Annotated in this window: 53 protein-coding genes (2 of these 53 running past the window's edge); 35 read left to right on the top strand and 18 right to left on the bottom strand. The window is 63.5% G+C overall.

Features of this window, described 5'->3' with window-relative positions; all coding sequences use genetic code 11:
* Positions 1–1,176 carry the 3' portion of a hypothetical protein gene (locus tag NCT32_RS27300; protein ID WP_061118677.1) on the top strand. The gene continues 1,878 nt to the left of window position 1, outside the view, so only the last 1,176 of its 3,054 coding nucleotides appear in the window; its start codon lies beyond the left edge, outside the window; its stop codon occupies positions 1,174–1,176.
* A 157-nt stretch (positions 1,177–1,333) separates the two neighbouring features.
* On the opposite strand, the gene NCT32_RS27295 is transcribed toward NCT32_RS27300, so the two are convergent.
* From NCT32_RS27295 to NCT32_RS27285, 3 genes are all read right to left on the bottom strand, one after another.
* Positions 1,334–1,654, bottom strand: a complete 321-nt coding sequence (locus tag NCT32_RS27295) for a DUF4148 domain-containing protein (RefSeq protein WP_311765934.1) — start codon at positions 1,652–1,654, stop codon at positions 1,334–1,336.
* Between the two features lie 113 nt (positions 1,655–1,767).
* The gene (locus tag NCT32_RS27290) at positions 1,768–2,034 is read right to left on the bottom strand and encodes a hypothetical protein (RefSeq protein ID WP_250490649.1); all 267 of its coding nucleotides are present in this window, start codon (positions 2,032–2,034) and stop codon (positions 1,768–1,770) included.
* Positions 2,035–2,423: 389 nt separating this feature from the next.
* Positions 2,424–4,094: a PQQ-binding-like beta-propeller repeat protein gene (locus NCT32_RS27285; protein ID WP_061118675.1), complete on the bottom strand. Its 1,671-nt coding sequence runs from the start codon at positions 4,092–4,094 to the stop codon at positions 2,424–2,426.
* Positions 4,095–5,069: 975 nt separating this feature from the next.
* Between NCT32_RS27285 and NCT32_RS27280 the strand changes: the two genes are divergently transcribed.
* The 3 genes from NCT32_RS27280 to NCT32_RS27270 are packed head-to-tail and all read left to right on the top strand — an operon-like array spanning position 5,070 to position 8,151.
* Positions 5,070–5,723, top strand: coding sequence for an SCO family protein (locus NCT32_RS27280; protein ID WP_061118674.1), 654 nt, complete (start codon positions 5,070–5,072; stop codon positions 5,721–5,723).
* Positions 5,724–5,748: 25 nt separating this feature from the next.
* Positions 5,749–7,713, top strand: coding sequence for an RICIN domain-containing protein (locus NCT32_RS27275; protein ID WP_061118673.1), 1,965 nt, complete (start codon positions 5,749–5,751; stop codon positions 7,711–7,713).
* Positions 7,714–8,151, top strand: coding sequence for a hypothetical protein (locus NCT32_RS27270; RefSeq protein ID WP_061118672.1), 438 nt, complete (start codon positions 7,714–7,716; stop codon positions 8,149–8,151).
* 52 nt (positions 8,152–8,203) lie between these two features.
* Here the strand turns inward: NCT32_RS27270 and NCT32_RS37320 are convergent, their stop codons facing one another.
* Both NCT32_RS37320 and NCT32_RS27265 read right to left on the bottom strand, forming a co-directional pair.
* The gene (locus tag NCT32_RS37320; protein ID WP_284508553.1) at positions 8,204–8,335 is read right to left on the bottom strand and encodes a hypothetical protein; all 132 of its coding nucleotides are present in this window, start codon (positions 8,333–8,335) and stop codon (positions 8,204–8,206) included.
* Positions 8,325–9,278: a LysR family transcriptional regulator gene (locus tag NCT32_RS27265; protein WP_061118671.1), complete on the bottom strand. Its 954-nt coding sequence runs from the start codon at positions 9,276–9,278 to the stop codon at positions 8,325–8,327. The genes NCT32_RS37320 and NCT32_RS27265 overlap by 11 nt, the downstream gene beginning before the upstream one ends.
* Before the next feature lie 184 nt (positions 9,279–9,462).
* Here NCT32_RS27265 and NCT32_RS27260 point away from each other — a divergent pair, with 184 nt between their 5' ends.
* From NCT32_RS27260 to NCT32_RS27235, 6 genes are read left to right on the top strand one after another with little or no spacing between them, the layout of a single operon-like run.
* Positions 9,463–11,508, top strand: coding sequence for a hydantoinase/oxoprolinase family protein (locus tag NCT32_RS27260; protein ID WP_061118670.1), 2,046 nt, complete (start codon positions 9,463–9,465; stop codon positions 11,506–11,508).
* A gap of 4 nt (positions 11,509–11,512) precedes the next feature.
* On the top strand, positions 11,513–13,258 hold the full coding sequence (locus tag NCT32_RS27255) for a hydantoinase B/oxoprolinase family protein (RefSeq protein WP_061118669.1): 1,746 nt from the start codon (positions 11,513–11,515) through the stop codon (positions 13,256–13,258).
* Positions 13,255–14,424, top strand: coding sequence for a CaiB/BaiF CoA-transferase family protein (locus NCT32_RS27250; protein ID WP_086961138.1), 1,170 nt, complete (start codon positions 13,255–13,257; stop codon positions 14,422–14,424). Before NCT32_RS27255 ends, NCT32_RS27250 begins: the two co-directional genes overlap by 4 nt.
* Positions 14,421–15,233, top strand: a complete 813-nt coding sequence (locus NCT32_RS27245) for an enoyl-CoA hydratase/isomerase family protein (RefSeq protein WP_061118668.1) — start codon at positions 14,421–14,423, stop codon at positions 15,231–15,233. The genes NCT32_RS27250 and NCT32_RS27245 overlap by 4 nt, the downstream gene beginning before the upstream one ends.
* A gap of 51 nt (positions 15,234–15,284) precedes the next feature.
* Positions 15,285–16,646 (top strand): MFS transporter, encoded by a 1,362-nt coding sequence (locus NCT32_RS27240; protein WP_061118667.1) that lies wholly within the window; start codon positions 15,285–15,287, stop codon positions 16,644–16,646.
* An 11-nt stretch (positions 16,647–16,657) separates the two neighbouring features.
* Entirely contained in the window at positions 16,658–17,593 is a 936-nt protein-coding gene (locus NCT32_RS27235; protein WP_061118666.1) for a hydroxymethylglutaryl-CoA lyase, read from the top strand.
* A 13-nt stretch (positions 17,594–17,606) separates the two neighbouring features.
* Here NCT32_RS27235 and NCT32_RS27230 read toward each other — a convergent pair whose 3' ends face one another.
* A complete protein-coding gene (locus NCT32_RS27230) occupies positions 17,607–18,350 on the bottom strand; it encodes an alpha/beta hydrolase family protein (protein ID WP_250490648.1) in 744 nt (247 codons plus the stop codon).
* A 269-nt stretch (positions 18,351–18,619) separates the two neighbouring features.
* Here NCT32_RS27230 and NCT32_RS27225 point away from each other — a divergent pair, with 269 nt between their 5' ends.
* Positions 18,620–19,981, top strand: a complete 1,362-nt coding sequence (locus NCT32_RS27225) for an MFS transporter (protein WP_061118665.1) — start codon at positions 18,620–18,622, stop codon at positions 19,979–19,981.
* A 31-nt stretch (positions 19,982–20,012) separates the two neighbouring features.
* Positions 20,013–21,002 carry a D-2-hydroxyacid dehydrogenase family protein gene (locus NCT32_RS27220; protein ID WP_061118664.1) on the top strand — a complete coding sequence of 330 codons (990 nt, stop codon included), beginning with the start codon at positions 20,013–20,015 and terminating at the stop codon, positions 21,000–21,002.
* A 93-nt stretch (positions 21,003–21,095) separates the two neighbouring features.
* Here NCT32_RS27220 and NCT32_RS27215 read toward each other — a convergent pair whose 3' ends face one another.
* The gene (locus NCT32_RS27215; RefSeq protein ID WP_061118663.1) at positions 21,096–22,121 is read right to left on the bottom strand and encodes an AraC family transcriptional regulator; all 1,026 of its coding nucleotides are present in this window, start codon (positions 22,119–22,121) and stop codon (positions 21,096–21,098) included.
* A gap of 140 nt (positions 22,122–22,261) precedes the next feature.
* Here NCT32_RS27215 and NCT32_RS27210 point away from each other — a divergent pair, with 140 nt between their 5' ends.
* The 4 genes from NCT32_RS27210 to NCT32_RS27195 are packed head-to-tail and all read left to right on the top strand — an operon-like array spanning position 22,262 to position 26,179.
* Positions 22,262–23,200: a 3-keto-5-aminohexanoate cleavage protein gene (locus NCT32_RS27210; RefSeq protein ID WP_061118662.1), complete on the top strand. Its 939-nt coding sequence runs from the start codon at positions 22,262–22,264 to the stop codon at positions 23,198–23,200.
* A gap of 47 nt (positions 23,201–23,247) precedes the next feature.
* Positions 23,248–24,591: an MFS transporter gene (locus tag NCT32_RS27205; RefSeq protein ID WP_061118661.1), complete on the top strand. Its 1,344-nt coding sequence runs from the start codon at positions 23,248–23,250 to the stop codon at positions 24,589–24,591.
* 23 nt (positions 24,592–24,614) lie between these two features.
* Positions 24,615–25,355, top strand: a complete 741-nt coding sequence (gene fabG, locus NCT32_RS27200; protein ID WP_061118660.1) for a 3-oxoacyl-ACP reductase FabG — start codon at positions 24,615–24,617, stop codon at positions 25,353–25,355.
* 32 nt (positions 25,356–25,387) lie between these two features.
* Positions 25,388–26,179, top strand: coding sequence for an SDR family oxidoreductase (locus tag NCT32_RS27195; RefSeq protein WP_061118659.1), 792 nt, complete (start codon positions 25,388–25,390; stop codon positions 26,177–26,179).
* A 26-nt stretch (positions 26,180–26,205) separates the two neighbouring features.
* Here the strand turns inward: NCT32_RS27195 and NCT32_RS27190 are convergent, their stop codons facing one another.
* The 7 genes from NCT32_RS27190 to NCT32_RS27160 all read right to left on the bottom strand — a co-directional run bounded on the left by NCT32_RS27190 (position 26,206) and on the right by NCT32_RS27160 (position 33,936).
* The gene (locus NCT32_RS27190; RefSeq protein ID WP_061118658.1) at positions 26,206–27,024 is read right to left on the bottom strand and encodes an amidohydrolase; all 819 of its coding nucleotides are present in this window, start codon (positions 27,022–27,024) and stop codon (positions 26,206–26,208) included.
* Positions 27,021–28,028, bottom strand: a complete 1,008-nt coding sequence (locus tag NCT32_RS27185) for an NAD(P)-dependent oxidoreductase (RefSeq protein ID WP_061118657.1) — start codon at positions 28,026–28,028, stop codon at positions 27,021–27,023. The genes NCT32_RS27190 and NCT32_RS27185 overlap by 4 nt, the downstream gene beginning before the upstream one ends.
* Positions 28,029–28,042: 14 nt before the next feature.
* Positions 28,043–29,086, bottom strand: a complete 1,044-nt coding sequence (locus NCT32_RS27180) for a LacI family DNA-binding transcriptional regulator (RefSeq protein ID WP_250490647.1) — start codon at positions 29,084–29,086, stop codon at positions 28,043–28,045.
* Between the two features lie 19 nt (positions 29,087–29,105).
* Positions 29,106–31,001 (bottom strand): TRAP transporter large permease subunit, encoded by a 1,896-nt coding sequence (locus tag NCT32_RS27175; protein ID WP_061118655.1) that lies wholly within the window; start codon positions 30,999–31,001, stop codon positions 29,106–29,108.
* Between the two features lie 31 nt (positions 31,002–31,032).
* Complete coding sequence (locus NCT32_RS27170; protein ID WP_061118654.1) at positions 31,033–32,073, bottom strand: TRAP transporter substrate-binding protein; 1,041 nt, start codon at positions 32,071–32,073, stop codon at positions 31,033–31,035.
* A 555-nt stretch (positions 32,074–32,628) separates the two neighbouring features.
* Positions 32,629–32,892 carry a hypothetical protein gene (locus NCT32_RS27165; RefSeq protein WP_061118653.1) on the bottom strand — a complete coding sequence of 88 codons (264 nt, stop codon included), beginning with the start codon at positions 32,890–32,892 and terminating at the stop codon, positions 32,629–32,631.
* A gap of 180 nt (positions 32,893–33,072) precedes the next feature.
* Entirely contained in the window at positions 33,073–33,936 is an 864-nt protein-coding gene (locus NCT32_RS27160; protein WP_250490646.1) for a transglutaminase-like domain-containing protein, read from the bottom strand.
* On the opposite strand from NCT32_RS27160, the gene NCT32_RS27155 reads away from it, so the two are divergent.
* On the top strand, positions 33,919–34,293 hold the full coding sequence (locus NCT32_RS27155; protein WP_250490645.1) for a hypothetical protein: 375 nt from the start codon (positions 33,919–33,921) through the stop codon (positions 34,291–34,293). The genes NCT32_RS27160 and NCT32_RS27155 overlap by 18 nt on opposite strands.
* A 506-nt stretch (positions 34,294–34,799) precedes the next feature.
* Here the strand turns inward: NCT32_RS27155 and glcC are convergent.
* A complete protein-coding gene (gene glcC / locus NCT32_RS27150) occupies positions 34,800–35,564 on the bottom strand; it encodes a transcriptional regulator GlcC (protein ID WP_061118651.1) in 765 nt (254 codons plus the stop codon).
* Between the two features lie 225 nt (positions 35,565–35,789).
* Here glcC and glcD point away from each other — a divergent pair, with 225 nt between their 5' ends.
* From glcD to NCT32_RS27085, 13 genes are all read left to right on the top strand, one after another.
* Positions 35,790–37,289: a glycolate oxidase subunit GlcD gene (glcD, locus tag NCT32_RS27145; protein ID WP_061118650.1), complete on the top strand. Its 1,500-nt coding sequence runs from the start codon at positions 35,790–35,792 to the stop codon at positions 37,287–37,289.
* On the top strand, positions 37,289–38,356 hold the full coding sequence (glcE, locus tag NCT32_RS27140) for a glycolate oxidase subunit GlcE (protein ID WP_061118649.1): 1,068 nt from the start codon (positions 37,289–37,291) through the stop codon (positions 38,354–38,356). Before glcD ends, glcE begins: the two co-directional genes overlap by 1 nt.
* A gap of 21 nt (positions 38,357–38,377) precedes the next feature.
* On the top strand, positions 38,378–39,595 hold the full coding sequence (gene glcF / locus NCT32_RS27135; RefSeq protein ID WP_250477941.1) for a glycolate oxidase subunit GlcF: 1,218 nt from the start codon (positions 38,378–38,380) through the stop codon (positions 39,593–39,595).
* Positions 39,596–39,871: 276 nt separating this feature from the next.
* The gene (gene leuC / locus NCT32_RS27130; RefSeq protein WP_061118647.1) at positions 39,872–41,302 is read left to right on the top strand and encodes a 3-isopropylmalate dehydratase large subunit; all 1,431 of its coding nucleotides are present in this window, start codon (positions 39,872–39,874) and stop codon (positions 41,300–41,302) included.
* 1 nt (position 41,303) lies between these two features.
* The gene (leuD, locus tag NCT32_RS27125) at positions 41,304–41,900 is read left to right on the top strand and encodes a 3-isopropylmalate dehydratase small subunit (RefSeq protein WP_061118646.1); all 597 of its coding nucleotides are present in this window, start codon (positions 41,304–41,306) and stop codon (positions 41,898–41,900) included.
* A 37-nt stretch (positions 41,901–41,937) separates the two neighbouring features.
* On the top strand, positions 41,938–43,008 hold the full coding sequence (gene leuB / locus NCT32_RS27120) for a 3-isopropylmalate dehydrogenase (protein WP_061118645.1): 1,071 nt from the start codon (positions 41,938–41,940) through the stop codon (positions 43,006–43,008).
* Between the two features lie 109 nt (positions 43,009–43,117).
* The gene (locus NCT32_RS27115; protein WP_061118644.1) at positions 43,118–44,143 is read left to right on the top strand and encodes an ABC transporter substrate-binding protein; all 1,026 of its coding nucleotides are present in this window, start codon (positions 43,118–43,120) and stop codon (positions 44,141–44,143) included.
* The gene (locus NCT32_RS27110; protein WP_061118643.1) at positions 44,140–44,994 is read left to right on the top strand and encodes an ABC transporter ATP-binding protein; all 855 of its coding nucleotides are present in this window, start codon (positions 44,140–44,142) and stop codon (positions 44,992–44,994) included. The genes NCT32_RS27115 and NCT32_RS27110 overlap by 4 nt, the downstream gene beginning before the upstream one ends.
* Positions 44,975–45,781, top strand: coding sequence for an ABC transporter permease (locus NCT32_RS27105; protein ID WP_061118642.1), 807 nt, complete (start codon positions 44,975–44,977; stop codon positions 45,779–45,781). Before NCT32_RS27110 ends, NCT32_RS27105 begins: the two co-directional genes overlap by 20 nt.
* A 43-nt stretch (positions 45,782–45,824) precedes the next feature.
* On the top strand, positions 45,825–46,580 hold the full coding sequence (locus NCT32_RS27100; RefSeq protein ID WP_061118641.1) for an SDR family NAD(P)-dependent oxidoreductase: 756 nt from the start codon (positions 45,825–45,827) through the stop codon (positions 46,578–46,580).
* A 15-nt stretch (positions 46,581–46,595) separates the two neighbouring features.
* On the top strand, positions 46,596–47,438 hold the full coding sequence (locus NCT32_RS27095; RefSeq protein ID WP_061118640.1) for a fumarylacetoacetate hydrolase family protein: 843 nt from the start codon (positions 46,596–46,598) through the stop codon (positions 47,436–47,438).
* 85 nt (positions 47,439–47,523) lie between these two features.
* Positions 47,524–48,516: an ABC transporter substrate-binding protein gene (locus NCT32_RS27090; protein ID WP_250490644.1), complete on the top strand. Its 993-nt coding sequence runs from the start codon at positions 47,524–47,526 to the stop codon at positions 48,514–48,516.
* 16 nt (positions 48,517–48,532) lie between these two features.
* Positions 48,533–49,456 carry an SMP-30/gluconolactonase/LRE family protein gene (locus NCT32_RS27085; protein WP_061118740.1) on the top strand — a complete coding sequence of 308 codons (924 nt, stop codon included), beginning with the start codon at positions 48,533–48,535 and terminating at the stop codon, positions 49,454–49,456.
* Here the strand turns inward: NCT32_RS27085 and NCT32_RS27080 are convergent.
* The gene (locus NCT32_RS27080) at positions 49,447–50,358 is read right to left on the bottom strand and encodes a LysR substrate-binding domain-containing protein (RefSeq protein ID WP_061118741.1); all 912 of its coding nucleotides are present in this window, start codon (positions 50,356–50,358) and stop codon (positions 49,447–49,449) included. The two genes, NCT32_RS27085 and NCT32_RS27080, sit on opposite strands and share 10 nt — an antisense overlap.
* A gap of 194 nt (positions 50,359–50,552) precedes the next feature.
* Complete coding sequence (locus NCT32_RS27075) at positions 50,553–51,314, bottom strand: SDR family oxidoreductase (RefSeq protein ID WP_409219321.1); 762 nt, start codon at positions 51,312–51,314, stop codon at positions 50,553–50,555.
* A gap of 385 nt (positions 51,315–51,699) precedes the next feature.
* On the opposite strand from NCT32_RS27075, the gene NCT32_RS27070 reads away from it, so the two are divergent.
* Positions 51,700–52,935 carry an MFS transporter gene (locus NCT32_RS27070; RefSeq protein ID WP_061118637.1) on the top strand — a complete coding sequence of 412 codons (1,236 nt, stop codon included), beginning with the start codon at positions 51,700–51,702 and terminating at the stop codon, positions 52,933–52,935.
* 21 nt (positions 52,936–52,956) lie between these two features.
* Here NCT32_RS27070 and NCT32_RS27065 read toward each other — a convergent pair whose 3' ends face one another.
* Positions 52,957–53,691, bottom strand: coding sequence for an IclR family transcriptional regulator (locus NCT32_RS27065; RefSeq protein ID WP_061118636.1), 735 nt, complete (start codon positions 53,689–53,691; stop codon positions 52,957–52,959).
* Between the two features lie 214 nt (positions 53,692–53,905).
* Here NCT32_RS27065 and NCT32_RS27060 point away from each other — a divergent pair, with 214 nt between their 5' ends.
* The 4 genes in view from NCT32_RS27060 to NCT32_RS27045 are tightly spaced (at most 24 nt apart) and all read left to right on the top strand, a layout consistent with a single transcriptional unit that may run on beyond the window.
* On the top strand, positions 53,906–55,141 hold the full coding sequence (locus NCT32_RS27060; protein WP_061118739.1) for a CaiB/BaiF CoA-transferase family protein: 1,236 nt from the start codon (positions 53,906–53,908) through the stop codon (positions 55,139–55,141).
* Between the two features lie 24 nt (positions 55,142–55,165).
* A complete protein-coding gene (locus tag NCT32_RS27055; protein WP_061118635.1) occupies positions 55,166–56,251 on the top strand; it encodes a TauD/TfdA family dioxygenase in 1,086 nt (361 codons plus the stop codon).
* 8 nt (positions 56,252–56,259) lie between these two features.
* Positions 56,260–57,528, top strand: a complete 1,269-nt coding sequence (locus NCT32_RS27050; protein WP_061118634.1) for a 3-isopropylmalate dehydratase large subunit — start codon at positions 56,260–56,262, stop codon at positions 57,526–57,528.
* Positions 57,525–57,671, top strand: the start of a protein-coding gene (locus NCT32_RS27045) for a 3-isopropylmalate dehydratase (protein ID WP_061118633.1). Its footprint extends 357 nt past the window's final position; the window shows 147 of its 504 coding nt (coding positions 1–147); its start codon is at positions 57,525–57,527; its stop codon lies off the right edge, out of view. Before NCT32_RS27050 ends, NCT32_RS27045 begins: the two co-directional genes overlap by 4 nt.

Raw genomic sequence — 57,671 nt, 5'->3', positions numbered from 1 at the left:
GGCTTGGACCCGTCGGATCTGATGACGCTGGAGACCACCGTGCGCCTGGCAATCTCGGCGAATGGCCACACCTGCGCCTACCATCAACCGCTGACGCAATTGCGCGACCGCTCCGGTCAAAAGGCGTGCGGGATCGGCGGCAGCGAGCCATTCGGCTTCATGGATGGCATCTCGCAGCCCGTCATGCGCGGCGCGCCGCAGCGCAACCGCGCGCACGACGAGAACGATCTCGTGGAACCCGGCGAGCTGATCCTCGGCTATCCGGATAACCTCGGCGTGATTCCGCCCGGACCCACCATTCCAGCGTCTTGTGATCCGCATCATCTGCTTCCGGATGCGGGCGTCGATCGGGCGCGCGTGCGTCCCGACTTCGCACGCTATGCGTCGTCGGGGCGACGCGACCTCGGCCTGAACGGGACATTTCTGGTCGTGCGGCAATACGAACAGGACCTCCGCGCTTTCAACACCTGGTACGAGAGCACGGGCATCCGCATCCATCCCGGGTCGCCCGTGCCTTCACCGGGCACGCCGGACTTCCCGATTTCCGCGGCCATTCCGACGTTCTCCCACGTCAAAACGCGTGACGACCTCAAGACCGTGCTCTTCGGGAAGTTTTTCGGCCGATGGAAAGACGGCTCGTCGCTCGTGCGGCACGGCACGCCGCCGGCCCGCGTGGGCGGCCCTCACGGCAGAACGCCCGACAACGATTTCATGTGCGGCGAGGAAGACCCGGCCGGGCATGGCTGTCCGTTTGGCGCCCACATTCGCCGGGCCAATCCGCGCGACACGCGCTTTCCCGGATCGAAGGAGGAGATCGCCTCGGTGAACCGGCATCGCATGTTGCGCGTGAGCCGGGTTTTCGGCGATCTCGACAAGAACAAGTGCTGGCAACTGGACGAGAACAAGCGGCTCGGCGTGTTCTTCATGTGCGTGAACGGCGATATCGAGCGGCAATTCGAGTTCGTTCAGAAGACGTGGCTGCTCAATTCGAGCCTGCAGGCGATGGAATACGAAGTCGATCCGATCGTCGGGCGCGGCCCGGGCCGCAGCTTCAGCATTCCGACGTCGGACGGACCGGTGCGCCTGCCCGATTTGCCGGATCTGACGAAGCTGATCGGCGGCGGGTACTTCTTCATTCCGAGCAAGGCGCTGCTCGATTTTCTGTCGAAGCCGTAGGCCTGTCCTTTTTCGCGCGAAGTATTCGATGTCCCATCGAGGCGATTCAACAGCCAGCCGCGCATTCCTTTCGGATGGGCGACCTGATCGCGCGTCGCGTCTGGATGCCTGCGCCCGCCGCCATCGGTGGCGAGCGCGGCGAGGGCGGCGAGGGCGGTCACTGGCCAAAGAAAATATCCTTTCCCTGGCTGCCCGTGCCCGCCGAACCGCCGGACTGTCGCGTGCCGGCGATCGAAGGGCCGTATCCGCTACCCGACGCATTTGCGCCGTCATGCACCGCCACGCGCGCTTCGGCGCTCTGAATGCTGCTCGGGTAGCTCGCGTCTTCCGACGCCGGCGAATAGCCGGCGTGCGTCAGTTCGACCAGTTCGGAACGCACCTGCGCGCGCGTCAGCGGCTCGCCTGTCTGCGCCTGCGCCGTCGTTGCAACGAGCGCCGTGGAAAACAGCGTTGCCGCAATAAAGAGCATCTTCATCATTCATCTCCGTTGGATTCGTGCATCGCAGACACGACGGTCCGATGCACCTGCACGTATGACGCACGCGTCGTCGCGCCTGTCCTTGCTTCGTCATCGAACGACGAAGTCGTGATCTACTGACCGCGATAGATGTCGCAGTCAAGCCCCGGCGTGCATGGCCTGTCGGCGCCTGCCGCCCTCGCATCACGCGATGACGGATTGCCCGACATGCTGGCGGGCCGTGCACCGCCATAAGCCGTGTCGTTGGGCGCCGCCGACGGCTCGCCTCTCGCGTTCAGTTGCATCGACGCGTCCTGCGCCGGCGGCCTGTCCTGAGCCTGTGCCGCGCCGATCGCGAACACACTCGCAGCCGAAAGTGCCAGAAATAACGTTGATTTCATCGCCATCACCTCTTCGAGCAAATTTGCGAACGCAAGCCTGCGACGCGCTTGCGACCAGTTTCATGACTGGGGCCTCGGTCGCCGACGCGCACGCGCCGCCGGGGTTCTCGTTCGACTATGCGGATCGAGCTTGCGGGACTACCTCGCGAGCTGGCGCGAGAGCCCAGGCAAGGTTTTGTTTGGAGATTCAGGAGGGAAGACGAACTCGAGTTCGACAATTTGAATAGCCGAACGTCGAGTGTTTGCCTGTTTGATGGTTCCGGCATCGGGGCCGATGCCGGAACGTGTGACGATCCGCATGCACATCGTCGAGGCGCGCCTGCGGATGCTCGCTTCGTCAATACTGACGGCGGGAACGTTTCGTTCTGGTCGCTGCGAGCGAGCTCTCGCTATTTCGACAGCAACCCGAACACGGCGACGCCGCTCTTCGTCCCCACATACACCTTGCCGTTCGCGATCATCGGCGTGACGAACTTGTTGCCCGGGCCGAACTGGTCTCGCCCGCCGGCATCGACGCTGCTGTAAAGCTCGTTGGCCAGATTGTTCGCGTCGTAAGCGCGCAGCACGCCGATCGAGCCGTTCTGCGCCGCCCACAGAATGCCGTTCGCCGTGCCGTTCGCGGAAATGCCCGGCGTCGCACCGGGGAAGCCGAATGTGTTCGGCGTCTGACTCGCCGGCGTGCCCGACAGCGCGGCGTTCGAAACCTTGAACGCCTTGATGGTGTCGCCGACCGCGCCGAAATACACCGTGTTGTTGAAGTACGCGGGCGCCCCGAACATCGGTCCGCGTATCTGGCCGACGAGCTCCTGATAGATGTGATCCGCGTTCGAATCGAACTTGCCCATCGAAAAGCGATTCACGACGTAGATCGTCGAGTTCTTGCCGGCGCCGACCGCGAGATGCCAGACCTTGCCGTTTGCATCGGCAAAATTCGGCAACACCATTGCGCCGCCCGAGCCGAGGTCTTCGTCCTGATTCGACTCCTGCACCGTGTTCGACGGCTGAAAGTAATCCTGCACCCTGAGCGGCCCCAGGTTGAGCCTCAGGAAACCATTGCCGTAGTTGTCGTGGATCGGCATCTCGTGCTCGTTTTGCGTCGGGTCGAAGGTGCCGTTGGCGTCGAGCAGATAGATCGCCTCGCCGTCCGACGCGAGGCCCGCGCCGCTCATCCAGATGGAACCCATCTGGCCGTTCGGCGTGACATTCAGCACGCTCGCCTGCTGCAGCGTGTTCGCGTCGTAGCCCATCACCCAGCCGGTGTACGGCATGTAATCGCAATGCGAGGTCCACGCGGTATAGACGACGCCGTTCAGCAGAAGCAGCGCCGCGCGCTCGGCGTACTGGCCCGGATCGAACGTGAGCGTGCCGTTCTGACTGCCCGCGCCAGTGCCCGGATAGGTCGCGCGGATCTCCGTCGGACCGTTGAAGAGTTCGGCGCCCGTCGTGATGTCGAGCGCGTGAATGCGCTGGTGATAGCCGCCCGAGCCATCCTTCGACATGCCGACTACATATATCGCACCGTTCGGTCCGCGCGAGCGGTCGATGACCGGCGTCGCCGTGACGCCGATGGTCGGCGTGATCTGCGTGCACTTGTGGTCGTCGCTCGGCGACTCGCCGTTGCCGAGGGTCGAGACCTTCCAGAGCACGGCGCCGCTGTCCGCATCGAAGGCGTAGACGCTGGCATTCTCCGTCGCGACGTAGACCACGTTGTGCGTGCCGCCCGCGATCGGCACGCCGGCGAGAAAGAGCGGCTCGGCGTCGACGACGCCATCGACGGAATAGACGGCGAGCTTGCCAAAGGTACTCGAACGAACGTTCGCGGGCGTGAGGATCGTTTCCGCCAGTTGCTGGCCGGTGCGGGCGATGTCGTTGTGCCAGGTGACGACGTCCATCGGGTTCGCGGCGGCCGCGCCCGCTGCATTCGACACGCTCGATGGCGTCCTGGCCGCGGCGGCCGATGTCGAATCGCCGCCGGAGTCACCGCCGCTGCACGCGCCGATGATTGCCGTGATCAGCACGGCGCCGAGTGCGGCGGCATAAGCGGAAAAACGCGCATTCATTTGCTTTCTCCTTCTCCGAAAGCCGGCACGGGCACCGCGCTGTCGCGCCACGGCGGTGCTGCAACAGAGCAATTTCAGTCAGAGCAATTGCAGTGCCCCGGTCTTGCGGCGGACGCTGCGACCCGTTGAGCGCTTTTTACACCGGAAGCAACGACGACCTTTTCGCCACCGAACGTTCGGGCGCAATGTGAGAGGCCTGGTCTTCACTGATCAGAAAGCTATCGTGCAGCGGCACGACAACGCGTTTGTAATCTTGACGGGCTTTATGGCGAACGATGAAATGCGTCGGCGACTATTGAAGGACTCCGGTGCATAGCGTGCCACGCGGGAGCTTCCGGACAGACTTGCTTCATCGCAGGCGCTTGTCGAATTCACGAAACAGGTTGTTGCCGGGCCGGGCAGAGCAGCATTCGACGGTGACGACCGTTTGAAAGCTATCGCAGATCGCAGAGCGAATCAATGCGGCCGCGAAAAATTATTTTCGACACGACGATGCAAGTTCGACGCGGCCGTTCTCCATGTTTGCGGCGTTTGCTGATCAAAAAGATTACGATTCGGTCAGGCCCGCCATATTGGCGAGCGGGTTCGAAAAATTTTTCCGGGAAGTTTTGAAAGATTCATTACGTCCCTGACGTGCATCGCCAGTTGCCATTTCAGAAACCCGAAAGTCCATTATTGCCCTTCGCCGGTCCTGCAAAGAGCAATGCCAGTAAGCCATCCTTATATAGAAAAAATCGGTCTGCTCGACGAGTTGTTCCGGCTCTAAAAAACGAATGTGTCCAAGTGCACATATTTATCTATTCATTTCATGAGACGAAGTTTTGTCGCCGATTTGGGCTGCTAATCTTCGATCGAAGATCATCGCAATACGAAAGGGCGGGGCGGCGGCGACATGTCTTCGCGGGCACGTCCTACTGGAAGTTCGCAGTGCGGTTCACACCCTGAGCGCTCGAAACGAGGGTCATCATAGTGCCGATGTGTACGATGCAGGTCAGCCGCGACAAGCTGCCGGACTGCGCGAAATCCGGGATGCGTGCGCCTTCGCTGACCCGCCGTTCCATGCTTTGCGACATGGCCGCGCTCGCTCTTGGTGCGGTAAGTCCCATCGCATTCGCGCAACATGGCGGCCTCGGACTCGTCACGCCGCCGCTTCGTCTCGACGATGCCTGGCTCGTCGACCAGACCGGCAAGAAGCGCCTGCTGAATGACATGCTGCACCAGGGTGTAACCGCACTGCAGACGATCTACACCGGTTGCGGCACCGTATGCCCGCTGCAAGGCGCGCTTTTCAGCACGGTGCAGGAACGGATCCCGGGAATCCGCGCCCGTCATCCCGTGCAGTTGTTGTCGATAGGAATCGATCCGCTTTCCGATTCACCCTCCGCATTGCGCGCCTGGCTCGAGCGTTTTCAGGCCGGTCCCGCGTGGAATGCAGCGACGCCAGCACTTTCAGATGTAGACCGGGTGCGCGTGGCGCTGTCGGGCAGCAAGACGCCCCTCGGCGACATCGCGGACCATTCCACGCAGGTCTTTTGCTTCGATGCCAACGCGATGCTGCGCTGGCGAAGCGCCGACCTTCCTCGCGTCAACGACATCTGCGATGTGCTCGGCGCGCTTGCACGTACATAACCAGCCTCATGTACGGGGAGCAACCATGCCAGAAATTCATTCGACGGGACACGCGCCCAGCCTGCTCGTCCGGTGCATGCGCTTTTTGCTGCTGATCGCGTTATCGCTCGCGTTGTCGGGCGTATCGCTCAGTGTGCGCGCGCAAACCGCGGCTCCCGTCACCGTGAGCGGCACCAACCTGTGCGCGGACGTCAGCGGCCAGTCGACGACACCGGGCGCACCGGTGATCGCCTGGACTTGCTGGGGCGGCGCAAACGAGCAATGGCTCCCGTCTGCGACCGGCGCCCGGTACACCCTCGTCAACCAGAACAGCGGCCTGTGCATGGACGTGTCGGGCCAAAGCCTGAGTCCGGGCGGCCCCATCATCCAGTGGACCTGCAATGGTGGCTTGAATCAGGCCTTCACGTTGATGCCGCAAGGCGCGGGCTACGCAATCGTCGCGGGGCATAGCGGCTTATGCGTGAGCGCGGCGAGCACGACTTCCCAGGGTGCCCAGTTGAGGCAGCAGGCGTGCAATGGAGGTGCGACACAGACGTGGATGGTGAGCGGCTTGCCGCCGCAGAAAACCGCATTGCCTTCGAAGTGGACGGCGCCCATCACGCTGCCGCTCGTTCCGCTGCAGGCCGCCAATCTGCCCAATGGAAACGTGCTGGTCTGGTCGGCTGACAGCGCGCTCGACTTCACCCCGGGGGCGAACCCGCCGCGCAGGACGTATACGGCAATCTTCAATCCGTCGACGGGCAGGAGCCAGCAAGTGATCGTGACCAATACCGGACATGACATGTTCTGCCCGGGCATCGTCAACCTTCCTGATGGCCGGATTTTCGTGACCGGCGGATCGACCGCGAAACTGACCAGCATTTATTCGCCTTCGACTAATTCGTGGACCGCGAGCGATCAGATGAACATCGCGCGCGGCTATCAGGGCAGCGTGACATTGAGCAACGGCGACGTGTTCCTCGTGGGCGGCTCGTGGAGCGGCGGGCTCGGAGGCAAGAGCGGTGAAACCTGGACCGCGGGTTCGGGCTGGCGGATCAACGGCGCCATCACGGACGACTACATCCTCACGAACGACGCCGGAGGTCTGTTTCGCGCCGACAATCACGCATGGATGTTCGCGGTCGGTGATGGACGCGTGTTTCACGCGGGACCGAGCCGGGCCATGCACTGGTTCGATACGGCCGGCAACGGCAGCGTGACCGCGGCCGGCAACCGCGGGAGCGACAACGATGCGATGAACGGCAACGCGGTCATGTACGACGTCGGCAAGATTCTCACCGTCGGTGGCGCGCCGAGCTACGATCAATCGCCGGCCACCGCCAATGCAACGCTCATCGACATCAGCAGTGGAAACGCCGTAGTGCGGACCATTGCGCCGATGAGCTACCGGCGCGCGTTCAACAACAGCGTCGTGCTGCCGAACGGACAGGTCGTCGTGGTCGGCGGGCAGACGTTTGCTGCGCCTTTCTCGGACGACAACGCGGTGCTCACCCCGGAGCTGTGGGACCCCGCGACCAATTCGTTTTCCCCGCTCGCCCCGCAGGCCGTGCCGCGCACTTATCACAGCATGGCGCTGCTCCTGAACGACGGACGCGTGCTGAGCGGCGGCGGCGGACTGTGCGGATCATGCGCGACCAATCACACCGACGTGGAGATATTGACGCCCCCGTATCTGCTGAATTCGGACGGGTCTGCCGCGTCCCGGCCGAGCCTCTCGTCCGTTCCGTCGGACGCGCAGCTCGGCACGACGATCGTGGTGACGGCCAGCAGGGCAGTGCGCTCATTCGTACTGATGCGCTCCTCGTCTTCCACGCATTCGCTCAACAACGAGCAGCGACGCGTGCCGCTGACATTCAGCGTGGGTACCGCGGGCGAATTTCATTTGAACATTCCTTCCGATCCGGGCGTCGTCGTCCCCGGCTATTACATGCTGTTCGCGCTGAACTCGAACGGGGTGCCGAGCGTCTCGCGCGTATTGCGCGTGCATTGAATGGTGCGGCGATACCACTCTGCAACACAGGCCATCGCGATCGGCCTTGCGCTCCTCGCGCTGACACCGCTTGCCCGCGGCGAGGCCGCGTGCGATCGGGCCGACCTCGGGTGTGCAATTTTCAGCGGGCAGCATCCGATGTCCGCGCATTTGCGCGACGACGATCGTCCGCTACCTTCCTGGACGACCCGATGCGTCAATTGCCACACAGGCACGTCGAAGGCTTCGGCCTTCGCGCCGCCGCTGACACACGACGCCCTGCTCGGCGCGACAAGTCGCCGGGGCGGGCCGATCAGTCACTATGACGCGACGTCCTTCTGCCGGGCGGTCAAAGACGGCATCGACCCGGCGGGCGTCCTGCTTGGCAAGTCGATGCCTCACTATCGGATGACCGATGCGCAGTGCATGGCGCTCTGGCGCTTCGTCGTGCGTCGATAGTCGTAGTCTGGCCTTCGGCCGCCTGTTGACGGCTTCTCTCAAGAACGCCGTGTTAGAAGGTCGCGGTCTTGCCGCCATCGGCGGCGAGAATCTGCCCCGTCACGAATGCAGAGCCCTCGCTCGCCACATTGAGCACCGCGCTGATCGGTGCGATCGTCGGCGGCTGATTCGATTCAAATGTCATTGCGCCAAGGCTGCTCGTCCCGCTTCTGCTTGCATAGCTCGATGAACCTCTGTACCGGCGCGGTCGCCGTGGCCCCGCGACGCGTGGCGATGCCGTATGGCGCGCCGCGTCGTTCTATGCGAATCGGCAGCACCGCCATCATGCCGTGCACCTGGAAGTATTGCGCGACCTTCAACGGCATCAATGCGACGGTGCCCTCGCTCGCTCGCAGCAACGACAACGTGGCAAATGTCGAAGACGTCTCGATGGCGTAACGCGGGAAGGGAACCTCGGCGTCGTCGAAGAGCTGTTCGAGCAGGGAGCGCATCGGCAGCGCGGCTTGCGGCACGATCCACGGGTTGTCGGCGAGCTCCGCGAGCGACAGACGCTGCACGCTCGCGAGCGGATCGGCGCCGTCCACCACCAGACACACTTCCTCGACCTCGAGCGGAATGAAATCGTAGGCTTCCGGATGGACGCTGATGCTCGGCCGTCCGATGACGAGATCGAGCAGACGCTGATCGAGCATCGATAACAGGCGGGCGCTATTGTCCTCCCAGACCTCGACGGACACGTCCGGCTGCACTTCCCGCAAAGAGCGAAGTATGGGCGCGAGCCACTCGGGCATCGAGCCCATCACGGCGCCGATGGCGAGCATGCCCCCGCCGCCGCGCATGATGGCTGCAAGCTCGTCGCGCAGCGCGCCGATCTCGGAACGCACGGCGCGCGCATGACGGATGACGCAGCGTCCGAGTTCGTTCGGCACGATGCCTCGCGGCGATCGCGCGAACAGCTCCGCGCCGAACATCGCCTCGATTTCGCGCAGCGACTTGGTCGTCGCGGGCTGCGAGAGCGACACCTGCTGGGCCGCCTTTCGCAGCGAGCCGTGGTCGTCCAGCGCGATCAGAAGCGCGACGTGATTGCCGCGCAGCCGCCTCAATATCGCATCGATACTGGTTATCACCGATATAACTCCAACGTCTCACCTGATCGGAAGGTTTCATTATCTGGCCGCATCGATGCCTCTTTAAACTGGTTTCGTCGATGTTCGTCGCAGCCCGGCGCTCGACGGCGCGGCTCGATCATGCCGGAATACACGCGGCGTGAGCAAGCGAACCGGAAATCACGCATCACAGGAGAGAGGCAAATTGAAAAGAATCGGACTCGATGTCGGCGGCACCTTCACCGATGTCGTGATGGTGGACGATGAGACAGGGCGCATCTGGTCGACCAAGGTGCCGACGACGCCGAAGGATCGCGTCATCGGCACCATCGAAGGCTTCCGCAAGATTCTCGAACTGTCGGGCACCGACAGCGCCGACGTTTCGTTTCTCGGGCACGGCACGACCATGGCGACCAACATGGTCGTCGAGGGCACCGGCGCGAAGACGGCGCTCGTCACCACGCGCGGCTTTCGCGACATCCTCGAACTGAGGCGCGTGTCGCGCCACGATCGCGCCGATCTCTACGATCTGCTGTTCGACAATCCGCGTCCGCTCGTCGAGCGCCGCTGGCGGCTCGAAGTGAACGAGCGCCTGCGCCATGACGGCAGCGTCGAAACGCCGCTCGATCATGCGCAACTCGAAGCGCTCGCCGATCAGATCCGCGCGTCGGATGTCGAGGCCGTCGCCGTGTGCTTTCTGCATGCGCACGTCAATCCGCGGCACGAACGCGAAGCCGTCGATGCGCTGCGCCGCCTGTTGCCGGATCATTTCGTCTGCGCATCGCACGAGGTGAACCCCGAATCGATGGAATACGAGCGCGCGAGCTCGACGGTCATCAACGCGATGCTCGGCCCGGTCTGCGGACGCTACATCGGGCGGCTCATCAGCGCGCTGGCGCAACACGGCTTCGCGGGCGAGTTCCTCTTCATGCAGTCGAACGGCGGTCTCGCGGGTCCGGCGATGGTCGCGGACAAGCCCATCGTGCTGCTCGAATCGGGTCCGGCGGGCGGCGTCTCCGCGGCGATCCGCAACTGCGAGAAGAGCGAGCTGAAGAACGCGATCCTCGGCGACATGGGCGGCACGACCTTCGACGTCTCGCTGATCCGCGACTTCCGCCCCGAACTGCGCAACAAGAGCCTGCTGCATACCTACACCGTGCGTTCGCCCAGCATCGACATCGACTCGGTCGGCGCGGGCGGCGGCTCGATCGTGTGGATCGACGCGGGCGGCGGCGTGCGCATCGGACCGGAGAGCGCGGGCGCGGACCCCGGTCCCGCGTGCTACGGACGCGGCGGCACGCGTCCGACCGTCACGGACTGCAATCTGGTGCTCGGCTATATCGATCCCGACAGTTTTCTCGGCGGCGAATTCAAGCTCGATGCGCAGGCGGCATGGCGCGTCGTCGACGAAGTCATCGCGAGGCCGCTCGGCGTCTCCGTGCCCGAAGCCGCGCAGGTCGTGCGCTCGGTCGCCAACGCGCTGATGGCTCAGGCCATCCGCATCATGACGGTCGAGCGCGGCTACGATCCGCGCGAGTTCTCCTACATCTGCTACGGCGGCGCGGGGCCCGTGCACGCGGTCGATCTGGCGCACGAAATGGGCATCCGCCGCGTGGTCATCCCGCCGCTGCCGGGTCTCTTCAGCGCGTTCGGCATGACGGTCGCGGATCAGCAATACGACTATCAGCGTCCGCTCGAAAGCGATCTCGCGATGCTCGACGACGCGGCCCTGCACACCGCGCTCGAAGAACTGACCGCGCAAGGCATGGACGAGTTGCGGCGTCACGGCGTGCAGGCGCAGAACGTGAAGGTCGTGCGCCTCGCCGATTGCCGCTACGCGGGCCAGCCCGATGTCATCACCGTCGAAGTGCAGGGCGAGGCGCAGGGCATCCGCGCAGCGCTCGCGCAGGCCTTCGAGGACGCGCATCTGCGGCAATGGAACTTTGTCAGCAAGGACAAGCCGGTGGTGATCGCCAATGTGCGCCTGCAACTCGTGGCGACGACCGGCTGGCGCGGCTGCGTCGCGAGCGCGGATGGCGGCGAACTGCCGAAGCCGGTGCGCACCCGGGAGGTTTATTTCGACGACCGCGCGCGCACCCTGCCGGTATTCGCGCGCACGCAGATCCCGGTCGGCGCGACCATCCAGGGGCCGGCGGTCATCGAAGAGCACAGCAGTTGCGCCGTGCTGAAGGCGTCGCATGTCGCGCGCGTCGATCCCGATCTCAACCTCGTCATCGAACTGGCAGCCTGAATTCATGGACATCGTTACTTACGAAATCATTCGCAGCAGTCTCTTCGCGGTCGCGCGTGAAATGAAGATCGCGATGATGCGCACCGCCGGCAGCCCGCTCATGCACGCGAGCGGCGATTCGTCGGCCGCCATTTTCGACGCGGACATGCAACTCGTCGCGCAAGGCAACGACATTCCGACGATGCTCGGCTCGGCCGTCATCTCGACGCGCGTGTCGGTGGAAGCGGTCGGGCGCGACAATCTGCGCCCCGGCGACGTCATCGTCAGCAACGACGCCTACGTGGGCGGCGGCAATCATCAGCCCGACGTGCAATTCACGCGGCCCGTGTTCGCGGACGGCAGGATCGTCGCCTTCGTGATGACGCGCGGCCACTGGACGGACATCGGCGGACAGTCGCCGGGCAGCTATACGGTCACGACGTGGGACGTGTTCGCCGAAGGCATCCGCATTCCGCCGGTGTTTCTCTATCGCAACGACGAGCCGGTGCAGGACATGCTCAACCTGCTCACGAGAAACAGCCGTAACGCGCACGAACTGCTGCTCGACATCCAGGCGCAATACGCGGGCACCTTCGTGGGCGACCGGCGCATCGGCGAACTGGTGGCGAAGTACGGCGCCGATGCGTTGCGCGACGTGATGAGCCAGAGCCTCGATCACTCGGAGAAGCTGATTCGCGCCGAGATCGCGCGCATTCCCGATGGCGTCTACGAAGCGGAAGAGTATCTCGATCCGATCGAAGCGCCGGGCTGGAAGCAGGAGCGTCCGCTGCTCAAGGTGAAAATCACCAAGACGGGCGACCAGATCACTTTCGACTACACCGGCACCGGACCGCAGGCACGCGGCGGCATCAACTGTCCGCTATCGGTGACGTGCAACAGCACCTGGTTCACCGTGAAGGCGCTGACCGATCCGGGCATCCCGATCAACCAGGGCTGCTATCGGCCGGTGACGATCATCGCGCCCGAAGGCAGCGTGCTGAACTGCCGCTATCCGGCGTCGGTGGTGTCGGGCAACACGGAGACCTCGCCGCGCGTGATCGACCTGCTGCTCAAGGCGCTCGCGCCCGCGGTGCCGGAGCGCATCACCGGACAAAGCAACTGCGCGTCGTGCGCGGGCATTTTCAGCGGACGCGATACCGATGCGGCGCGCGTTGCCCGCACCGGCCAGGAATTCGTCACCATGCACGATGTCCACGCGGGCGGCATGGGCGCGCGCGCGGGCAAGGACGGCGTGAGCGGCGTGCGCGTCTACGTGGGCAACGCGGGCAGCCAGTCGGTCGAGATGATCGAAGCGACGTCGCCGCTGATGGTCGAGGAGTGGTCGCTCGTCACCGACAGCGGCGGCGCGGGCCGCCGGCGCGGCGGGCTGACATCGCGGCGCGTGTATCGCGTCGAATATGACGAAGCCACCTTCACCGTCTCCGGCGAACGCGGACGTTCGGCGCCCGAAGGCCACTTCGGCGGCCAGCCGGGCACGCGCTTCCAGTGCGTCGTCGAGCGCGCCGACGGCAGCGAACACAAGGTTGCGGCGAAGGGCGGGCAGACGGTCGTGTATCGCGGCGATCGCGTGACGGTGCAGCCCGCGGGCAGCGGCGGTTATGGCGATCCGCGCGAACGCGAGCAGGCGCGCATCGATGCCGATGTCGCCGATGGCTACATCAGCGCGGATGCGGCGGCGCGACTATACGGGCAACGCGATGCGGCGCCGGAGCAAGCGGCCGACGCGCCGTTCGAAGTGGCGGCGCAATGAGCACGCATGAAACGATGAGCCAGCCCCTGCCGCTCGCGGGCGTGTGCGTGATCGAGATCGGCCACAGTCTCGCCGCGCCATACGCCGGCATGATCCTCGGTTCGCTGGGCGCCGAGGTCATCAAGATCGAAAGCGCGGAACACGGCGATTACGCGCGCGACTGGGGCCCGCCCTTCGTCGATGGCGCGGCCGCGCTGTTTCATGCGGTGAATCACGGCAAGCAGAGCATCGCGATGTCGCTGTCGAATCCCGATGAAGCCCAGGCGTTACGCGAGCTGATCGCGCGCCGCGCCGATGTCGTGCTGCAGAACCTGAAGGCGGGCGGCACGGAGAAATACGGTCTCGGTGGCGAACAGATGCTGCGCATGAAGCCGTCGCTGGTGTACTGCAATCTCGGCGCGTTCGGCACGGCGGGACCGCTGCGCGACAAGCCCGGCTACGATCCGCTCGTGCAGGCGCTGTCCGGTCTGATGAGCTTCCTCGGCCAGCCGGGCGAGCCGCTGTCGCGCATTCCGGTGTCGGTGAACGACATGGGCACGGGGCTATGGGCCGCGATAGGCGTGCTCGCCGCGCTCTTCAGACGTCAGGCGACGGGCGCGGGCGAAGTCGTGTCGGTGTCGCTGTACGAGACGGCGATCAGCTGGGCGGGCATCCAGATCGCCGACTATCTCGCCTCGGGCGTGCTGCCGGGGCGCTGGGGATCGGGGACGGCCGCGATCGTGCCGCATCAGGCCTTCGAATGCGCGGACGGCACCATCATGGTCGCCGCGGGCAACGACCGCCTGTTTCATCGCCTGTGCGGCGTGCTTGCCATCCCCGCGCTCGCCGAAGACCCGCGCTTCGTCACCAACGGCGCGCGCGTGAGCAACCGGGTCGAGCTGATCGACTTGCTGCATGCGCAGTTCCGCAAGCAGGGCATCGCGCACTGGCTCGATGCGCTCGACCGGGCCGGCATTCCGTGCGGCCCGATCCAGACCATCGATCAGGTCGTGGAGCACGAGCAGACCAGGGCGCTCGACCTGCTGCGCACCACCGACGATGGCGCGGCGACGGTCGTCGGCGTGCCGATCTCGTTCGGCGGCGCGCGGCCCGCGCACACGGGCGTGACGCCCAAGCTCGGCGAACATAATCATCTGCTGGCGAAAACGCCACTGGAGACATCTTGAAACTTGCATCGCAACTGGTCGGCGCGCTCGACACGCTGACGCTCGAAGAAATCGACGAACAGATCCTCGTCGTCAAGCTCGATCGCCCGGAAGTCTCGAACGCGATCAGCACCACGATGGGCGAGGAAATCATCCGGGTATTCGGCGCGCTGGAAGCGAACCCGGCGCTGTATCGCTGCGTGATCCTCACGGGCGCGGGCGAGCGTGCGTTCTGCGGCGGCGCGGACCTCAAGCAACGCGAAGGCATGACCGACGAGCAGTTCGGCGTGCAGCACTACCTGTTCGAGCGCATGAACCGCGCGATCACCTATTGCCCGGTGCCGATCATCTGCGCGGCGAACGGCTCGGCGGTCGCGGGCGGACTGGAACTGCTGCTCGCCTGCGACTTCGCGTATGCAAGCGCAAGCGCGGTATTCGGCTTCACGGAGGTCAAACGCGGCATCATGCCGGGCGGCGGCGGCACGCAACAACTGCCGCGCACCATCGGCATGCGGCGCGCGAAGGAACTGATTCTGCGCGGCGCGAAATTCACGGCGCACGAAGCGCTCGCGTGGGGCGTCGTCAACCGGCTGTGCGAGCCGGGGCGCGTGCTCGCCGATGCCATCGACGCGGCGCGCGACATCTGCACGAGCGCGCCGCTGTCGGTCGCGCAGGCGAAAAAGGCAATCGACCTCGGCATGCAGGGCGACCTGCGCACCGGGCTGTATCTGGAAATCGAAGCGTACAACCGGCTGATTCCGACCGAGGATCGTCTCGAAGGCATCAGCGCCTACAACGAGAAACGCTCGCCCCGATTCCAGGGCCGCTAACCTCGACTGCACGGCCGACCCAAAAACCCGGACTCACCGGAGGAGACAGACATGACACCCGACATCGGCAGCTTCGACAGGCCAACGGCCGAAGCGACGTACGGCAAGATCACGCGCAGGCTCATACCTTTTCTGTTCCTGTGCTATGTGTTCGCGTTCCTCGATCGCATCAACATCGGTATCGCGCAGCTCGACATGAAGCATGACGTAGGCTTCAGCGATCTCACCTACAGCATCGGCGCGGGCATCTTCTTTCTCGGCTACGTGCTGATGGAAGTGCCGAGCAATCTGCTGCTCGCGCGCATCGGCGTGAAGCGCACCTTTTCGCGCATCATGATCCTGTGGGGCTTGATCGCGGCGGGCACGGCGTTCGTCACGCTGCCTTCGCATCTCTACACCGTGCGCTTCTTTCTCGGGCTTGCGGAGGCGGGGCTGTATCCCGGCGTGATTTTCTATCTCACGCGCTGGTATCCGGTCGAGCGTCGCGCCAAGGTGATCGCCATCTTCACCTGCGCGACCGGCATCGCGGGCCTGTTCGGCGGGCCCTTGTCGGGCGCGCTCATGACGTACTTCAACGGCTACTTCGGGCTGCACGGCTGGCAGTGGATGTTCATCGTGCAAGGCCTGCCCGCGAGCGTGCTCGGGGTGGTCGCGTTCTTCTTTCTCGATGACGGCCCGCAGCAGGCCAAATGGCTCACCGAGAACGAGAAGGCCGTCGTGCTCGCCGACATTCGCAAGAGCTCGAGCGTGTCGACGAAGCATGCGGAGCACACTTTCGCCCGCGCGCTGAGGGATTTCCGCGTCTACGTGATGGGCTTCGTGTGGTTCACGCAGATCGCGGGCGTGTTCGCGATCGGCTTCTGGCTGCCGACGCTCATCAAGAGCGCGGGGGTGTCGGGCGCGTTGCAGATCGGCTGCTATTCCGCGATCCCGTATTTCGTGAGCTGGGTCGCGCTCATCATGCTCAACCGTCATTCGGATCGCACGATGGAACGGCGCTGGCATTGCGCCGTTGCGATGGTGTTCGGCGCGGCCGGCCTCGTCGTCGCGGCATTCACGACGGGCAATCTGGCGCTGTCGCTGGTGGCGCTCTCGGTCGCGACGGCGGGCATCCTCGCGCCCAACCCGCTGATCTGGGCGATCTCGACGGATTACATCCGCGGCAGCGGCGCGGCGGGCGGTGTCGCGGTGATCAATTGCGTGGGTCTGCTCGGCGGTTTCGTCAGCCCGATGATCATCGGCTCGATCAAGACGATGACCAACAGCATGGTCGGCGGTCTCGGCGCGATCGCGCTGCTGATGGTGCTCGGCGCAATTGCGGCAGTGGTGCTCGCGCCGGCGACATCGGCCGCAGCGGCTGGCGTCGGCCATACGGACGAAAGCAACGATGCAGTCGCGGACGCGACGATCTGAATGGAGCAGACATGATCGAAAAAGATGTGCAGATTCGCGAAGTCGGCTTGCGCGACGGGCTGCAAATGGTGCGCACGATACTCACGAGCGAGCAGAAGCTCGAATGGTGCGCGCGAATGGTCGATGCCGGCGTGACCGATATCGAAGTGACGTCGTTCGTGCCGCCCAAAGTCGTGCCGCAATTCGCGGACGCGGTCGAGGTCGCGACGGGCGCGCTCGCCATCGAGGGGCTTCACGCCGCAGCGCTGGTGCCCAACCTGAAGGGCGCGCAACGCGCATTCGACGTGGGATTGCGCAAGGTGCATTACGTGCTGTCCGCGAGCAACGAGCACAACCTGAAGAACGTGCGGCGCAGCACGGCGGAGTCGGTCGAGGACTTCGTGCGAATCGCGGCGGCGCGCCACGAGCTGGGCGGCGATGCCGTGCTCGGCGCGGGCGTGGCGACCGCGTTCGGCTGCACCATCGCGGGCGAGGTCGATGAACGCATCGTGCTCGGGCTCGTCGAATCGCTGATGGAAGCCGGCGCGCAAGAGATCACCATCGCCGACACGGTTGGCTATGCGAATCCCGCGCAGGTGCGTGCGCTCATGAAGCGGGTTCTGGCGCTTGCGGGGCAACTGCCCGTTGCCTGCCATTTCCACGACACCCGCGGTCTGGGTCTCGCGAACGTCATGGCCGCGCTCGATGCAGGCGTGCGTGCGTTCGATGCATCGCTCGGCGGGCTCGGCGGCTGTCCGTTCGCACCGAACGCGACGGGCAACATCAATACCGAGGACACGGTGTTCATGCTCGAAGCGCAAGGCCTGCGCACGGGCATCGATATTGACCGGCTGCTGGCGATTCGCGAGACCATCGCGGGATGGCTGCCCGGCGAGCCGTTCACGGGCGCGATCGCCCGCGCGGGTTTGCCGAAGACCTTCGTGCATCGGGAGGCGATCGCTGCATGAGCCGCTTACCGGGCTAGGACGCTGCCGCGAGCCGTTCGAGCAGATCGGCAAGCAGGGCGGGCGCGAGGACCATCGCGTCGTGGCCGGTGTCGATGCTCTCCCAGCCCCAGCCCGGATGTTGCGACCGGATATGCTCGCGCACGGGCGCGAGCGTGTCGTACGACGGATTCGCGCAATGCACGTAGGTGCAAGGCAGCCCATTGCCGAGCGGATGTTCGAGCATGAGCGGCGTGGTGTAGGTCGCAAGCGGATGCGGCGTGAGCCGCCGATGCACCCAGCCGGCACGCGGATGATCGTCCGGTATGCCGGTGCCCTTCAACCCGTTGACGGGCATCGCGAGCGACTGGCCGCTTGCCCGTACCGACGCCATGCGCTCGTCTACTACACTTGCAGGCAGGATATCGAACGCGCATTGGCCGCTTTGCACGAGCAGGCTGTCGAGGAATACGAGCGTGCGCAGCGCGTGGGGAATGCGATCGGCGACGCCCGATGCAACAAGGCCGCCATAGCTGTGGCCCACCAGCACGACGTCGTTCAGTTCCTCCGCTTCGATGACATTGACGATATCGGCGATATTCACATCGAGCGACGTGACCGACGCAAGCAAATGATGGCGTTCGCCGAGGCCGGTCATGGTCGGGGCGATGACGCGATGGCCGCGCCCGATCAGTTCATCGACGACGGGTCGCCAGACCCAGCCGCCGTGCCAGGCGCCGTGAACGAGGACGAAGTTGTTGTTCTGTATGCTGCCTTTCAAGTCGGTCTCCTGATGAATTCGTGCGCGAGAGAATGAATGACACATGCCCGGTCAATCGTCGCAGAGATAAAGCCGCTACGCAACCGATAACAAAAGCTCCAAGCGCCGCTGATTACTGGTTATCACCGATATAACCCGCGCGTCTCACCTGATCTGTACTTTTCATTATCTTTGCGCATCGATTCTTTTTAGACTGGCGAAGCATGTTGGGGATGGAAGAGGAGTGCGTCGGTCACGTTAGCCCACGCCGTAAAACATGGAGACAGCGAGTGAACGAGTCCGTTCTAAATTCCGAGCCGGCGTCAGCCGATGCGCTTCAGTCCGGATCGACTGCAAACGCGCATGATCGATCGCTCTACTTGCGCGTCACGCTGCGCATCGTGCCCTTGCTTTTCGTGTGTTACGTCGTCGCGTTCCTGGATCGCATCAACGTCGGCTTTGCAAAGCTGCAGATGCAGGACGCGCTCGGCTTCAGCGACAGCGTGTATGGCCTGGGCGCCGGCATTTTCTTTCTCTCATACTGCTTGCTGGAAGTGCCGAGCGCCATGCTGCTCAGGCGCATGGGCGCGAAGCGAACCATTGCGCGCATCATGATTTGCTGGGGAATCGTCGGGGCGTGCTCCGCGTTCGTGACGAACGTCACCCAGTTCTATATCGTGCGATTGCTGCTCGGTGTGTTCGAGGCGGGCTTCTTTCCCGGCGTGATCTTCTACTTGAGTTCGTGGTTTCCGGAAAGAAGGCGCGGCGTGATAATCGCGTGCTTCATGGTGGGGTTTCCGGTCGCGGGTCTCGTGGGCGGCCCTGTGTCCGGATGGGCGATGACGAGTCTTGCTCATGTCGCCAATCTCGCCGGATGGCAGTGGCTTTATATCGTCGAGGCGCTGCCGGCGGTCGTGCTCGGTCTCGTCACGTTATTCCTGCTGGACGATAACATCGACAAGGCGAAATGGCTCACTGAAGCGGAGAAGAGTGTGCTTCGCCAGGCCTTCCAAGTCGAGATGGAGCGCAAGCGCAAGGCCGGAAACAACGGTCATGCGAAGCTCGCGGAGGCGCTTTCGGACCCCAAGGTCTATATGCTCGCGTTCATCGATTTCGCGTTTGTCTGCGGAACCTATTCGGTGACCTTCTGGCTTCCGACCGTCATGAAGGACTCGGGCATTTCGAATCTCTCTCTGCTCGGATGGCTTTCCGTCATACCGTACGGCATGGGGGCGATCGGCATGGTCGCGATCAGCCGAAGCTCGGATCGAATGCTCGAGCGGCGTTGGCATGCGGCCATCGCGGGTTTCGTGGGCGCTGTCGCCTTGTTGCTCGTCTCGCATCCGACGAACTCCCCCGCCTTGACCGTTGGGCTGCTGACGATTGCCTGCGTGGGCATCTTCGCGACCAACGTCCTTATCTGGTCGCTCGCGGCGGATTACCTGAACGGATCGCCGGCGGCAGCGACGAGCATCGCTTTCGTCAACTGCATCGGCTTGCTCAGTGGCTTTTGCAGTCCGTTCGTCATCGGATGGCTCAAGACCGCGACAGGAACGCTCGTCAGCGGCCTCTACGTGATGACGGCAATACTCGTGTCGGGCATTCTCGTCATGCTGCTCGGCTTCAGACGTCATACGCAAGCGCGGCTTTGATCCGCACCTCGAAAGGAACCGGCCAGGACCTATGCATAACATTGCCATTCTCGATGATTTCCAGAACACCGCGCTTCGATTCGGAAACTGGAACAGCTTGCGCGAACACGCTGACATCACGGTCATCACGAACACGATCAGTGAAGAGAGCGAACTGGTCGAGCGTCTGCGTCCCTACGACATCCTCTGCGTGATGCGCGAGCGCACCTGGTTCACGCGTAGCGTCCTGTCGAAGCTGCCGAATCTTAAGTTGCTGGCAAGCACGGGGCCGTGGAACGCAGCCATCGATATCGAAGCGGCCCATGAACTGGGCATAACGGTGTGCGGGACCGCATCCTCGCCGACGGCCGCGGCCGAACTTGCATGGGCGCTTATTCTTGCCGCGACGCGGCACATTCCGCGTGAAGTCGCATCGTTCAGGAAGGGAGGCTGGCAGGTATCGGTCGGCGGCGACCTGCATGGCAAAACCATCGGTCTTCTGGGTCTGGGTTATACCGGTGGCGCGACCGCGCGAGTCGCCCAGGCTTTCGGGATGCGCACGATCGCATGGAGCCAGAACATGACGCAAGAGTCGGCCGCGAAGTTCGGCGCTTCATATGTCTCCAAGGAGGAACTGCTCGCCGCGAGCGACATCCTTTCGATTCACGTCCGCCTTTCGGACCGGACGCGCAATCTGATCGGCGCGAAAGAATTGGCGATGATGCAGCCGCACGCGCTGCTGGTGAACACCGCGCGCGGACCGATCGTGAACGAAAAGGCGCTGATCGATGCGCTGAGCGAGAAACAGATCGCGGCCGCCGCGCTCGATGTTTTCGATCAGGAGCCGTTGCCGCCGCAGCATCCGTTCCGATCGATGGACAATGTCATCGCGACATCCCACATTGGCTACGTCACCGATGAGTCTTATCGAATCTATTACGGCGAGTCGGTTGAAAACATTCGAGCCTGGATCGCAGGTACGCCTGTCCGTGTACTGACGCCTGCGCAACGCGAAATCAGTTACATCACGCAAGGCGCGTAGCGACTTTCGTACCCATGCCGACGGCGGCGACGTATCCGAAGTCGCCGCATCCGGACGAGCGAAGGCGTTCGCGCATCAGGCATCGTCATGCTTTCAGTGACGTAGCGCCTCGGTGCCTTTCCCCGTCCAGCGTTTGAGCGCGCGACGGAAATTCGCGGCATCGCTGAAGCCGAGCAGCATCGCAACGTCCTCGGTGCTCATCTTCGTCGTCTTCAGGTATTCGAGCGCGAGCGAGCGTTTGACATCATCGACGATGGCCTGGAACGACGAACCTTCTTCGTCAAGTCGCCGCCTCAAGGTTCGCGACGTGAGATGCATCGACTTCGCGACGCTCTCCATGTCGGGAAAGGAGCCGGGCGTGGCCATCAGACTTTGATACACCTCGCCCGAGACGCCGCTCGATGTCTTCGCCTGTCCAATCAATCGATCGCAAGTCTCTTGCAACATTGCCGTCGTGAGAGGGTGAGCGAGTTGCGGTTTGCGCTCGAGTATCGCGCTGTCGTAGATCAACTCGCATTGCGCCTGCCCGAAGAGACATTCGCATCCAAGATAGTCCGGGTAGATGTCCGCGTGCGCGGGCGCGGGATACGAGAAACACGCTTTCACAGGCGGACATATACCGCCGGCGACGTCCTGAAGATGCGTCACGTGCTGAGTGTATTGCTGCTCGATGATGAATTCGCGCAGTTCACGGGACGGGCTCGACGTGAACGCATCGGGGAACGTCCAGACCATGCGGTCCGGATACTCCGTCCATTCGATCGCGACGGTCGGCGTCGCCAGCCGGTGATACTTCACGCCCAGTTTGAAGTAGTCGCGCAACGACAAACACGACATGAGCGCGTAGCCATACATGCCGTAGGCGGACAGGTGCAATTTGCGTCCGACCTTGAAAGGCGTAGCTGGATCGCAGCCCAGCGACACGGCGTTCCTGCAGACGGTCGCATACTGCCCGACGGACGTGAGGACGGACGCGTCCTGCAATTCGCCAACCGTGACACCCGAGCCGCTCAGGCTCTCTTCGGGTGCGATGCCCTGCTCCGCGAGCACCTCGACCAGCGCGGCAATCTTGTAGGGCGCGAACATGCGTTCGTTGAGCGGCGGGCGGATAGTGGCCATGTTTCTCTTGTCCTCTGAGGACTCGCGAGTGTCCGAAAAAGACCTTTTCTCGAAGATGCTACCTCAATAAGATTTGAGTCACAAGGCGCCACTGACGTGCGAGAAGGCGCTGAATGCAAACGGAGACGAGGACTTTCCCGATGAGCGATACAGGCCGCAAGGTCATCATTTCGTGCGCAGTCACCGGCGCCACTCACGTCCCGACAATGTCGGAGCATCTGCCGATCACGCCCGCGCAAATCCGCGACCAGGCGATCGACGCCGCTCGAGCCGGAGCGGCGATCATTCATCTCCACGCGCGCGACCCCAAAGACGGGCGTCCCACGCCCAGCCCCGACGTCTTTCGCGAATTCGTCCCCGCCATCGCAGAGGCAACGGACGCGGTCATCAACATCACGACAGGCGGCAGCACGCGCATGACCCTGGAGGAGCGGCTCGCTTATCCGCTGCAAGCGGCGCCCGAGATGTGTTCGCTCAACATGGGGTCGATGAACTTCTCGATCCATCCGCTTGCAAGCAAGGTATCGTCCTGGCGCTATGAGTGGGAAAAGGGCTATGTCGAGGGCATGGAAGACATGATCTTCCGCAACACCTTCAAAGACATCAAGCGCATCCTTCTCGAGCTCGGAGGTCGAGGCACGCGCTTCGAGTTCGAATGCTACGACCTCGGGCATCTCTACAATCTCGCGCATTTCGTCGATCAAGGCCTGATCAAGCCGCCGTTTTTCATTCAGTCGGTGTTCGGCATCCTGGGCGGCATGGGCGCGGATCCGGAGAACATGACCGTGATGCGCGCAACGGCCGACCGCCTGTTCGGACGCGAGAACTATCACTTCTCCGTGCTGGGCGCAGGCCGTCATCAGATGCCGCTGGTCACGATGAGCGCGATTCTCGGCGGCAACGTCCGCGTCGGGCTGGAAGACAGCGTGTACATCGCGAAGGGCGTGAAGGCCGAGTCGAACGCGCAGCAAGTGCGCAAGATCCGTCGAATCCTCGAAGAACTGTCGTTTGAAATAGCGACGCCGGACGATGCGCGCGCCATGCTGGGATTGAAGGGGCGCGACAAGGTTACACCGTAAGACTTTCGATATTCGTAGACAGGGCGCAGACCCATCCCGGAGACACAATGAACATCATCGACAACCTCGATAAGCTGCATCACACCGCGACCCGGAAAGCGATGCGGCGACTCATTCCACTCATGTGTGCGATCTACTTCATGTCGTTTCTGGATCGCACGAACGTCGCGTTGGCGAAAGCGCAACTGGCAGTCGATGTCGGCATCAGTGCCGCCACGTATGGATTGGGTTCGGGCATCTTCTTCATCGGCTATGCCTTGCTCGAAGTGCCCAGCAATCTTGCTGCGCACAGAATCGGGCCGCGGCGATGGATCGCGAGAATCGCGGTGACGTGGGGCATTCTCTCCACCGCGATGATGTTCGTGCAAGGCGAGTGGTCGTTCTACGTACTGCGTGTGTTGCTGGGCATCGCTGAAGCGGGGCTTTTCCCTGCGCTCATGTACATGGTCACGCTGTGGTTCGCACCGAACGACAAGCCTGTCGTAGTGGGCTGGATCTATATCGCGCCGGCGCTTGCGTTGATGCTCGGCAGTCCGCTCGGCGGAGCCCTGATGCAAATGAATGGGCTCGGCGGCCTTCATGGCTGGCAGTGGATGTTCATGATCGAGGGCATTCCCAGCGTTCTGGTCGGCATTCTGCTTTTCTTCAAGATGCCGGAGCGTCCGCGCGACGCCCGCTGGCTGTCCGCCGAGGAAGCGCAGGCGCTGGAATCACGCGCGGCCGCTGACGCGCAAGGGCATCCGGAGCTCACGTCTTCCGACTGGATGGCGGCGTTGAAGCGTCCCACGACTGTCCTGATGGGCCTGATCTACTTTCTGAACCAGGTGGCGTTCGTCGGGCTCTACTTTTTTGCGCCCTCGATGATTCAGCAGATGCACGTCAAGTCGCCGTTTCTCGTGGGCGTGCTTGCCGCGAGCGTCGGCCTCGGTTTCCTGTTGGGCGTGCTCATTCTTCCGCGGATTCATCGGCGTTACGGCAATGACTGCGCTTACCTGGGCATGCTCACGGTGGGGCTCATTGCCGGTGCGTGCGCGTTCATCGCCACATCGAATCCTGCGGCACGCATGGTGCTCCTTGCGGTCACGGCTTTCTTTGCCGGAGGCGTGTTGCCATCGTACTGGGCCATCGCGATGAAGCGCCTTCACGGCATTCAGGCAGCGGCAGGGCTTGCGTTCATCAACACGATCGGGCTTATCGGCGGGTTCGTTGGACCCTACCTGTTCGGATTGGCTGAAACCGTGACGGGACGTAGCGATTCCGGCTTCTACATCATTCTCGTGGCGTCGTTGCTCGGTCTGCTGCTCGTGCCGGTGTTCGCAAAGGCGATTCGCCGCGAGACCGAAACGTCGCACCCGCTTGGAAAGGGCAGTGCTGCCGAAATGCATTCTTGAACGATCGACCCGCAAGGAAAAAAATGAGACTACAAGGGAAAGTCGCGCTCATTACGGGCGCGGGGCAGGGAATCGGCGCAGCGACCGCTCGCAAGTTCGCGCAGGAAGGTGCGGCGGTTGTCGTGTGCGATGTCAATGAGTCAGCGCTCAGGCAAGTGACGCAGGCTTGCCGGAAAGCGGGTGCGGAGACGGCGGAATACTGCATCGACATGACGGATCGGCTCGCCGTCGACGAGGTGGTCGCGAGCGTGATCAGGCGCTTCGGTCGAATCGACGTGCTTGTGAATAATGCAGGCATTACGCGCGACGCTCGTCTGCAGAAGATGACCCTCGATCAGTTCGATGCGGTGATCGACGTAAATCTGCGGGCCGTCTTTCATGCAAGCCAGGCCGTCGCAGAGGGGATGATCGCGCGAGGCTCGGGTGTCATTCTGAATGCGAGTTCGGTCGTTGGCATCTATGGCAACTTTGGGCAAACCAACTACGCCGCGTCCAAATTCGGTGTGATCGGCTTCACGAAGACATGGAGCCGGGAGCTCGGCCCGAAGGGCATTCGCGTCAACGCCGTGGCCCCCGGATTCATCGATACGTCGATTCTTTCGACGATCCCCGAAGACGTTCTGCACAAGATGCGTGAACAGGTGCCGCTGGGCCGCCTAGGTGCGCCAGAGGAGGTCGCGAACGTCTACGCGTTTCTGGCGAGCGACGAGGCGAGCTATATCAATGGCGCAGTGATCGAAGTGTCTGGCGGCATGACGCTTTGACCGCCGTGGTATCGAAATCGAATCTTGTTGACATGAATACTTTCGAATTGTTGAAGCCCCAGCCTGGTTTGCGGGTCTTGATCACCGGCGCGGCCTCTGGCATCGGTGCTGCAATGGCTCAGGCGTTTGTCGAGGCCGGCGCGAAGGTCGTCATCTGCGATGTCGATGCTGTGGCCGTCGATGCATTTGCGGCAACGAATTCGTCGTTACGTGGCTGCGTGGCGGACGTCAGCGACTCGGACCAGGTCGATCAGGTCGTCGCAGAAACCGGGCGCGCCCTGGGCGGACTCGATCTGCTGATCAACAACGCCGGGATTGCCGGTCCGACAGGGGCTATAGAAGATATCGACGAAGAGCAGTGGGAGCGGACCGTCACGACCAATTTGAACGGACAGTTCAACTTCCTGCGCAAGGCGGTGCCGCTCATGAAGGACACCTCGCGGAGTGCGAGCATCATCACGATGTCGTCTGTCGCGGGGCGGCTCGGCTACGCGTTTCGCACGCCCTATGCGGCGACGAAGTGGGCGCTCGTCGGACTCACCAAATCGCTGGCTATCGAATTGGGGCCTGCGAACATTCGAGTCAACGCCATTCTGCCTGGCGTTGTGCAGGGAGAACGGATGGATCGCGTGATCGCTGCGCGGGCGGAGTCACTGGGCGTAACGGTCGACGCGATGCGGGATGACTACCTGAGGAAGATCTCGTTACGTCGCATGGTAACGATGCAGGACATATCCGCGACGGCTCTTTTTCTTGCTTCGCCCGCTGCACGCAACATCACTGGACAGGCGATCAGCGTCGACGGGAACGTGGAGTATCTGTGAGCGACCTGCTGTTTGCGGGACACGCATCAGAATAAGCCTGCCTGGAACCCGTACAACTCGGCCGGATTATCGACCAGTATCTTGCGGCGAATCTCGTCGCTTTGCACGAGCCGCATCGTCCAGTCGAGCATGCGCGCGTCGTTTGGCAGGGGCTTCACATTGGGATGCGGCCAGTTCGACGCCCACACGCCGCGCTCGGGAAAACGCGCCGACAGCGTGCGCACGAGCCACGAAACGTCATCGAAGCCAGGCGCGCCGGTGCGCGAACTCTCATACGGCGCGGACAGTTTGATCCAGCATCGCGGGCCGTCGAGCAGACGGCACAGCGACGCGAACCCTTCGCTTTGCGGCGTCACCGGCGCGAGAAACTTGCCGAGATGATCGATGACGAGCTTCGAGGGCAGGCGCGCCAGCATCGCTTCGTGTTGCGGCAGGGCGTGCCCGTCGAGTTGAAGATCGATGTTCCATCCAAGCGGTTCGATACGCGCCGACATGTCCGCAAGCGCGTCCCATGGCAGCACGCCGCCGGGCAGCATCATGAACCGCACGCCGCGAATGCCCGCATCGTGCAGGCGCTGCAGTTCGTCATCGCCGATATCGGGTGCGACGACCGCGATGCCGCGCGCGCCGGCACCGAGCTGCCCGATGGCCGCGAGCGTGCAGCGGTTGTCGAAGCCATAGCCCGTCGGCTGCACGACGATCGCGCGCGAAAAGCCCAGCCCGCGCTGCACGTCGCGATACGCCGACGCGGGCGCGGGCGGCGGCGTGAACGTCGCGCTCGCGGCGAGCGGATAACCTTCCTCGTAGACGTGAATGTGGCAGTCGCAAGCGCCTTCGATGTTCATCGCGCGACCGCCTGCATGTCGAAGCCTGCGAGGCGGAACGCATGCGCCGCATTCACCGCGCCCACGGGCATGCGGCCCTCGAACAGCGCCTGCGTCTGCGCGACCGTTTCCATCGACTGATGCTCGATGGCGCCCGGCGTCAGCCCGCCGACATGCGGCGCCGCGATCACACGCGGATGCGCCGCGAGCGCCGCCGCGGGCATCTGGTCCGCAGCGCGGCCGACATCGAGCGCGCATCCGGCGAGATGATCGCACGCCAGCGCGGCGAGCAACGCGGCATCGTCGACGAGTTCGCCGCGCGCGGCGTTGATGAAGTACGCGCCGCGCTTCATCGCGGCGAAGGCTTGCGCGTTCATGAGGTTCGCGGTCTGCGCATTGGCGGGCGCGAGACACACGACGAAGTCCGACTGCGCGAGCAATTCATCGAAGCCGACTTGATGGAGGCGCGCATCGTCGATCGTGGCGTAAGGATCGGACACGATGACGCGCATGCCGAACGCCAGCGCGAGGTCGCAGAGATAGCGCGAAATCTGTCCGTAGCCGATCACCCCGACGGTGCTGCCGCGAAGCTCGCGGCCCATCTTCGGCGCGGGCGCTTCATGGCGGTGATAGGCCTGCGCATACGCGGTCGTGCCGCGCGCGAGATCGAGCATCGCGCCGATCACCCATTCCGATACCGAGGGCACGAAGCCCGCGCTTGCCTGCGTGACGAGCACGCCGAGTTCGCTCGCGGCATCGACATCCACCGTGCGGATATCCACCGCGCAGCGCACGAAGGCGGCGAGCTTCGGGAGTGCCTCGAACAATGCGCGCGGCGCGGGCGTCTGGCGGTACGCGATGATGACATCGGCATCGCGCGCGGCAGCCGCGAGTTCGGCTGTCGTCAGTTCGCGGTCTTCCTCGTTATACGCAACGTCGGCGAAGGTCGCGAGCGCAGCCGATGCGCGCGCGCCGAAGTAATGTTCCAGCATGTGCCGGGGATGACTCACGAATACCTTGTTCATGTCTACGTCCTGATTTATTTCGCGGGCCGGGCGACGGATTCGCGCTCCACGAGCGTAATGTCCGTGAAAAGCGCCTGCTCCGATGCGGGCATGGGTTCGTCGTGCGGACGCATCGCGCGCTCGACCATCGCGGCGGCCATCGCCGGCACCGGAAGCTGCACGGTCGTGAGCGCGGGGTTGGAAATCGCCGCGAGAAAATGTCCGTCCATGCCGACAATCGACACGTCTTCCGGCACGCGCAGACCGCATTCGCGCAAGCTCGCCATGAGACCGAGCGCCATCAGATCGTTGACGGCGACGATGCCGGTCGGACGCGCGCCGTCCTGCGCGAGCAGACGCGCGAGCGCGCGGCCGTTTTCGGCGATCATCGAATCGCCGTATTCGTTCACCGGGCCGCTGTCGAGGACATGCGCCGTCTTCGCGAGACCCGCATCGGTCGCCGCCGATAAAAAGCCGTCGATCTTGTCACGGCGGCTCATCGTCACGCCGGTCAGCGTGGCGAAGGCGAGCCGCGTGTGGCCGTGCGCGATCAGATGCCGCGTCGCGATTCGCGCGGCTTCGAAGTTGTCCGGCGTGACGTGCTCGACGCGCGTCGTCTCGCCTTCGGTCGCGCGACGGTCGTAGCTCACGACGACCATGCCGCGCTCGACGGCGGTTTCCAGATGCCGCTCGTTCGCCAGCGACGAAATCACGATCACGCGCCGCACGCCCTGCGAGAGCAGATCCTCGAAGAACGATGCTTCCTTCGCCGGATCGCGATACGTATTGCCGATCATCACCCGATAGCCGTATCGCTCCTGTGCGTAGGTTTCGACCTCGCGCGCGATATAGCCGTACATGGGATTGGCGATCGACGGCACCAGCAATCCGATCAGCGGCGTCTGCCCCGTCTTGAGCTGCCGCGCGAGCGTGCTCGGACGATATTGCAGCGCGTTCATCGCGGCCTGCACGCGTGCGAGCGTTTCCTGGCGCATCTGGTCGGTGCGGCCGTTCAGCACGTTCGATACCGTGCTCACGGAAACGCGGGCCTCGCGGGCGACATCCTGAATGGTGCTCATAAGCTTTTACATCTGCCGGCTACAGGCCGAGCCGGGTCGGCAACCACAACGAGAACGACGGCACCAGAATCAGCACCACCAGTGCGACGAAAAGCACCAGCAGGTATTTGAGCATAGGACGCGCCACGGCTTTCATTTCCGTGCCGGTGATGGCGCAGGTCGCGAAGAGCCCGAGCCCGACCGGCGGCGCGAAGAGACCGAGGCCCATCGCGACGACGATCACCGTGCCGAAATGCAGCGGGTTGATGCCGAGCTGCGTCGCGATCGGTGTGAGCAGCGGCCCGAAGATGATGAGCGCGGGCGCGCCTTCCAGCACCGCGCCGAACACGATCATGATCAGCACGGACAGCAGCAGGAACGTGGTCGGGCCGTATTGATGCGCGAACGCGATCATCGAATCGGATACGAGCGCGGGAATCTGCTCGATGGTCAGCGCGAACGACACGCTCGACGCCGCCGCCACGATGAACAGAATGCTGCTCGCCATCGACGCCGAGCGCACGAACACGCGTGCGACCGACTTCGGCGTGAGCTCGCGAAACGCCAGCCAGCCGACGATGAGTGCATACACGACGGCGAACGCGGACACTTCCGTCGAAGTCGCGATACCCGAGGTCACGCCCTTGCCGATCATCGTGATCATCACGAGCGCGACGAGCGCGCCGCCGGCAAGCGGCAGCCATGCGCGCGGGTTGGTGAGCGCATCGGCGAGATTGATGCGGCGCCCGAAGATCACCGCGACGATAGCGAGCGCCACCGCCAGCACCGCCGCAGGCACGACGCCCGCGAGAAACAGCCCCGCGATCGAAATATTCGCGACGAAGCCCATGATGATCATGTTCACGCATGGCGGAATGGTTTCCGCCATCACGGCGCTGCAGGCGAGCAGGGCCGCCGCTTCGTTCGGATCTTCCTTGCTCTGACGCACGGCGGGCATCACGACGCCGCCGACCGCCGCGATATCCGCGAGCTTCGAGCCCGACACGCCGGAGAAGAATGCAGTCGCCATGATCGTGATGAGGCCGAGTCCGCCGCGCACGCGCCCGAATATGCGCAGCAAGAGCTCGATCAGGCGCGACGACATGCCGTTGGTTTCCATCAGCAAGCCGGCCAGCACGAAGAAGGGAATGGCGAGCAGCACGAAGTGGTCGGTGCCGGCCATCACTTGCTGCGAGTAGACGAGCATCGGCAGGGACGGTTCGGCGAGGAAGTACAGGAGCGCGGAGAACGCGAGCACGAAGCCGATCGGCACGCCGAGCACGAGTCCGCCGATGAAACCGGCCATCAGCAGAAAGCCCGGCTTGAGCGCGTGACCCGGCACGAAAGCGTTCCACGCGAACACGGCGGCCGCGACCAGCATGCAGCCGAGCAGCGTGCCGAGCACGGTCTTGCGCGCGCCGTTCAGCGCGTTGGCGAGCGCGAACACCGTCATGAACACGCTGCCGATCACGAGTGGATACACGTTGATCCAGGCGGGCAGGCCGCTCGGCGTCATCTGGCCGTAAGAATCGACCAGCAGCAGGCAGGACGACATGCACAGATTGCCCGCGACACCCGCGATCACCCAATGCCCGACATGCACGAGCGCGCTTTGCCAGCGCCGGGGCAACATGCCGCGAAACAGATCGACGCCGACATGCTGGCTGCGTCCGAGCACGGTGGCCGCGCCGAAGAACACCAGCACGATCATCAGCGCGCCGGCGACTTCCTCCGCCCAGTCGAACGGATCGTGCAGAAAGTAGCGATAGATCACGGAGAGGAACACCACGATCACATCCGCCGCGAGCACGGCTGCGCAGAAGCATTCGATCCAGTGCATGAGGCGCACGAGGCCGCGCGCGAGCACGGTCTCATGGCCGAAACCGGGCGCGGCGAGTTGCGCCTCCGGTCCGGGCGTCGCGGAGAAAGTGGTCATGGTGTCGGCCTCGTCAGCGTCGTTGGCTCGATCAACCGCGCGCGGCGGCGATGGCGGTGAAAAGCGGCGCGGTCGCCGGGTATTGCTTCGAGAAGCTCGCGTACAAGTGCGACTGCATCTCGGCGCGTGTGGTATCGCGATCGGCCTTCGACATCGGATAGAAGGTCATGCCCTTCTTTTTCAGTTCCTGCTCGGCGCTGGCGGCGGTCTGAATGGCGGCGACGCGCTGCTTCGCGGTCGCGTCCTGCGCCGCTTTCTGGAAGGCGGGCCGCAGATTCTCGGGAATCTTGGCGAGCGCGCGGCGGCCCATCACGACGACGAGCGGGCTGAAAACGTGCTGCGTCTGCCAGCACGACTTGACGACTTCGTCGTACTTGCTCGCGAGCACGGTCGCGCAATCGTGTTCGAAACCATCGACAACGCCCGTCTGGGCCGCCATATACAGCTCGCCGATGGGAATCGGCGTCGGCACCGCGCCCATCAGCTTGAAGGTTTCCATGAAGGCGGGCGTGGGCAGCACGCGCAGCTTGACGCCCTTGATATCGGCGAGCGATTGCGTGGGCTTCTTGGTGAACACGTTGCGCGCGCCGAAGGAATAGCCCCACGTCACGACCGAGCAGCCCGCGCGCTGTTGCAGCAGCGTGTCGAACGACTTGCCGACGGTGCCGTCCATTGCGCGGCCGACGTGATCGAAGTTATCGAACACGTAGCCGAGATCGAGCATGCCGAGTTCCGGCAGCACGGTCGCCCAGATCGAGGAGCCGGTAACCATCATGTCGACCGCGCCGACCTTCACCTGCTGGACGACGTCGCTTTCCTTGCCGAGCTGATTGTTCGGGAAATAGTCGATGCGAATCTGATCGCCGACACTCGCCTTCAGGTTCGCCGCGAGGTTCTGATACCAGACGTAGTGCGCGGCGTTTTCGTTCGGCGGCATCGAGGACGACAACCGCAGCGTGGCGGCGGGCTGGGCGCGCACGATCGCGGGAAAGCCCACGCTTGCTGCCGCGAGCGTCGTCGCGGACGCCGTCTGGAGGAAACGTCGCCGGGAAATGCGGGAATCGGATTGCATGGTGTTGTCTCCTGGGTGCCGCTTTGGGCGCGGGCGAAATGTTCAGCGCGACACGACGGGAGTGACGCGACTGTATCGATTTAGTGTATCGATACAGTAAATGGTGGAGTGACGGGATCATATGGGCGTATACCCGCGTTCAGGTCGGTTGGTGGATTTGAGCGCAGGCCGTTCCCGCCTACAGCGTTGCAATGAGAAGCGCAGTCGGTTCCCCGATTCCGACATGCAGCCCGCCACGGTATGTTTCGATTTCGTAGCGTTCCCGCTCCACACTTGATCGGGAACGGCCGCAATGCGCAGCGAATGTTTTTTCGCCGACGCGTTAGCCGGAAGATTCACGACACCACGCGCAGATCATGCAGCGTCCGCTCGACTTCGGGGTTGTGCTGTCGAGAGTCACGCACGCTGAGGCGGCGCGGTCGCGACCAGCATCAGGGCTCGTCGCTGTGGCCGGGCAACTCGAGCCTCGACTGGCGGATGCCGCGGACCATCGACGATGCGATATGCACGGCTACCTCGCAACGGTAGCGGGAGACTGCGCCGTGCAAGGGCCGCTCAGTCGTCGAACTCGCCCGCCTCCAGAGCCTCGGCGAAATCGGTGAGCCAGGTGGCGAAGTGATCCGTGTCGTAGATCGCCCGCTTGCCGTTAGTGAGCCGCACTACTGAGACTTGCCGGGTCATTCCGTTCCGGGCGCCCGCAGAAACGTCGTCGTTGTCTGTGATCTCGAAATCGCGCGGGTCGAGGCCTTTGCTGGCAAGCACGGCTTTGACGTCTTCCTGCTCGTCCCATGAGAACTCGGAGAAGTGATGAATTGTCATGCGATCTCCTCGGCAGTGTTGGCGAAAAGCGTCCCTGCGCTGCGTAATGATACTTTTCACGCAGTCGTCAGTCTGCCGTTTTCTGTCGGATCGAAGGCCTCGCTACTCGCCAGGAGCGGGCGCGCGTGAAGCGCGCATCACCGCGCGGGGTAGACGTGTAACCGGAATGATGTGAGCTCGCTAACCGGCCGTGCTGATGCGCACGTCGATCCGGCCCAGATCCGGTTCAAGCGCGTCCGCCAAAGGCGCAGCGCCGGCCGCATGCGTCAATTGCCACTTCGGAAATATGCCCGAAGAATCTACGCTCCACGATCGGCCTGCGTCGTCCGCGACGATCGACCGGGCGCCGCGCCGCCTGGAGGCGGTCGACCGGTGCATGCGCACAGGCGCTTCGCGCTCGAATGACAGGCTCCCTCGCTCGTTGAAGACGACGGCAAGCGGGCGCTCCGCCTGCCCGGACGCGTCGAGTGTCGCCACCACGGGCCCCACGGGCGCGCGCAGCACTGCGTCGGCGGTCTTGCGGCCGGCGAGGATCGCCGCTAACCGCGCAGACGGGCCGGCCTGCGGATCAGACTTGCTGGCGTTTTCAGCGGCGGCGACCGTATCGGCGGGCGCTGCGTCGGACGGATCGCCGTTGCCCTTGCGCACGAAAGGCGCCGGCGAGTCCAGTGCGACCGGTGCAGCCATGCCATCGGCCTGTACGACGAGCATCACGTGCCAGTCGTCGGGCGTATTGTTGTAGCGCGGCGCGAGAGAGACGAGGCGCAACTGCGACGCGTCGAAGCCCGCTTCACGCAGCAGCAGGTACTTGGCGACCGCAAAGTCCTTGCAGACGCCGCTCTCGGCGAAGAAGCGCGCGGGCGGGTAGTAGCTGCCGTCGGTGCCGTCGCGATAGCGGATTTCATTGATCAAGGCGTTGGCTAACATCAGCGCAGGGTAGTCACCCGCGTTCGCGCGCGCGTCGCGCACCTGCGTCACCAGCCGGTTCCAGCCTGCGGGCTTGCGTTGTTGATGCGCGCGCATCGCGTGGCGCAGACGCTGCACGCGCGATGCGCCTTCGGCGGACTGTCCCATTTCGCCTTCGGGCAACTTTGCGATGAACATCAGGTCGCCGACCTGCGCAAGCTGAGGCCGCAGCTTGCGGTTCGCTTCCCACCACGTCGCGCTGCGCAGCCGTTCGATGCCGAGATCGAATGCCTCTTGCGCCGCTTCGGAACCATTTTCGGGGCCGGGTTCGGGTGGCGCGACAGCCGGGAGAACCGCTTCCGCGGGAGGCAAGGAATCGACGACTGCTACGACGGGTCGAACGATCGCGCCGCTCTGGATCGTCGGCAAAGGCGGCTCGCTGCGCGAAGCACAAACGCTGACGATCGCCGCGAAAGCAACGAGGCTACACAATAATCGATGATGCAATCGCCCGGCCATACGATCCCCACGATTCGGGCGAGTACGGAACGTGCCGACTCGCTTGAGGCTTGCCCCGACTGCTCCATATGCCGGCTGCCGGGCGTTGCCGAAAGCACTGCACATTGCGCGCCAATCGCTGGCGTGTACGGGAAGCAAAACAGGGAAAGGGCGGTCAGCAGGGCGCGAGCCGATGTGCGGAGTTTTGGCGGGGGAGGGATACAGGACGCTAGATGGTGGCTCACGCCCGACAACTTGCGGCGCAATGTCGTTTGGAGCGCGACACGTAAGGCGGGCGTGGCGCTCGCCGACGGTGGTCCGGTTCCGAAAGACACGTGCGGACCGCCGAGGCTGCTACCCTGACCCGCCGAGCCGGCCGGATACTGTCAACACCGCGCGTGGGTCGGATTCGCTGTCGGCCAATTGCATGCTATCGCGCTCCCTTCGCCGGTCGCGTTGACGAGCGAGGCGCGGGTGAATAACGCCATGAGCGCCCGCTTGGCTCAGGCCCAGCCTTCCAGACGCAGCGTAGACCGCACGAGCCGCTCCTCCTCCTGCTCGATCTCCGCGAGACTCTCGCGCACGCTCTTGATATGCGAGCTTGCCGCCCTGCGCGCCTGCTCCGGCAGCTTGCCCGTGACCGCGTTGTATAGCCGGGCGTGCTGCCTGTCGATCACGCGCTTCTGCGGCTCACGGTGATAGAGATTGTTCACCGACGCGAACACCGAACTCAGCATCAGATCGTTCAGCATACCGAGCGTATGCACGAGCACGGGGTTGTGCGACGCTTCGCAAATCGCAAGGTGAAAGGCATGATCCAGCCGTGCGTGCGTCGATGCATCGGTGTCGCGCGGATCGGCGGCCACCAGTTCTTCATAGCGCCGGCGGATCATGATGAGATCGGCGGCCGTTGCGCGCAGCGCCGCGAGGCGCGCAGCCTCCGCTTCGAGCATCTCGCGCACTTCCAGCAGGTCATAAAGCGTGCGCGGTTGCGATCCGAGCAGATGCATCATCGGCGTCTGCGCAGGCTCCGCCGTCAACCTTGCGACGACCGATCCCTTGCCTTGCGCGGTTTCGATCAGTCCCCTGGCGCGCAGAACCTTCAGCCCTTCGCGCAGCGCGGTTCGCGACACGCCGAGCTTTTCCGTCAAGCGGCGCTCGGAAGGCAGCGCCTGCCCGACCTTCAGCACGCCATCGACGATCAGCGCCTCGATGCGCTCGACGACGACATCCGCCAATTTCCTTTTGCTCGGTTCCGTGTCTTTCATGGCTCGATCACTGGTATTACCAGCTTTCGATCGTAGCACGCCCTCAAGCATTGGATGGAACCGTGGCGCGCTTCGGCATTGCATCTGGAACTTTTCGGACCGGTCAAGTCGCTTTATAAACTGGTATTACCAGTGCAAAAACCATCGACATGACTGGCTCGAACCGGAAAAATCGCAGAAAAAAGCACACATTGGAACGGGCCCTCGCCCCACCGGAGACACCGCATGTCCTACGCTTACGACGAGAAGCTCGACGGCCCGCTGCGCGACCACGACAAGGCCCGGATCGTGCGCGATCTGCGGGCACTGCTTCCCGATCTGCAACTCCTGCACGCGCAAGAAGATCTGCGGCCTTTCGAGTGCGATGGCCTTTCCGCGTACCGCATCACGCCGATGCTGGTTGCGCTGCCCGATACCATCGACGAAGTCCAGGCCTTGTTGAAGTACGCGAACGCGCACGACATTCCCGTTGTCGCGCGCGGCGCAGGCACCGGACTGTCCGGCGGGGCGCTGCCGCTTGAGAAAGGCATCCTGCTGGTGATGGCGCGCTTCAGCCGCATTCTCGAAGTCGATGCCGAAGCGGGCATCGCCCGCGTGCAGCCGGGCGTGCGCAATCTCGCCATTTCGCAGGCCGCCGCGCCGCACGGGCTCTACTACGCGCCCGATCCTTCGTCGCAGATCGCGTGCTCGATCGGCGGCAATGTCGCGGAAAACGCGGGCGGCGTGCATTGCCTCAAGTACGGACTCACGGTGCACAACATCCTGCGCGTGGAGATCGTGACGATCGACGGCGAGCGCCTCACACTCGGCTCCGAAGCGCTCGACGCGCCCGGCTTCGATCTGCTCGCGCTCATCACCGGTTCGGAAGGCATGCTGGGCGTCGTGGTCGAGGTCACGGTCAAGCTCCTGACGAAGCCGCAGAGCGCGAAAGTCCTGCTCGCCAGCTTCGACGATATCGAGAAGGCGGGCAACGCCGTCGCGCAGATCATCGCCGCGGGCGTGATTCCCGGCGGCCTGGAAATGATGGACAACCTTGCGATCCGCGCGGCCGAAGATTTCATTCACGCGGGCTATCCCGTCGATGCCGAAGCGCTGCTGCTCTGCGAAGTCGATGGCGCAGAGTCCGACGTCGAGGAAGACTGCGCACGCGTCGAAGCCCTGCTGCGCACTGCGGGCGCGACCGACATCCGCCTCGCCGCCAACGAAGCCGAGCGGCAACGCTTCTGGGCGGGCCGCAAGAACGCGTTTCCCGCAGTCGGCCGCATCTCGCCCGATTACTACTGCATGGACGGCACGATTCCGCGCCGTGAACTGTCGCGCGTGCTGCGCGGGATCGCGGACCTCTCGGCGCAATACGGGCTGCGCGTCGCGAACGTATTCCACGCCGGCGATGGCAACATGCATCCGCTCATTCTCTTCGATGCCAACGCTGCGGGCGAGATGGACCGCGCAGAAGCGATCGGGGCACGCATTCTCGAACTGTGCGTCGAAGCAGGCGGCAGCATCACGGGCGAACACGGTGTCGGACGCGAGAAGATCAACCAGATGTGCGCGCAGTTCAACAGCGACGAACTGACGTTCTTCCATGCCGTCAAAGCCGCATTCGATCCATCGGGGCTTTTGAACCCGGGCAAGAACGTGCCGACGCTGCATCGCTGCGCCGAGTTCGGCTCGATGCACGTGCATCACGGCGCATTGCCGCATCCCGAACTGGAGCGCTTCTGATGCGACGCGACCTCATTTCCATCGACGACAGCGCGCGTCTCGTCGATCAGGTGCAGTGCGCGATCGCACGCCGCCAGCCGTTGCGCATTCGCGGCGGCGACAGCAAGGCATTCCTCGGCACGCAGGTGCAAGGCGAAGAGATCGACACGCGCTCGCATCGCGGCATCGTCAGCTACGACCCGAGCGAACTCGTGATCACCGCGCGCGCAGGCACACCGCTCGCCGAAATGAACGCGATCCTCGACGAAGCCGGCCAGATGCTTCCGTGCGAGCCGCCGACGTTCGGCGAAGCGGCGACGATAGGCGGCGTGGTCGCAGCGGGTCTGTCGGGTCCGCGCCGTCCGTGGGCGGGTTCGGTGCGCGATTTCGTTCTGGGATGCCGCATCGTTACCGGCGAAGGCAGGCATCTGCGCTTCGGCGGGCAGGTGATGAAGAACGTCGCGGGTTACGACGTGTCGCGTTTGATGAGCGGCAGCTTCGGCTGTCTCGGGCTGATCACCGAAGTATCGATGAAGGTTCTGCCCAAGCCGCGTGAAACGCGCTGTCTCTCGCTCGCACTGGAAGCCTCCGAAGCAATGCGTGAGCTTTCTTCCTGGCGAAAGGCGGCATTGCCCGTGAGCGGCGCCTGTCATGTCGATGGCCGGCTGCACGTTCGCCTCGAAGGCGGCGCGGGTTCGGTGCGCGCCGCGGCGGATCGCATCGGTGGAGAGCATCTGGATGACGATTTCTGGACATCCCTTCGCGAACATCGTCTCGCCTTCTTCGAGGATGATCGTCCGCTCTGGCGCCTGTCCTTGCCGAATGCAACGCCGCTCGCCGCGCTGCCCGGCGACGCCATCATCGACTGGGGGGGCGCGCAACGCTGGCTCAAGAGCGAAGCGAGCGCGGACGTCATTCGAGGTATTGCGAGTGCGGCGGCCGGCCATGCGACGTGTTTCGTTCCGGGCGTGACGCCCGAGCCGTTCCAGCCGATCCCCGCAGCGCTGATGCGCTTTCATACGCAACTGAAGCAACGCCTCGATCCGCACCGTGTGTTCAATCCGGGCCGGATGTACGCCGACTACTGACGCCATCGACACGCACAAGCCATGCAAACGAATCTCAGCGACGAAGCGAAGACGCTCGCGCGCGCGAAGGAAGCGGAAGACATTCTGCGTTCGTGCGTCCATTGCGGGTTCTGCAATGCCACCTGCCCGACCTATCAGTTGTTGGGTAATGAACTCGATGGTCCGCGCGGGCGCATCTATCTCATCAAGCAGATGCTGGAAGGCGAGCCGGTCACGCAGAAGACGCAGCTGCATCTCGACCGCTGCCTGACGTGCCGCAATTGCGAAACCACGTGTCCTTCGGGCGTCACCTATCACGCGCTGCTCGACATCGGCCGCGGGGAACTGGAGCGTCGCGTTCAGCGGCCCGCCGGCGAACGCTTGCTGCGCAACGGATTGCGTCACGCGATTACGCGTCCTGCCGTGTTCGATACCTTGCTGAAGGCTGGCCGTCTCGCGCGTCCCGTCCTGCCGAGCGCTTTGCGACAAAAGATTCCTGCACGCGCGACCGCGGCCAAGGTGCGGCCGGGCGCGCGGCATGCGCGTCGTGTGCTCATGCTGGAGGGATGCGTGCAGCCGTCGCTGTCGCCGAATACGAACGCAGCGGCCGCGCGCGTGCTGGATCGGCTCGGGATCAGCGTGATCGGTGCGCCGCAGGCCGGCTGCTGTGGCGCGACCGACTATCACCTGAACGCACAGGAGGCAGGTCTGATGCGCGCGCGGCGCAACATCGACGCATGGTGGCCCGCCATCGAAGCGGGTGCGGAAGCGATCGTGCAGACCGCGAGCGGTTGCGGGGCGTTCGTGAAGGAATACGGCCATTTGTTGCGGGGCGATCCGACGTATGCGGCGAAAGCCGCGCGCGTCAGTGAACTCGCGCTCGATCTCGTCGAAGTGATGCGCAAGGAGCCGCTCGACGCGCTCAGATCCACCGACCGTAAGCGCATCGCGTTTCATTGTCCTTGCACGCTCCAGCACGCGCAGAAACTCGGCGGCGCAGTGGAGTCGATCCTGACACGCCTCGGCTACGACCTGACCGCCGTGCCCGATGCGCATCTGTGCTGCGGCTCGGCCGGAACGTATTCGATCACGCAGCCGGCGCTATCGACGCAACTGCGCGAGCGCAAGATGGACGCGCTCGAAAGCGAAGCGCCTGAAATGATCGTCACGGCGAATATCGGGTGCCAGACGCATCTCGCGGGCGCGGGGCGTACCGGCGTGCGGCACTGGATCGAGCTGGTGGAAGATGCGCTTCGGTGAAGACACCGAAAGGCTCAGCGCATATCGATAAAACAGTTCCCACCTCCCTTTGCGCGGCGCTTCACGGTCTGATTCCGCGCGAAGTCGCAGAGCGGGTTTCTCGAATCCGCCTTCCGGTCGACGGCGACGCCGCTTCGTCATCGCGTTTGACGATGGTGCCTTTCCCAAAAAGCACGTACAAAGCGGCTTGTCAGGCGCATCATGCTCTCACAACATTGACTCGCCGAACGAAGGCGTGCCTTCGCGATCGGCGCATTGACGGAGTGAGACGAAGCGATGCAACTCGAACAAGGGGTGGGCGGTCCACAGACTCTTTACGACAAGATCTGGAATAGTCACCGGGTGATGTCGCGCGACGACGGGCAGGACCTGCTGTTCATCGATCGGCATTTTATTCATGACGTCACCGCGCAATCCTTCGATCTGTTGCGCGAGCGCGGGCTCAAGCCACGGTCGCCTGAGCGAATCTTCGGTACGGCGGACCACTACGTTTCCAGCGCGGCAAACGACATGTCGGCGGTGACCGACCCCGAGCGGCGCGCCATGATCGTGGCCCTGCAGCGTGACGCAGCCGCGTCGAACATCACCTTGTTCGACATGGACGATTCGCGTCGCGGCATCGTTCACGTGGTCGGGCCCGAGCAGGGGTTGAGTTTGCCTGGCATGACCGTCGTCTGCGCCGACAGTCACACGTCGACACACGGGGCGATGGGCGCGCTCGCGTTCGGTATCGGCGCAACCGAGGTGGCTCATGTGCTCGCCACGCAATGCCTGTGGCAACGCAAGTCGAGCAACATGCGCGTCACCTTCGACGGCACGCCGGGCCCGGGTGTCACCGCCAAGGACCTGATCCTCGCCGTCATCGCGCGCATCGGCGTGGCTGGCGCCGTGGGGCATGTCATCGAGTACAGGGGCTCCGCGATCGCCGGTCTCTCGGTGGAAGCTCGGCTGACGCTCTGCAACATGAGCATCGAGGCCGGCGGTCGCGCCGGCATGATCGCGCCAGACGACACCACCTTCGCGTATCTGGCCGGTCGTCCCTTCGCGCCGAAGGGCGAAGAGTGGGACCGCGCGATGGCGCACTGGCGCACCTTGTTCACCGACCCCGATGCAACGTTCGACCGGGAGGTGCATATCGACGTCGCCGGGATCGCCCCGATGGTGACCTGGGGCACAACACCCGAATATGCCTGCGCCATCGACCGGCGTGTTCCCGATCCCGCGCTGCAGGCGGACCCCGATCTGCGCGCTGCCATGTCGACGGCGCTCGACTACATGGGATTAGCCCCGAACGAGGCGCTGGAAGGCGTTGCGATCGACCGGGTCTTCATCGGTTCGTGCACGAACGGGCGCATCGAGGATATGCGCAGCGCGGCCGAGGTCGCGCGGGGCCGCCATGTCGCATCTGGCGTCGAGGCATGGGTGGTGCCGGGCTCGCATGAGGTACGAGCGCAAGCCGAGGCCGAAGGACTGGACCGCGTGTTCAAGGAAGCCGGCTTCCAGTGGCGTTTCCCGGGCTGTTCGATGTGCCTTGCAACCAACGGCGATATTGCCGCGCCTGGGCAGCGTTGCGCCTCCACTTCGAATCGCAATTTCGTGGGCCGTCAAGGGCCGGGCGTGCGCACGCATCTGATGAGTCCAGCTATGGCGGCTGCCGCTGCCGTAACGGGACGTCTGACTGATGTGCGCCGCCTCTTGGGAGCATGAGATGGAAAGCCTGACTCACCTCGACGCAGTCGCAGCCCCGATCGTCGTCATCAATTGCGATACGGACCAGATTCTGCCGGCGCGCTTCCTGCAAAAACCTCGCTCCGACGATTTCGGCCAGTTTCTCTTTCGTGCGCTGCGCTTTGGCCCGGACGGCACCGAAAAGCCTGAGTTCGTGCTCAACCAGGCGTCGTTTCGCGAGTCGCGCATCGTGGTGGCGAACCACAACTTCGGTTGCGGATCTTCGCGTGAGCACGCTGTCTGGGCGCTGTACGACTACGGCATCCGGGCGGTGATTGCCCCGAGCTTCGGCGATATCTTCTTCATCAACTGCCTGAAGAACGGGCTGCTTCCCATCGTGCTGCCGGAGACCGTGGTTCTTCCGCTTCTGGAATACCTGACCACGAAGGCGGGTAGCCGAATCTCCATTGACGTGCCCGCACAGAGTGTGACGTTACCCGACGGCGCCTCGCATGCTTTCGAGATGGAGCCCTTCGCCAAGCAATGCCTGCTGCGTGGCATGGACGAGATCGATTACACGCTTTCGCATCGAGATCGCATTGATGCATTCGAGCGCAATCGCGCCGACGCATATTGAGGCGCGCGCTTTCTAAAACGACCCTGGAGGAGTTCAGATGAAGATTGCAGTCATGCCCGGTGATGGTATCGGTCCCGAAGTAGTGGCGCAGGCTCTCAAGGTGCTGCAAGTCGTGGCACCTCATGCCGAGACTCAAGAGGCGCACATCGGCGAGGCCGGAATCCAGGCGCACGGCGTGCCGCTTCCGGAGCCCACGCTCGACGTGGCGCGCAAGGCTGACGCCATCCTTTTTGGTGCGGTGGGCGTAGCCGATGAGGCGGACATTCCTCGCGCGCGTCGTCCCGGAACCGGTCTGTTGCAACTGCGCGAAGCGCTCACACTGTACGCGAACTTCCGTCCGGCCTATATGTTCCCGGAACTGATTGGCGCTTCCACTCTGCGGCCGGAAGTCGTCGACGGACTGGACATCGTGATCGTTCGTGAGCTGAATGGCGACGCTTATTTCGGTCAGCCGCGCGGCTTCGAAACCAACGAAGCAGGCGAGCGCGTGGGTTTCAACACGATGCGTTATTCCGAGTCGGAGGTTGAACGCGTCGCGCACGCGGCTTTTCGAGCCGCGCGTCGCCGTCACCACAAGCTGTGCTCGGTGGACAAGGCCAACGTGCTGGAGGCGAGTCAGTTGTGGCGCGAAACTGTCACGCGCGTCGGGCGAGACTACCCGGACGTCGAACTGAGCCATCTCTTCGTGGACGCCGCTGCCATGATGCTGATGCGCCGGCCCAAGCAGTTCGATGTGATCGTTACGGGCAATCTGTTCGGCGACATTCTGTCGGACGCTGCGGCCATGTTGACCGGATCGATCGGCATGCTGCCCTCGGCTTCGCTAGGGTACGACCGCAAAGGGCTGTACGAGCCGGTGCACGGCTCGGCGCCGGATATTGCCGGCAAGGACATCGCTAATCCGCTTGCCGCCATCTTGTCGCTTGCGATGATGCTGCGCGAGAGCTTCGAGATGGAGGATGCTGCGGGCCGCGTCGAACAGGCCGTGCGAACAGTGCTGTCCGCCGGCTACCGCACCGCCGACATCTACCAAGAGGGCACCCGAAGCGTCGGCACCCGTGACATGGGTGACGCAGTGGTCGAAGCCTTGCGAAAAGAAGTCGTTTAGGGCGGATCGCGCCTTGGGCTGGCTGCCATCTCGGCGTCACGGTCACGAAGTGCCAGTCCGTCCAGGGCAGTTGTTCGCACCAACATCCCTAGAAAGGGAGGAGACAACCATGAAGCTGAAATTCGCTGTTGCATTGTGCGCAGCCGTGGAACTCGCTTGCGCATCAGCCACGGCAGTGGCGAAGGACACGCCGGAGAAGCCCGAGTTGCACATTGCAGCGGCGTCGACTGGCATCACATACCTGCCCATGCTCGTTGCCAAGCAGCGCGGCTACTTCAAGGACGAAGGGCTCGACGTAACCATCGCGGCATTTTCCGGAGGTTCAAAGACGCTGGAGGCCTTGTTGGGCGGCAGCTCCGATATGGTGGCGGGCGCCTATTCGAACACGATCACCATGGCGACGAAGGGTCAGCACCTCGTCGTGGTGGCCGCACAAGTGATTTGCCCGGGCTGGATCTTTGGCGTGTCTCAGAAACACGAGACAGACGTCAAGTCGCCCAAGGATTTGAAGGGCATGCGAATCGGCGTGAGCGCGCCAGGCTCCAGCACGCACATGGCGGTCAACTACATCTTGCACAAGGCGGGGCTGCAGCCTTCGGACGTGTCGATCATCGGCGTGGGGCAGGCGGCCGGTGCCGTTGCAGCGGTGCGTGCGGGTCAGATCGATGCGCTCATCGTCAATGACCCGAGTGCCACGATTCTGACGAAGGATGGCAGCCTGAGACCGCTCGAGAACATGCGTACGGCGGACGGCAACGTGAAGGTGTTCGGCTCCGACTATCCCGAGTCGAGCGTATTCGCGACGCAGGACTTCATCGACAAGAATCCCAAGACGGTCCAGGCAGTCGCCAATGCAATCGTGCGCGCGGAAAAGTGGATAGCCAAGGCCACGCCGCAGCAAGTCGCAGACAACGTGCCGCCGCAGTTTTTGGGCGAGAACAAGGCGCTCTATGCCGAGGCCTTCACGAATAGCCGCCGCTGCATCGCGCAGAACGGGGAGATCACCCCCAAAGGCGCGCAGACGGTGCATGAGGTGCTTGCAGCCTTCGACCCTGCGGTAGCGTCGGCCAAAATCGACCTCGCCACGACCTATGACAATCGGTTCGTCAGAAAGGCGGCGGAGGTCCAGCCATGAGCACCGCAGCATGTAGCATCCCGCTCGACAGCGGACAGGCAGAAGTGCGTGAAGCGTTACGCTTCGACAACGTGACCTGCACCTTTGCCGGCAATGGCAAGCATGCCCAGACCTACACCGCAGTTTCTGGCGGCAGTTTGACGATAAGGGACGGAGAGTTCGTCTCGATTGTCGGCCCCACGGGTTGCGGCAAGTCGACACTGCTGAACGTGGCGGCCGGGCTCACCCGGCCTTCGTCGGGCAGCCTGAGCGTGTTCGGCAAGAAGCTGACCCAGGGTCTCAATACACAGGCCGCCTACCTGTTTCAGGTGGATGCGCTCATGCCGTGGAAGACGGCCGAAGAGAACATTGCGATCGGCTTGATATTTCGCGGAATGCCGCGCGAAGAAGCCTTGGGTGTCGCCCGTGGCTGGCTCGAGCGAGTGGGGCTGCAAGGTCATGGGAAGAAATACCCCCATCAGCTGTCCGGCGGCATGCGCAAGCGGGCCGGTTTGGCGCAAGCCCTGGCGCTCAATCCGCGCATCATTCTGATGGACGAACCATTCAGCGCGCTCGATATCCAGACCCGCCACCTGATGGAAAACGAGCTGTTGCAACTGTGGTCACGCGATCGCAAGTCCGTGATGTTCGTGACTCACGATTTGGAAGAGGCTATCTCGCTTTCCGACCGGGTCATCGTGCTGTCGGCGGGACCCGGTACGCGACCCATCGCCGAGTTCGAGATCGATCTGGAGCGGCCGCGCGAAATGTCGGAGATCCGGATGACGCAGCGTTTCCTTCAACTGCACACCCAGATTTGGGACGTGCTTCGAGGCGAGGTTCTGAAAAGCTATGCGCGCAATCGAGTTTAGTCCAAACAATCGTTTCACCGTTCTGGTGACGCGGCTGGCAATTTTGATCGGTGTCCTGTTCCTCTGGTGGCTTGGCACCTATCAGAAGTGGCTGTCCCCGTTCTTCTTCGGAGACCCTGTAGGTGTGGCTCGTCGCATCGTCGAGTGGTTCGTGACGGGCTCGGTCTTCCGCCATTTGTACACGACCCTGCTCGAGACCATGCTTGCGTTCGCAATCGGCACGGTCCTGGGATTGGGATGCGGCCTTTGGCTTGCCCTTAGCCCGTTTCTGGCCGTCGTGTTCGATCCGTTCATCAAAGCAATGAACTCGATGCCGCGATTGATCTTTGCGCCCATTTTCGCGCTTTGGTTCGGACTGGGCATCTGGTCGAAAGTAGCGTTGGGCGTAACGCTTGTCTTCTTCGTGGTCTTCTTCAACGTGTTTCAGGGTGTCCGCGAGGTGAGCCCGACAGTGTTGTCGAACACCCGGATGCTAGGCGCCAACTCGCGTCAACTGATGAGGCACGTGTATTTGCCATCGGCGACGAGCTGGGTGTTTTCGAGCCTGCATAACGCGATCGGCATCGCCTTCGTCGGCAGCGTGGTGGGCGAGTATCTGGGCTCGGAGAAAGGCGTTGGCTACCTGATTCTGCTGGCCGAAGGCGTGTTCGATATCAATTCGGTCATCGCGGGGATCCTCGTGCTCACCGTGTTCGCTCTCGTGCTCGATACAGCGGTATCGATGATCGAAGACTATCTGCTGCGCTGGCGCCCCGTGGCCGGGCAGACGGTGGCCGCTAGCGCCTGAGCGCGAGTGCATGGGATGCGTGATTCAACCTTGAGGAACTAAATTGCAGACCAACAAAATCAATCTGACGGGCCGCGTCGCCGTCGTGACCGGCGGCGCGCAAGGCATCGGTCTGGAAGTCGGCCGCCGGCTGCTCGAATCGGGTGCCCGGCTCGTGATCTGGGACGTCAATCCTGCCGGCATCGAGCAGGCCCGTACCCAGCTGAGTCAGCACGACGTTCACTTCGAGTGCGTCGACATTGCCGACTTCGCGAGCGTGCAAGCGGCTGTCGCGGGAACGATGAAATCCGCGGGACGTATCGATATCCTGATCAACAACGCGGCGATTGTTGGCCCGAATGCGCCTCTGATCGAGTATCCGATCGATATCTGGAAGCAGGTGATGGAGATCGACGTCAACGGTACCTTTCACTGCTGCCGTGCGGTGGTCCCGGAGATGGTCCGCCAGAACTATGGCCGCATCGTCAATCTCGCCTCGGTCGCCGGCAAGGAAGGTAACCCGAATGCGTCGGCCTACAGCTCGGCCAAGGCCGCGGTCATCGCAATGACCAAGTCGCTGGGAAAGGAGCTGGCGCGTCACGACATAGCAGTCAATTGCGTCACTCCTGCCGTTGCGCGCACACCTGGCGCGATGGAGCAGGCGCCCGAGCATATCGAATACATGTTGGGCAAGATCCCGCGCGGCCGTTTCCTCGAACTCAATGAGGCCGCCGCCATGATCGCCTGGCTCGCGAGCGAAGAGAACTCCTTTACCACTGGCGCGGTTTTTGATCTGTCTGGCGGACGCGCCACCTATTGAAGCGAGCATACACATATGAAGCTGTTGCGCTACGGTTCACCGGGCCAGGAGAAGCCGGGCCTTCTCGATGCCGAGGGAAATATTCGGGACTTGTCGAACCATGTTGCCGATATTGCCGGCGAAGCTCTGCTACCCGATAGCCTTGCACGCCTGAAGGCGCTCGATGCCGCGTCGTTACCGCGCGTAGAAGGCAGTCCGCGCCTCGGGCCCTGCGTGGGTGGCACGGGCAAGTTTATCTGCATCGGCTTGAACTACTCTGACCACGCGGCAGAAACCGGTGCCACGGTCCCGCCGGAGCCTATCATTTTCATGAAGGCTACGAGCGCGATCGTTGGTCCGAACGACACGATCGAGATTCCGCGCGACTCGATCAAGACCGACTGGGAAGTGGAATTGGGCGTGGTCATCGGGAAGACAGCCAAGTACGTCAGCGAAGCCGATGCCATGAACCATGTCGCGGGCTATTGCGTCATCAACGATGTGTCCGAGCGCGCGTTTCAGGCGGAGCGTCAGGGCCAATGGACCAAGGGCAAGTCGGCGGATACGTTCGGTCCGACGGGGCCCTGGCTCGTAACCGCGGACGAGGTGCGCGACCCGCAGACGCTGCCGATGTGGCTGGAAGTCAACGGACATCGCTATCAGAACGGCAGTACGGTCACCATGGTGTATGGCGTGCGCTACCTGGTGTCGTACCTGTCGCAGTTCATGTCATTGCAGCCGGGCGACATTATCTCCACGGGCACACCTCCCGGAGTCGGCCTGGGGCAAAAACCTCCGGTCTATCTGAAACCGGGCGATGTTGTGACGCTGGGCATCGAGGGCCTCGGGCAGCAGCGCCAGAACGTCGTGCAAGGCTGAACGCTTCACGACACGGCCGCGCAAGACACATTTCCAACGGAGACATATCATCGTGACAGCGCTTTGGCGTCGAGTTTCTATCGCATTGGCAACCTTCGCCGCCGTCTCGAATGCGTCGGCCGCCAGTGGCGCGCCTGTGCCGGAAAAGCCCAGGCTCCACCTGGCGGCGGCGGGTGTCGGTTTTCCTTACCTGCCGTTCGTCATCGCGGACAGTCGGGGATACTTCAAACAGGCCGGGCTAGACGTTGAAATCGGCGTGTTCAGTGGAGGCGCCAAGGCGCTGCAGGCAATGATGGGCGGTAGTGCCGACATAGTGGCTGGGGCCTACTCCAATACGATAACGATGGCCGCCAAAGGGCAGAAGCTGGTCTCGTTCGTGACCTTGGCCTCGTGCCCCGGATGGGTATTCGGTGCGACTCGCGCAAGCCACGCCAGGATCAAGACTTATGCGGATCTGAAGGGCATGCGCATTGGCGTGAGCTCGCCCGGATCGAGCTTTCACATGGGCGTGAACTATCTGCTGAGCAAGTCCGGCGTAAAGCCCGGCGACGTATCGATCATTGGCGTCGGCTCCTCTGCCGGGGCGATCGCTGCAGCGCGCAGTGGTCAGATCGACGCACTGATGAGCAACGACCCGGTCGCTACCGTTCTGCAGGGCAGCGGCGATCTGTTTCCGTTGGCTGTGATGCGAGACCCGGCCGGAACGCGCGCGACACTGGGCGGCGACTATCCGGAAGCTGCCATCTACACGACCAAAGACTTCCTCGTCAAATATCCGAACACCGTGCAAGCGGTAACGAATGCCATCCTCGAGGCTGAGCGCTGGATGGTGCATGCAACGCCTGAGCAGGTCGCCGCCGCCGTACCGCCGCAATATGCTCTCGCCGAGAAGGATGTCTTCGCTCGTGCCTACGCCAACATGCAAAGCTGCATTTCGCGCGACGGCCTGATGACCGACGCTGCCGCGCATACCGTACATGATGTGTTGACCGCATTCGATCCCGACATCGGCAAAGCTTCGATCGACCTGAAGGCTACGTACGACAACCATTTCGTCGAGAATGCGGGCAAGCGCTGAACTGAGGAGAATGAACATGGAGAGCGACGTCCGCATCCTCGCGGAAGGCTTGATGTTTCCCGAGGGACCCGTGGCGATGTCTGATGGCTCGGTCGTGCTGGTCGAAATCGAGCGTGAGACCATCAGTCGCGTAGCTGTTGACGGTACGGTGAGCGTCCTTGCGAAAATCGGCGGAGGGCCGAACGGTTTGGCCTTGGGTCCGGATGGTGCTTTTTACATCTGCAATAACGGGGGGTTCCTTTTCCGTACCGTCGCCGGGCTCAATCGCACTCGGCCGGGTATCCATCCAGGCTATACGAGCGGTCGAATCGAACGGTTCGACCCGCGTACGGGTGCGCTCACGACGCTCTACGACCGCTGCGGCGATCATCCGCTGTGCGGCCCCAACGACATCGTGTTCGACCACGAAGGCGGTTTTTATTTCACCGATTTTGGCAAGAACCGGCTGCGTGATCGCGATCACGCCGGCCTGTATTACGGGCGAGCCGATGGGTCGATGATTGTCGAAGTCGCTTATCCGCTTACCACGGCGAACGGCGTCGGCTTGTCGCCGGACGACCGTACCGTCTATGTGGCGGAAACCGAGACGGCGCGCTTATGGGCTTTTGACCTGGAGGCACCGGGCAGGGCACGCAAGCATCCGTATCCATCCCCGCACGGCGGGCGTCTCGTGTGCGGGCTTGCCGGCTACCAGCGATTCGATAGTTTGGCAGTGGATGTGGAAGGGAACATCTGCGTGGCCACGTTGGTCACCGGCTGCATCACCGTGGTCGCGCCGTCTGGCGAGGTGATGCGGCAAGTCACGGTGCCGGACGGCATGGTGACGAACATATGCTTCGGTGGCGCCGACATGAAGACAGCATATGTCACGATGTCCGGCACCGGACGTCTGGGTGCGTTGTCGTGGCCGCAAGCGGGGTTGAAGCTCGCCTATTCGTGATTTCCGGCTTGCTGCTGCGCACTTGCTAGCAGATGCTTGAGAAAGAGCAGGACGGGCGCGGGGAGCGACTCCGCCTCGCGCACACAGATTTTCCAATGCCGCTCAGCCCAAGGCTCGTCCAACAGCACGGCGACCAAGGGCGCCGAGCTGACGTAGCGTTCAGCATGATGCTCGGGTACAAGCCCGACGCCAAGCCGCGCCTCGACCATGCTGCGCACCGGCTCGAAGCCGTTCACCCGGATAGAGAGCTTAAGCGGGTGGTCGAGGTCTGCCGCTGCGCGCAACACCAGCGAATTAAGATAGCTTCCTTCCTGAGGTCCTACGAGCGGGTATTCGGCCACCTCGCGGAAGCTCACTCGGCCCGCACGGCTGAGTGGATGATCGGGCGGCATGATGACGACCAGCCGGTCGCTGCGGTAGGGAAAGACCTGCAGTCCAGCGGTCACGGTGGTGCCGCCGAACACGCCGATATCGGCAGTGTTTTCGGCCACGGCGCGCACCACTGCAGGGCTCAGGCTTTCCTGTAGGTCGATCCGCAGACCTGGATGCAGGTCCAGAAAAACGCGGATATCTTTGGCAATGTACTGCACGATGGTCGAGAGGCTCGCGTGCAGCCGGATCTGACCACGCACGCCTTCGGCGTGGTCAAGCAGCTCGCTTTCCATCTGTTGAATGTCGCGCAGAAGCGTCCGGGCGTGTTGCAGCAGTGCTGCCGCCGCGACTGTCAGTTCCAGGCCCTTGTTGCTGCGCACGAACAGAGCGGTCTTGAGTATGTCCTCAAGCTGGGACATGCGCTTGCTGAGCGCCGAAGGGGCGATATTCTCGAATTCTGCTGCCCGCGCGATGCTGCCGTGCTCACAGACGGCGATGAACAGCTTCAGCGATTGTAGGTCGAAACGCAACTGAGTCTCCTGAGCGCGGTCTTTTGCCGCGACGCTTTCATGTGAAACGAGAATAGTCACGGAGTCCGTGGCAAGTCAACCGGCGCCGATCGAGCGGCATCAACGCAAGCTTGGAACACATCGCCGATATCTTCGGGACTATCGAGAGCATCGCGATTTCCTACGTCGTCGGACACGGTCATGGCTCGACCGGCTCAGACCACGCTGGTCAATCCGCCATCGACGAAAAGCGTCTGCCCATTCACGAAGTCCGACGCCGCCGACGCGAGGAACACCGCCGCACCGCACAGTTCCTCGACGCGGCCCCAGCGGCCCGCGGGCGTGCGCTTGCAGAGCCACTCCGAGAAAGCCGGATCGTCGACGAGCGCGCGGTTGAGATCGGTCTCGAAATAGCCGGGCGCGATCGCATTGGCCTGAATGCCGTGCCGCGCCCATTCCGCGCACATGCCTTTGGTCAGCATGCGAATGGCGCCTTTGGTGGCTGCATAGGGCGCGATGCCCGGTCGCGCCAGCTCGCTTTGCACCGACCCGATGTTGATGATCTTGCCGCGCCCGCGCGCCAGCATGTGCCGCGCGACGGCCTGCGAGACCTGGAATACGCCGTCGAGATTCACGCGCAGCAGGTCGTTCCAGTCGCCTTCGTCGAAGTTTTCGAGCGGCGCGCGGCGCTGGATGCCCGCATTGTTGATCAGAATGTCGATCGCGCCGATGGTCTTCTCGACACGTTCGATCGCCGCGACGACCTGCTCGCGGTCGGTCACATCGAACACGGCGAAACCGGCGTCGAAGCCTTCGCCTCGCAGGTCTGCGGCGAGATCGGCGGCTTTTTGCTCATTGCGATCGTTTATCACGATCGAAGCACCGGCGCCCGCGAGTCCCCGTGCGAGCGCCAGGCCGATGCCGCGCCCGGAGCCGGTGATCAGGGCCCGCCTGCCATGCAGGCTGAATAGTTTCATTGTCTCGTTCATTTTTCTGGTTGCGCATTGCGTTGCAGATGCGTGATGTCTCCGATTGCGCCTGGTTCACCCGAAGTGTGGTCGTAGCGCCAATAGTCCTGCATGACGTTCTTATCACGATTCAAGCGCGCATTGCTCGACGCGGTCTAGCTTTGCACCGGTGCCGTCTAACGGAACTCCGGCCGCTGTGCCTTCAAAACCTTCCGCTGCGGTGACGGCGTGGGATCGGCGTACGCCGATTTTCGCGCCGCGTTTTGGCGCGCTAGGGGAAATCCCCGACCTTCCTTTTCTTGTGTAGTCCCTGCCGGTCCGTTACCGTTGCGAAAATAGACATGATTTCTATTTTTCGGCCGCAGGGACATTCGCACGAAGCGAGGAGACAAGGATGAGTCTGAGATACCGGTTGCTGGCGCTGACCTGGCTGCTGCAGTTCGTGAACTATCTGGATCGGGTGAGCATTTCCGTCGCCGGCCCGACGATGATGAAAGCGTTGCGTCTCGATGCCGCGCAGTTCGGCGTCCTGCTCGCCGCTTTCGCGCTCGGCTATGCGCTGATGCAGTTGCCCGGCGGCTTCCTCGCGGACCGGTTCGGCACCAAGGCGCTCTTGGTCGTGGCGCCGGTCCTGTTCTCGATTTTCACCGGCATGACGGGACTCGCGACGTCGATGGCCGTGCTGATCGCGGCGCGCTTCTGTTTCGGCCTGGCCGAAGGATCGTGCAACGCGGCCGTCTATAAGGCCGTCGCGGACAACTTCAGTCACAAGGACGCGGCCAAGGCGCACGCCGTCTGGCTCTCGGCGCTCGCGATCGGACCGGCGGTCGTCGCGCCCGTCGTCACAAGCCTGCTGATGAACGGCGACTGGCGCAACGTGTTCTACGTGTTCGCGGTTCCGGGTGTGATCGTCGCGCTGCTGATCCTCTTCATCATTCCGGGTAAGGCAATCGAAGCGAAGGAACGCACGACGCACGACAAGGCGAACCGCGCCGAGCAATGGCGTCTGTTCGCCGGGCGCAAGAGCACCTGGCTGCTGTTCTTCGGCTATATGACCTTCAGCGTCGGCTACTGGGGCTTTCTCGGCTGGATCCCTTCGTATCTCGCCAACCAGCGGCATATCGATTTGAAATCGCTGGGCGTCGCGGCGTCGGTGCCTTATCTTTTCGGCTTCCTCGGCATCGTGGTATTCGGCTGGCTCGGCAGCGGACTGCTGCATCGCAGGCGGCCGACGCTCGTGGCCGTGGGCTATGTCTGCACGGGGCTCGCACTGTATCTCGCGTACAGCGCGGATGATATCGTCGCATGCGTGATCGGCCTTTCGGCAGCGGCGTTTCTGCTGTACGGCTGCCTCTCGCCGTATGCGGGCCTGGTCGCGCAACTGGCGCCGCAAGGCGCGCGCGGCGTGTTCGCAGGCGTCATCAATACGGGCGGGCAGATAGGCGGGCTGCTCGCGCCGCTCGGCGTGGGTTATCTCGTCAAGGCGAGCGGCTCGTACAACAATGGCTTCCTGTTCATGATCTCGGCGCTCGTCATCGGCGCGGGCTGCTTCGCGGCGCTGCAATCGCGCATAAACGGCCGCGAGCCGGAAGCCGACGGCACGAGCCCCGCGATTCAGCAGAACATCTGACGCGCGCTCAGAAACACGCGCTCATACCCCGCTGAAATGCGCGTAGGGCGGCTGGAACATCGACACATCGCCGCCCAGCGCCTTCGTGAGCGCCGCGCCCGCTTCCATCACCTTCGGCAGGTAAGCGTCGAAGGATTTGCGATCGAAGCGGTAGCGCGGCACGCCGAGAGAAATCGCGCAGACGAGCTCCTGCCCCGTGCGGAACACCGGCACGGCGATCGCGGCGCTTTCCGGCTCGCGCTCGCCGAGGGACACGCAATAGCCGTGGTCGCGCACCTTCTTCAGATTGCCCTTCACCGTGCCCTCGGAAAACGCGCGCAGAACGTGACCCGCCGCGCCGGCCTCGAGCGTGAGACGTTCGCCTTCGCGCACATGCATGCGCACCGAGCGCTGCCATTCCACGCGATAGAGACACAGACGCTCGTCGCCCTCTCGTACGTAGACCGCGGCGGTTTCACCGGTTTCCTTGACGAGCGTGCGCAGCACCGGTAACGCGTAATCGCGCAGACGGAACGAGCTCTGATAAATCATGCCGAGATGGAACAGCATTGGCCCGAGCATGTAGCGGCCGTCTTCCAGACGCTTCAGATAGCCGAAGTGCTCGAGCGATTCGCACAGACGCAAGATGGTGCTGTGGTAGAGGCCTGTCGCGTTGGTGAGATCGGTGAGCGTCATGCCGTCGATGCTGTCTTCGAAGGCCTTGAGGATCGAGAGCGCGCGGTTGACCGCCGCGACGCCGGGTTCTTCGGTTGCCATTGCTGTGTTCCGGTCGGTTGCGCCGTTGTCTGTGTGTTGCCGCGTATCTTGCCGTGTAAGGCAGGGGGGCCGCAAGGGCGATGGATGCCGGCTTCGCGGCGAAACTCATCGCCGCAAGTCGGAAGCGAAAATAGACATGATGTCTGTTTTCGAAGATAATGACATCGCGCCGGGATTTTCGGCGCGCCACGAGCGTAATCCGGAGATCCGAACCATGCAGCGCAAAGCCTTCGACGCATCGCACATCGGGCCGCTACGCGGCGTCAAGGTGGTGGACCTGTCGCGTCTCGTCGCGGGCAACATGTTGACATTGCAGCTCGCGGATTTCGGCGCGGATGTCATCAAGGTCGAGCCCTTGAAGGGCGACACGCTGCGCGCCTTCCGCACGCAGGGCGCGGAGGTGTTCTGGAAGGCGTATGCGCGCAACAAGCGCAGCGTGTGCATCGACTTCCATCACGAGGCCGGGGCGAAGCTGATCGCGAGCCTCGCGCGGGATGCCGATGTGCTGGTCGAAAGCTTCAGGCCCGGCACGCTGGAAAAGATGGGTCTTTCGCCGCAGTCGCTGCACGCGGCCAATCCGAAGCTCGTCATCGTGCGAGTGTCGGGCTGGGGGCAGACGGGACCGTACCGCGAGCGTCCGGGCTTCGGCACGCTGGTCGAGGGCTATTCGGGCTTCGCCGCGATGAACGGCTTCGGCGATCGCGAGCCCGTCCTGCCGCCGATGTTTCTCGGCGACATGACCGCGGGCCTCTACGGCGCGCACGCCGCGATGGTCGCGCTGTGGGAAGCGCGCGTGAACGGCGGCAACGGGCAGGTGATCGACCTGTCGCTGTTCGATCCGATGCTTTCGATTCTCGGTCCGCAGGTCGCGAACTATCGGCTCACCGGAGAGGTGAAGGCGCGTACCGGCAGCCGCTCGAGCACCACCTGTCCGCGCAATACCTACGCAACCGCCGACCACAAGTGGCTCTGCATTTCGACGTCGACGCAGAGCATGGCGCAGCGCCTGTTCGCCGCGATCGGCCGCGAGGACATGAACACCGATTCGCGCTACGCGACCAACAGCGCGCGCCTCCAGCATGTGGATGAAGTCGACCAGGTGGTCGGTTCCTTCATCCGGGCGCGCACGCTCGCGGACAACCTCGCGTTCTTCGCGCGCGCGGAAGTCACGGCCGGTCCCGTGCTCGACGCGAGCGATCTTGCATCCGATGCCTATGTCACCGGACGCGAAGCGCTGGTCGAGATCGAAGACGACGAGCTCGGTCACGTCGCCGTGCATAACGTGGTCGCGCGTCTTTCGGCGACGCCGGGCGGCTTCACGCGTCCCGCGCCGAAAAAGGGCGAGCATTCGCGCGAGATTCTCGCGCCGCTTATCGGCGAGTGTGCGTTCGACGAACTCATCGGCTGCGGCGCCGTAATCGACGCATGTCACGACGCCGTGCGCGCCTGAACCATTTCCATCGAGGAGCATGAGATGAACCGAGTAGGACAACCGATCGATTCCCCCGCTGTCTGGAAAGGCCCCGAACTCGACTGGACGCGCGAAGGCCTGCACGTCCTCACGGATGCGGAGATCGCTGAAATCGACGCCGCGCTCGCGCATCTGCATTCGCTCGGCGACATCGACTTTCCCGACATCAGCCCGGAGACCTTCCCGCTCGACACGATGGGCCGCTTCATGCGCGAGCTGCCCGGTTTCCTGCGCAACGGGCGGGGTTTCATGATGCTGCGCGGCCTGCCGCGCGAGCGTTACTCCGACGACGACATGACGCGGATCTACTTCGGCCTCGGTTCGTACGTCAGTAAGCCTGTGACCCAGTCGTATCTCGGCGACGTGCTCGGCCACGTGGTGAACGTGAGCGACTACGAGCCGAAATCGCGCGGCTATCGCAAGGGCGGAGGGCAGCTCATGCACACGGATTCGTGCGACATCATCGGGCTCATGTGTCTGCGCACGGCGATCTCCGGCGGCGAAAGCCGCATCTCCAGCGCGCTCGCCGTGCACAACGAACTCTTGCGCACGCGCCCGGATCTGCTCGAAGCGCTGCGCGAAGGTCTGTGGTGCAAGCGCACCGATGAAGACGGCCGCCGCGCGACCCGCACGTTCAGCGAGCACAAGGTGCCGTTCTTCACGGACAGTGCAGGCGAGGTGATCTGTTATCTGCCGACCGGCTATGCGCGTCTGGCGGAGAAGAGCGGCCAGGTTCCGTTCAGCGAGGTGGAGTCCGAGGCGCTCTACATGGTGCGCAAGATCGCGGCGTCGCCGGAGTTCTATCTCGACATGGGCTTTCGCGACGGCGACATCCAGTTCCTGAACAATCGCGTGCTCGTGCACGGCCGCACCGATTATGTCGATGCACAGGCGCTCCACGAGCGGCGTCATCTGCTGCGCCTGTGGCTCACGGTGTCCGAGTGGCCCGCGATGCCCGACGCTCAAGTGTTCCACAAGCCCGAGGACCTGCGCATGTGGGCGCAATATCGCCGCCCGTTCGCGGAGCTGCCTTCCACGCACGATCGCCTGCTGCTCGAAGCAGGGCAGGTCGCGCAGATGGTCGATTGAGCGCGACCATGGCCGCGCCTCAGACGCTCGCGCAAAAGCTCATCGCGAAGGCGTGCGGGCGCGCCGAAGTCGCGGTGGGCGAGATCGTCACCTGCGATGTCGATCTTGCGATGTTCCACGATTCGAGCGGTCCGCGCCGTCTGAAGCCGATGCTCGAGGCGCTCGGCGGGCCGCTCTGGGACACGTCGAAGATCGTGCTCGTGATCGATCACTACGTGCCCGAAGCAGACGACGAATCGCGCCGCATCGTGCGCATCGCGCGCGAGTGGGCCACGGAGCAGCGCCTGCCCAACGTGTACGACAGCGTCGGCATCTGTCATGTCGTGCTGCCGGAGCATGGGCACGTGCGACCTGGCATGTTCTGCGTCGGCGGCGATTCGCACTCGCCGACGGGCGGCGCGTTCGGCGCATACATGTTCGGCATCGGCAGCACGGAGATGCTGGGCGTCGCGGTATCGGGGCAGATCTGGGCGAGCGTGCCCGAGACGCTGCGCATGCACTGGCGCGGAAGACTTGCGCGCGGCGTCACGGCGAAGGACATGATGCTGCACATGATCGGCCGCTTCGGCATGAACGGCGGGCGCTATCAGGCGGTCGAGTTCTGCGGCGCAGCCGTTACCGCATTGTCGATGCAGGAGCGCATGACGCTCTCGAACATGAGCGCGGAGATGGGCGCGCAGACGGGCCTGATCGCGCCGGATGCGGTGACGCTCGACTATCTGCGCGCAGCGGGCGTGACCGACGAGACGGACATCGCGCACTGGCAAAGCGATCCCGATGCACAAGCCGAAACTCACGACTTCGATGCCGGCGCGCTCGCGCCGCAGGTGGCCGCGCCGCACAGTCCCGCGAATACGCGTGACGTTGACGCTTTCGGCGACGTAGCCGTGCAGGTTGCCTACATCGGCGCATGCACGGGCGCGAAGCTCGACGATCTGCGCGCGGCGGCCAGCGTGCTGGAGCATCGGCGCGTCGCGCGAGGCGTGCAACTAATGGTCGCGCCCGCGAGCGTGCACGATCGCGAAGCCGCGCGCCGCGAAGGCGTGATGTCGATTCTCGAAGACGCCGGCGCGCAGGTGCTCGGCACATCGTGCGGCGCATGTTCCGGCTACGGCGGACAGATTCCCGAAGGCAGCACCGTGATTTCCAGCACCGCGCGCAACTTCAAAGGCCGCATGGGCGCTGAAACGGCGCAGGTCTATCTCGGCTCGCCCTTCACGGTCGCGGCGTCCGCATTGCGCGGGCGCATCACGGACCCGCGCGAGGTGATGGCATGAGCGAAGGCATCGAGACGCATCGCGTTTGGCGCGTCGGCGCGGACATCGATACCGATGCGCTCGCGCCCGGCGCGTACATGAAATTCGGCATCGACGAGATCGCGCGGCATTGCCTGCAACGGCAGCGCCCGGAGTTCGCGGCG

The sequence above is a fragment of the Caballeronia sp. INML2 genome (genome assembly GCF_023631365.1).
GTDB lineage: Bacteria > Pseudomonadota > Gammaproteobacteria > Burkholderiales > Burkholderiaceae > Caballeronia > Caballeronia turbans.
The sequence above is the reverse complement of the archived record's forward strand: the minus strand, read 5'-3'. Positions and strand labels throughout refer to the sequence as shown.

Bases quoted from the DNA above. Each gene is read 5' to 3' on its own strand.
- NCT32_RS27295 (WP_311765934.1), bottom strand. From the start codon at position 1,654: ATGATGAAGATGCTCTTTATTGCGGCAACGCTGTTTTCCACGGCGCTC.
- NCT32_RS27290 (WP_250490649.1), bottom strand. From the start codon at position 2,034: ATGAAATCAACGTTATTTCTGGCACTTTCGGCTGCGAGTGTGTTCGCG.
- NCT32_RS27285 (WP_061118675.1), bottom strand. From the start codon at position 4,094: ATGAATGCGCGTTTTTCCGCTTATGCCGCCGCACTCGGCGCCGTGCTG.
- NCT32_RS27280 (WP_061118674.1), top strand. From the start codon at position 5,070: ATGTGTACGATGCAGGTCAGCCGCGACAAGCTGCCGGACTGCGCGAAA.
- NCT32_RS27275 (WP_061118673.1), top strand. From the start codon at position 5,749: ATGCCAGAAATTCATTCGACGGGACACGCGCCCAGCCTGCTCGTCCGG.
- NCT32_RS27270 (WP_061118672.1), top strand. From the start codon at position 7,714: ATGGTGCGGCGATACCACTCTGCAACACAGGCCATCGCGATCGGCCTT.
- NCT32_RS37320 (WP_284508553.1), bottom strand. From the start codon at position 8,335: ATGACATTTGAATCGAATCAGCCGCCGACGATCGCACCGATCAGCGCG.
- NCT32_RS27255 (WP_061118669.1), top strand. From the start codon at position 11,513: ATGGACATCGTTACTTACGAAATCATTCGCAGCAGTCTCTTCGCGGTC.
- NCT32_RS27250 (WP_086961138.1), top strand. From the start codon at position 13,255: ATGAGCACGCATGAAACGATGAGCCAGCCCCTGCCGCTCGCGGGCGTG.
- NCT32_RS27240 (WP_061118667.1), top strand. From the start codon at position 15,285: ATGACACCCGACATCGGCAGCTTCGACAGGCCAACGGCCGAAGCGACG.
- NCT32_RS27235 (WP_061118666.1), top strand. From the start codon at position 16,658: ATGATCGAAAAAGATGTGCAGATTCGCGAAGTCGGCTTGCGCGACGGG.
- NCT32_RS27220 (WP_061118664.1), top strand. From the start codon at position 20,013: ATGCATAACATTGCCATTCTCGATGATTTCCAGAACACCGCGCTTCGA.
- NCT32_RS27215 (WP_061118663.1), bottom strand. From the start codon at position 22,121: ATGGCCACTATCCGCCCGCCGCTCAACGAACGCATGTTCGCGCCCTAC.
- NCT32_RS27210 (WP_061118662.1), top strand. From the start codon at position 22,262: ATGAGCGATACAGGCCGCAAGGTCATCATTTCGTGCGCAGTCACCGGC.
- NCT32_RS27205 (WP_061118661.1), top strand. From the start codon at position 23,248: ATGAACATCATCGACAACCTCGATAAGCTGCATCACACCGCGACCCGG.
- fabG (WP_061118660.1), top strand. From the start codon at position 24,615: ATGAGACTACAAGGGAAAGTCGCGCTCATTACGGGCGCGGGGCAGGGA.
- NCT32_RS27195 (WP_061118659.1), top strand. From the start codon at position 25,388: ATGAATACTTTCGAATTGTTGAAGCCCCAGCCTGGTTTGCGGGTCTTG.
- NCT32_RS27190 (WP_061118658.1), bottom strand. From the start codon at position 27,024: ATGAACATCGAAGGCGCTTGCGACTGCCACATTCACGTCTACGAGGAA.
- NCT32_RS27185 (WP_061118657.1), bottom strand. From the start codon at position 28,028: ATGAACAAGGTATTCGTGAGTCATCCCCGGCACATGCTGGAACATTAC.
- NCT32_RS27180 (WP_250490647.1), bottom strand. From the start codon at position 29,086: ATGAGCACCATTCAGGATGTCGCCCGCGAGGCCCGCGTTTCCGTGAGC.
- NCT32_RS27175 (WP_061118655.1), bottom strand. From the start codon at position 31,001: ATGACCACTTTCTCCGCGACGCCCGGACCGGAGGCGCAACTCGCCGCG.
- NCT32_RS27170 (WP_061118654.1), bottom strand. From the start codon at position 32,073: ATGCAATCCGATTCCCGCATTTCCCGGCGACGTTTCCTCCAGACGGCG.
- NCT32_RS27165 (WP_061118653.1), bottom strand. From the start codon at position 32,892: ATGACAATTCATCACTTCTCCGAGTTCTCATGGGACGAGCAGGAAGAC.
- glcC (WP_061118651.1), bottom strand. From the start codon at position 35,564: ATGAAAGACACGGAACCGAGCAAAAGGAAATTGGCGGATGTCGTCGTC.
- glcD (WP_061118650.1), top strand. From the start codon at position 35,790: ATGTCCTACGCTTACGACGAGAAGCTCGACGGCCCGCTGCGCGACCAC.
- glcE (WP_061118649.1), top strand. From the start codon at position 37,289: ATGCGACGCGACCTCATTTCCATCGACGACAGCGCGCGTCTCGTCGAT.
- glcF (WP_250477941.1), top strand. From the start codon at position 38,378: ATGCAAACGAATCTCAGCGACGAAGCGAAGACGCTCGCGCGCGCGAAG.
- leuC (WP_061118647.1), top strand. From the start codon at position 39,872: ATGCAACTCGAACAAGGGGTGGGCGGTCCACAGACTCTTTACGACAAG.
- leuD (WP_061118646.1), top strand. From the start codon at position 41,304: ATGGAAAGCCTGACTCACCTCGACGCAGTCGCAGCCCCGATCGTCGTC.
- leuB (WP_061118645.1), top strand. From the start codon at position 41,938: ATGAAGATTGCAGTCATGCCCGGTGATGGTATCGGTCCCGAAGTAGTG.
- NCT32_RS27115 (WP_061118644.1), top strand. From the start codon at position 43,118: ATGAAGCTGAAATTCGCTGTTGCATTGTGCGCAGCCGTGGAACTCGCT.
- NCT32_RS27110 (WP_061118643.1), top strand. From the start codon at position 44,140: ATGAGCACCGCAGCATGTAGCATCCCGCTCGACAGCGGACAGGCAGAA.
- NCT32_RS27105 (WP_061118642.1), top strand. From the start codon at position 44,975: ATGCGCGCAATCGAGTTTAGTCCAAACAATCGTTTCACCGTTCTGGTG.
- NCT32_RS27095 (WP_061118640.1), top strand. From the start codon at position 46,596: ATGAAGCTGTTGCGCTACGGTTCACCGGGCCAGGAGAAGCCGGGCCTT.
- NCT32_RS27085 (WP_061118740.1), top strand. From the start codon at position 48,533: ATGGAGAGCGACGTCCGCATCCTCGCGGAAGGCTTGATGTTTCCCGAG.
- NCT32_RS27075 (WP_409219321.1), bottom strand. From the start codon at position 51,314: ATGAAACTATTCAGCCTGCATGGCAGGCGGGCCCTGATCACCGGCTCC.
- NCT32_RS27070 (WP_061118637.1), top strand. From the start codon at position 51,700: ATGAGTCTGAGATACCGGTTGCTGGCGCTGACCTGGCTGCTGCAGTTC.
- NCT32_RS27065 (WP_061118636.1), bottom strand. From the start codon at position 53,691: ATGGCAACCGAAGAACCCGGCGTCGCGGCGGTCAACCGCGCGCTCTCG.
- NCT32_RS27060 (WP_061118739.1), top strand. From the start codon at position 53,906: ATGCAGCGCAAAGCCTTCGACGCATCGCACATCGGGCCGCTACGCGGC.
- NCT32_RS27055 (WP_061118635.1), top strand. From the start codon at position 55,166: ATGAACCGAGTAGGACAACCGATCGATTCCCCCGCTGTCTGGAAAGGC.
- NCT32_RS27050 (WP_061118634.1), top strand. From the start codon at position 56,260: ATGGCCGCGCCTCAGACGCTCGCGCAAAAGCTCATCGCGAAGGCGTGC.